This is a genomic window from Streptomyces sp. NPDC101225, assembly GCF_044767585.1.
Lineage (GTDB): Bacteria > Actinomycetota > Actinomycetes > Streptomycetales > Streptomycetaceae > Streptomyces.
Genome location: NZ_JBIWOE010000034.1, coordinates 53,925 through 104,692, shown reverse-complemented (window position 1 = coordinate 104,692; position 50,768 = coordinate 53,925). Strand labels below are relative to the sequence as shown.

Sequence of the window (50,768 nt, the reverse complement as noted above, 5' to 3'; positions counted from 1 at the left end):
TTCCCGAACGACGCCGTCTCCGACGTGAACCGGTCCCCGGTCAGCTGCATCCCGTCCCCGGAATCCCCCGCGAAACGGATGATCACCCGGTCCAGCCTGCGTACGTCCTTCGTCCCGCCCGGCTCGTGCCGCTCGCCGGCGGCGGTTCCGTCTGCCTGCTCCGCTGTCCTGCTGACCTGGCTGGTCACTGAACTGGACCTCCCTCGAGGCGACTGTCCGGGACCGGCCTTCCCGTAGGCCCTCCCAGGATCAACCCTACGTCGCTTAGGGTCGCCTTCCCGTGGCCATTCGCATGACGGACACGAATATGAGACGTCGTGTCACCCCGAATTGTCATGTTTTCTCGCCCCCCGGCGCTGTCCTTGAAGACGCTCCCCGCATGTGTTCGGTTCTTGGGCTGGACGGAATCAGGACGGACGGCCGAGCGACGGGCGGACGGCCGTCTTCTGACCAAGTGTCAGCCCGTCACGAGTTCAGATAGGTGAGGACCGCGAGAACACGCCGGTGATCCCCGTCACTCTGGGAGAGCCCGAGCTTCAGGAAGATGTTGCTCACGTGCTTCTCGACGGCGCCGTCGCTGACCACGAGCCGGCGCGCGATGGCCGAATTGGTACGCCCCTCGGCCATCAGCCCCAGGACCTCCCGCTCCCGGGGCGTCAGCCCCGCCAGCACGTCCTGCTTACGGCTGCGTCCGAGCAGCTGCGCGACCACCTCCGGGTCCAGAGCGGTGCCCCCCTGGGCCACCCGCACCACCGCGTCCACGAACTCCCGGACCTCGGCCACACGGTCCTTCAGCAGGTACCCGACGCCATGACTCGAACCGGCCAGCAGTTCGGTGGCGTAACGCTCCTCCACGTACTGCGACAGCACCAGCACGCCGAGGCCGGGATGCGCCTTGCGCAGCTGCACCGCGGCCCGCACGCCCTCGTCCGTGTGCGTCGGCGGCATCCGCACGTCCGCGACCACGACGTCCGGCAGCTCGCCCTGCCCGTCCAACTCGGTGATGGTCTTGATCAGCGCGTCCCCGTCACCCACACCGGCGACGACGTCGTGCCCACGGTCGGTCAGCAGCCGGGTCAGCCCCTCCCTGAGCAGAACCGAATCCTCGGCGATGACCACCCGCACCCTGTCCTCCACGATGTCCGGCCCCCCAGCCCGATTCCGAATGCCAGTGGTCCAGCATTCCAGCATTCGGATCGGACCGCGCCGTACAGGGAAGGATCAGGCTCTTTTCAGCCGCGTGCTCACGCGAGCGACCGCTCCCCGCGCCAGGGCAGCTCCGCGGTGACCCGGGTCGGGCCGCCGGCCGGCGAATCCACCACCAGGATCCCGTCGACGGCGTCCAGGCGCTCCGCGAGCCCGCCCAGCCCCGAACCGCCGCCGGCGTCCGCGCCGCCCACCCCGTTGTCCATGACCTGCACCATCAGCCGGTTCTCCACCCGCCACACGTCCACGGCCGCCCAGGTGGCGCGGGCGTGCTTGCTGATGTTCTGCAGCAGCTCCGAGACCGTGAAGTAGGCGATGCCCTCGATGGCCGGCGCCGGCCGCTCGGCGAGGTCCACCTCCACCTGCACCGGCACGGTGCAGCGCGAGGCGACCGAGGACAGGGCGGCGTCGAGGCCGCGGTCGGTCAGGACGGCCGGGTGGATGCCCCGCGCCAGGTCCCGCAGCTCCTGGAGCGCCGTCTTCACCTCACCGTGCGCCTCGTCGACCATCCGCGCCGCCGCCTGGGGATCCTCCGTCAGCTTCTCCTTCGCCAGCCCCAGATCCATGGCCAGCGCCACCAGCCGGGCCTGCGCGCCGTCGTGCAGGTCCCGCTCGATCCGCCGCAGGTCCGCGGCCGCCGTGTCCACCACGACACCGCGGTCCGACTCCAGCTCCACCACCCGCGCCGACAGCTGCGACGGCCCGAGCAGCCCGTGCACCATCAGCCGGTCCACCGTCGTCAGCGCCCGCACGATCCACGGCGTGGCCAGCGTGAAGACCAGTCCCACCAGCGCGGTGACGGTGATCTCGAAGGGGTTGTCGAGGTAGATGCTGTGGGCCGAGTCCCCGTAGAGCTGGAGCCCGCCCTGGCCGCCGTACACGGGGAAGAGCCAGAACCACAGCGGATACGTCAGCAGGGCCCAGCCGTACGCCCAGAAGTTCACCGCGACGACGAACGAGAACACCGACCACGGGAACTGGAGCAGCGCGTAGAGCAGCGTCCGCCAGGACGTTCCGCTCTTCAGCACGGCGCCCATCCAGGCCATCACGCCGGACTTCTTCATCCGCAGCGGCTCGGGGTCGGCCATCTCCAGGCCCAGCAGTGCGCGCGCCCGGGTCCGCTCCAGCGCCGCGACGCCGCGGCAGCCGGCCAGCCCCGCCGCCAGCACCGGGACGCCGAGGAACGTCACCAGCAGACCGGCGCCGAGCGAGACCATCGTGACCGCGTAGACGAAGAGCGCGATGCCGATCGGCAGGCTGAGCAGCACATACGCGAACTCGCGCCAGCTGCGCGCCTCGAACGGCGCCCGCAGACCGGCGGGCAGCCGGCGCCGCTCGCCGCGGCCGTACCCGTCGTCGTACCCGTGCCCGTAGCCCTGTCCGTACTGCGTGGCCATCGGCGTCGTCCGTTCTACTCGTCGTCCTGCCCATCCCTGCGGCTGTCCCGCCGTACCTCCACGGTCCTCCGCCGCACGTCCGCGATCCATGGAGTCCGTCGGCCTCTTGGGAGGGGGGTTTTCCCCACCTCACCGCTCGCCGGGGCGCCCTTCGCCGGGCGCGCGGTCGCGCCAGGGCAGCTCCGCCGTGACGACGGTCGGCCCGCCCTGCGGCGAGTCGATGACGAACAGCCCGTCGACGGCGCCCAGCCGGTCGGCGAGCCCCTGCATCCCCGTACCCGCGTCGAGGCGCGCGCCGCCGCGGCCGTCGTCCTCCACCTGGATCAGCAGCCGGTCCGTCGCCCGCCACACCTCGACCGACGCGGTCCTCGCCCCGCTGTGCTTGCTGACGTTCTGCAGCAGCTCGGAGACGGTGAAGTAGGCGATGCCCTCGATGGCCGCGGCGGGCCGTTCGGCGAGGTCGACCGTCACCTTCACGGGGACGGTGCAGCGCGAGGCGACCGAGGACAGGGCGGCGTCGAGGCCGCGGTCGGTCAGGACGGCCGGGTGGATGCCCCGCGCGAGATCCCGCAGTTCCTGGAGGGCGAGCTTCACCTCGCCGTGCGCCTCCGCGACCATCTCCGCCGCCGAGTCGGGGTCCTCCAGCAGCTTCTCCTTCGCCAGGCCGAGCCCCATCGCCAGATTGACCAGACGGGCCTGCGCCCCGTCGTGCAGATCGCGCTCGATGCGCCGCAGATCGGCGTTGGCGGTGTCGACCACGACGCCCCGGTCCGACTCCAGCTCGGCGATCCGCCGCTCCAGCTCGTCGGAGGGCGACAGCAGCCCGCGCACCATCGCCCGGTCGGCGTTGGTCAGCCCGCGCGCCACGAACGGCAGCACCGGCCAGAGCACGAACAGCGAGGTCAGCGTGATGGCGAAGGTGAGGACGCCCCACGGCAGCCGGATGAAGTCGTACAGCACCGTCCGCCAGCCCACCGGGTCCTTCAGCTGCATCCACAGCCGGGGGAGGAAGCCGGTGCCGCGTCCGGGCAGCGGGCTCGGCTCGTCGACGTGCAGCCCGAGCAGCCTTCTGGCCCGTGCCCGCTCCATCCGGCCCAGCACCCGCGAGCCCGCCAGCCCGGCCGCGAGCAGCGGGAAGCCGATCACGGTCACGGTCAGCCAGAAGCCGGTGAACAGCACCGTCACGACGTAGACGAACCCGATCAGTGCCACCGGGAGGTTCGCGAGGAGGTGTGCGATCTCCTTCCAGGTCTGCCGGTCGTAGGCGAAACGGGGAGGCGGCAGACGGTCGCCGTCACCTTCCGGAGCCCCCATCGGGCGCGAGAGTCGTTCGGTCATATGGGCTAGCGTGCCGCGCGCCGCGCGCCCGCGCCATGAGGTCGGCAGGCGTCGTCCCCTGGGGAAAACCCCACCCTGGCATTCCGCCCGGCATCCCGCCCGGCATCTCTCCGGGAATCCCACCCCGGCATCCCGCCCGGTATCCCTCCAGGAATCCCGCCCGGCAGCCCGCCCGGAATCGGGCCAGGCACCGGCCCCGGCGACCGGCCCGGCGTCTCAAGCGCATCTCAAGGCGTGACGGGCTGCTTACCGTCCCTTTATCAGGGCCTAGACTCCCGTGCGTACAGATCGTCGGACAGCAGTGTTCATCAGGGCCGCAGGTCACAGGGGCGTGCCGAGCCAGGAAGCGAGGAGACGGACGTGCGGGAATCGACCGTCGTCGCGGCGGACTACTTCCAGTCGTACTCCGTCGTAGGACTGCTCGCCCTCGTCGGCGTGCTCTTCGTCGCGGTCGCCTTCGGGGCCGGCCGCCTGCTGCGGCCCGTGGTGCCCACGCCCGAGAAGCTGCTGACGTACGAGTGCGGAGTCGACCCCGTCGGCGAGGGCTGGGCCCACACCCAGGTCCGCTACTACGTCTACGCCTTCCTGTACGTCATCTTCGCGGTCGACTCGATCTTCCTCTTCCCCTGGGCGACGGTCTTCGCCGCCCCCGGCTACGGTGCGACGACGCTGGTCGAGATGTTCATCTTCCTCGGCTTCCTGACCGTGGGCCTGCTGTACGCATACAAGAAGGGCGTTCTGGCATGGATGTGACGACGCCAGACACCGGCGGGCAGCCGGCGCAGCCGGTACCGTCCGCGGAGCCGGTCCTGTCCCCGGAGCCTGTTCCGCTGCCGGAGCCGAAGCGGCTGGGCGCGCTGGCCCGTCTCGCGCCGGAGCCGATGAAGGTGGTCCTGAACTGGGGCCGCCGCTACTCCCTCTGGGTCTTCAACTTCGGCCTCGCCTGCTGCGCGATCGAGTTCATCGCCGCGTCGATGGCCCGCCACGACTTCATCCGGCTCGGCGTCATCCCCTTCGCGCCGGGTCCGCGCCAGGCCGACCTGATGGTCGTCTCCGGCACGGTGACCGACAAGATGGCGCCCGCGGTGAAGCGGCTGTACGAGCAGATGCCCGAACCGAAGTACGTCATCTCCTTCGGCGCGTGCAGCAACTGCGGCGGCCCCTACTGGGACTCCTACTCCGTCACCAAGGGCGTCGACCAGATCATCCCGGTCGACGTCTACGTCCCCGGCTGCCCGCCGCGCCCCGAGGCCCTGCTCCAGGGAATCCTCAAGCTCCAGGAGAAGATCGCCCGGGAGTCGCTGGACGAGCGGTACGGCACCGCCCGCCCGTCCGCCGCGGCCCTGCAGAGCGACCTGGTCAGGCCGCCGGCCGCCGAGTCCCCGTCCGGGGAGGGCCGATGAGCACGGTCGGCTGGCTGCCCGCACCCGCCGACGAACTCTTCGGTACGGAGGCGACGGCCGAGGAGGCGTACGAGGTCCTGACGGTCGACGTCCCGCCGGCGTCCTGGCTCGCCGCGCTGGAGGTGGCGCGCGACCGGCTGAACTGCACCTACTTCGACTGGCTGAGCGCGGTCGACGAACCCGGCACGGGTTTCCGCGTCTCGGCCCACGTGGTCTCCCTGGGGCCGGTGCGCCGGCTGCTGGTGCGCACCACGGTCGCGCACGAGGCGCCGTCGCTGCCCTCCGCCGTCGGCGTCTACGCGGGCGCCGCCTGGCACGAACGCGAGACCCACGAGATGTTCGGCGTCGTCTTCGAGGGCCACCCGGCCCTGGACCACCTGCTGCTGCCGGAGACCTTCGAAGGCCACCCCCTGCGCAAGGACTTCGTCCTCGCCGCCCGCGTCGCCAAGGCCTGGCCGGGGGCCAAGGAACCCGGCGAGTCCGACCACGGCGGCCCCAAGCGGCGCCAGATGCTTCCCCCGGGCGTCCCCGACCCCAACGAATGGGGGCCCCTGAAGGGCCAGCTCCCCGCCGCCCCGGCCCGCCCGGCCCGAGGCGCAGGCCGCACGCCGGGCCGCGCGGCGGGCGAACGCCCGGTCCGGCGCGCGCGCACGGCGGCGGAGGGCTCCGCAAGCCAGACGACGCAGAGCTCCACCGGTCCGGCGGGGACTCCGGCGAGTCCGGACACTCCCGCGAGTCCGGACACTTCCGCGGCTGGTGCTGGTGCTGGTGCTGGTGCGGGTGCGGGTGCGGCCCGGCGCGCGCGTACGGCGGGGGAGGGATCGGCTGGTCAGCGAGCGGCCGGGGCGTCCACCGGCGGTGGCGCGGCGGGCGGCCCCCGGCGTGCCCGCACGGCCGGCGAAGGGTCGGCAAGCCAGAGGCAGTCCGGGGAGACGGGGGAGGCCGAGCAGGCCGAGCGGACCGGGGAGGCCGAGCGGACCGGAGAGGTCGGTCAGGCCAGGCCGAGCGGTTCGGCCGAGACCGAGAAGTCCGGGCCGTCCGGGGAGGCCGGGGAGTCCAGGCCGTCCGGGGTATCCAGGGCGTCCGCGGAGGCCGGGGCGTCCGGGGAGGCCGGGGCGTCCGGGGAGGCCAAGGGATCCGTTGAGCCCCGGGAGGCCGAGGTCGCGTCCGGCAAGGAGTCGCCGTCGCGGACCGCCGGGGATCCGTCACCGCAGGCCGCCCCCCACACCCGTCCCCCGCAACGCGGTTCGGACGCCCCCTGGCACCACGCCCGCCCCGCGTTCGACGAACCGGCCGCCGGTGACGCTGAGCCCGCTGCGGAGCCGTCCTCCTCCGCGGGGCCGCCGTCGTCCGCGGAGCCGGTCTCCTCGCAGGAGCCGCCCTCCTCGCAGGACGACGAGGCGCCCGCGAAGGAGACCCGCTCCGCTCCCCAGGACCGAACCGCCAACCCCGAGGACCCGCCCACGAACCCCGAGGATCCCGCAGGAGGCCCGCAGTGACCGACGCCCTGGACGTCACCCTGCGACTCCTGATCGTCTTCGTCGTCTTCCTCACCTTCCCCCTGATCGTCGGGCAGACCGAGCACAAGGTGATGGCCCACATGCAGGGCCGCCTCGGCCCGATGTACGCCGGCGGCTTCCACGGCTGGGCCCAACTCGTCGCCGACGGCGTGAAGTTCGCCCAGAAGGAAGACATCGTCCCGGCGGGCGCGGACCGCCGCGTCTTCCAGCTCGCCCCCGCCGTCGCCCTGCTGCCGTACCTCGTCGTCCTCCTCGCCATCCCCATCGGCCCGGGCGAGGGCGCGGTCGGCCAGGTCCTCGACGCCGGCATCTTCTTCGTCCTCGCGGTGATGGGCGTCGGCGTCCTCGGCTCGCTCATGGCCGGTTGGGCCTCCGCCAACAAGTTCTCCCTCCTCGGCGGCCTGCGCACCGCCGCCCAGCTCCTCGCCTACGAACTCCCGATGCTCCTCGCCGCCGCCTCCGTGGCCATGGCGGCGGGAACCGTCTCCCTCCCGGGCATCCTCGACGCCTTCGAGTGGTGGTGGCTGCCCTGGCAGATCGTCGGCGCGGTCGTCTTCTTCGTCGCCGGACTCGCCGAACTCCAGCGCCCGCCCTTCGACATGCCCGTCGCCGACTCGGAGATCATCTTCGGCGCGTACACCGAGTACACCGGCCTGCGCTTCGCCCTGTTCCTGCTCGCCGAGTACGCCGGGATCATCGTCCTGTGCGGCCTGACCACGGTCCTCTTCCTCGGCGGCTGGCACGGCCCCTGGGGCGCCGACGGCCTCGGCTGGGTCTGGACCCTGCTGAAGACCGCCGTCCTCGCCTTCCTCGTGATCTGGCTCCGCGTCACCTACCCCCGCCTGCGCGAGGACCAGCTCCAGAAGCTCTCCTGGATCCTCCTCGTCCCCCTCTCCCTCGCCCAGATCGCCCTCACCGGCATCGTCAAGGTGGTGATCTCCTGATGGCTGAGCCACTGCCTGCCACGCGGTCCCGTATCCCCGGCTCCGGCCTGGCCAAGGGCCTCGCCGTCACCCTGCGCACGATGACGCGCAAGTCCGTCACCGAGCAGTACCCGGACGTCCAGCCCGACCTGCCGCCCCGCACCCGCGGTGTCATCGGCCTGTTCGAGGAGAACTGCACGGTCTGCATGCTGTGCGCCCGTGAGTGCCCCGACTGGTGCATCTACATCGACTCCCACAAGGAGACGGTCCCGGCGGCGACCCCCGGCGGCCGTGAACGCAGCCGCAACGTCCTCGACCGCTTCGCCATCGACTTCGCCCTGTGCATGTACTGCGGCATCTGCATCGAGGTCTGTCCTTTCGACGCCCTGTTCTGGTCCCCGGAGTTCGAGTACGCCGAGACCGACATCCACGAGCTCACCCACGAACGCGACAAGCTCCGCGAGTGGATGTGGACCGTCCCCGCCCCGCCGGCGCTGGACCCCGGCGCGGAGGAACCGAAGGAGATCGCCGCCGCCCGCAAGACCGCCGAGAAGCTGGCGGCCGCCCAGGCGGAACCGCAGGAAGGAGAGTCGTGAGCCCCGCCGCAGCCGCCATCGCGGCCCACGCCACGACCACGGCCGCCGACGCCCGCGGCTTCCTCTCCCCGAGCGGCGTCGAGATCGCCTTCCTCCTCGTCGGCCTGGTCACCTTCGGCGCGGCCCTGGTCACCGTCACCACCCGGCAGCTGGTCCACGCCGCCCTGTGGCTGGTGGTCACCCTCGGCGGCCTCGCCGTCGAATACCTCCTGCTCACCGCCGAGTTCATCGCCTGGGTACAGGTCCTCATCTACGTCGGCTCCGTCGTCGTCCTCCTCCTGTTCGGCCTGATGCTCACCAGGGCCCCCATCGGCCGCTCCCCGGACGCCGACTCCGGCAACCGCTGGGCCGCCCTCACCGTCGCGGTCGCCGCGGCCGCCGCCCTGGTCTGGGTCGTCGTCGACGCATTCCGTACCACCTGGATGGACCTGGACGGCCCGGCCGCCGGCTCCACCGCCGTCACCGGCGCGAGCCTCTTCCAGAACTGGGTCCTGCCCTTCGAGGCCCTCTCTGTCCTCCTCCTCGCCGCCCTGGTCGGCGCGATCGTCCTGTCCCGCAAGGCCAAGGCGGACGAGGCGTCCGGTGCCGCGAACACCCCGGCCGTGCCGGGCGGCCGGAGCGAGAAGGAAGGTGCCCGCTGATGCACCTCGCCTATCCCGCCGTACTCTCCGCCCTCCTGTTCTGCACCGGCCTCTACGGCGTCCTCGCCCGCCGCAACGCGATCCTGGTCCTGATGTCCGTCGAGCTGATGCTCAACGCCGTCAACCTCAACCTCGTCGCCTTCGACGTCTGGCTCAGCAAGGCCGCCCGGGACACGCTGCACTCCGGCCAGGCCCTGACCCTGTTCACCATCGCCATCGCCGCCGCCGAGATCGGCATCGGCCTGGCGATCGTCCTCGCCGTCTACCGCAACCGCGGCACCTCCGACATCGACAAGCTCCGCGACAGCGCCGAGGGGCACGAGAGCGGCGGCCCCGACGGCGACGCTCCGGCGGCGGATCAGACCGGGAAGGCTGAGGCCACCGCGTGACCACGACCACCCTCGCCGTCCTCGTCCCGCTGCTGCCGTTCCTGGGCGCCGCGGCCGGCCTGCTCCTGGGGCGCACGGCCCCCGGCTTCGTGCGCCCGCTCGCCGTGCTGCCGACCCTCGCCGCCTTCGTGGCGGCCGTGCTGGTCGCCGTGCGCCAGGGCGGCGGCCAGGCGATCGACGCCCACACCGAACTCACGCCCACCGGCTCGGTCCCGATCGAACTCGCCCTGCACATCGACGGCTTCGCCGCCCTCGTCGCCGTGCTGGTCGGCGTCGTCGCCTCCTGCGTGCAGATCTACTCGACGGGCTACCTGCGCGACGACCCGCGCTACCCCTCGTACGCCGCTCTCGTCTCCCTCTTCACCTCCGCGATGCTGCTCGTCGTCTACTCCGGCGACCTGATCGTGCTGCTGGTCGGCTGGGAGATCATGGGCATCTGCTCGTACTTCCTGGTCGGCCACTACTGGGAGACCCCGGAGGCCCGCGCCGCCTCCATCAAGGCCTTCCTGGTGACCAAGCTCGGTGACGTCCCCTTCCTCATCGGCCTGTTCGCCCTCGCCACCCAGGCCGGTTCCTTCCGCATCACCACGATCCTCGGCACCGTCGCACACGGCGGACTCGACCACCCGACGGTCATCGCGCTGCTGCTCCTGGCCGGCGTGGCGGGCAAGTCGGCGCAGTTCCCGCTGCACACCTGGCTCCCCGACGCGATGGCGGGCCCGACGCCCGTCTCCGCGCTGATCCACGCCGCGACCATGGTCGCGGCCGGTGTCTACTTCGTCGCCCGTCTCCTCCCGGTCTTCGAGTCCTCCTCGGCCGCGATGGTCGTCCTGGCCGTGATGGCCGCGGTCACGATGCTCGGCTCGGGTCTCGCCGCGCTAGCCCAGGACGACATCAAGCGCGTCCTCGCCTACTCGACGATCGGCCAGCTCGGCTACATGACCGGCGCCCTCGCCGTCGGCGACCGCTCCGCCGCCGTCTTCCACCTCCTGTCCCACGGTGCCTTCAAGGCGCTGCTGTTCCTCGCGGCCGGGGTGATCATCCATGCCGCCGGCACCAACTCGCTGGCCGCCATGTCCCGTATGAGCAACCTGCGCGACCGCGTCCCCGACGCCTTCTGGACGATGACCGTGGCGCTGCTGGCACTCGCCGCGATCCCGCCCTTCAGCGGCTTCTTCTCCAAGGAGTCCGTCCTCGGCGCCGCCGAGCACGCCGCCACCGCCCACACCGCGCACATCCCCGGCGCCGCCGGCTGGATCACCCTCCTCGCCGGTCTGGTCACGGCCGCGCTCACCGCCGCGTACGCGATGCGCCTGTGGCTGCTCGCCTTCCGCGGCCGGGGTGCCGAGGCTCCCGACCACGGCCGCGAGCCGCTCACCATGACCCTGGTGCTGTGGGTGCTCGCCGTCCCGTCGCTCGCCTTCGGCGGGTTCGCCTACCGCTCGCTGCCCGACTGGTTCGACGGCCGTGACCTCGCCCCGACCCTCACCACCTCCGTCCTCGGCACGGGTCTGGCCCTGGTCGGCGGCATCGTCACCTACGCCGCCTGGCGGCACAGCACGGCACTCGCGGCCCGCGTCCCGCTGGGTGCGGTCGCGGCGCACCCGGAGGGTGACGCCGCACTCGTCGAGGCGGAGGCCATCGCCACCCACGCACCCGCGTACGGTGACATCGCCTCCGCGCCCGACCCGGCGGACCCCGGGCTGCTGCTGCTCGGCCCGCTGCACCGGCCGGCGGCCGCCGGCTTCCACCTGGACGCCGTGTACGCGGCCCTGTTCGTCCGCCCGGTCCAGGCCGGAGCGAGTCTCGTCCGGTTCCTGGACCGCGAGGTCGTCGAGACCTACGTACGCGGTGCGGGTGTCCTACCCCGCCTCCTGGGTGCCGCCGTGCGGCGCGCCCAGACCGGCAACGTGCAGACCTATGTGAGCGCGCTGCTCGCCGGCACCGTCGTCCTCGCGGTCGCCGTCGTCCTCGTCGCCACGGGAGCGTGAGCAGGCGTGATCGATATCAGCGAGTCCGTGATGCAGGTCCTTCTGGCGTTGATCGTCGTCGTGCCGCTCCTCGGCGCGCTCGCCGCTCTCCTGCCGGCCCCGCCCGGGCTGAAGGGGACGTCGCCCGAGCAGGCCGTCCTGCGGCACGGTGTGACCGTGACCGGCGCGGTCCTCATGGCCGCGATCGTCCTCGCACTCGGCTTCGACCACGGCCATCCCTCGAAGATGCAGGCCACGACCGACATCAGCTGGATCCCCGCACTCGACGTGCGGATCCACCTCGGCATCGACGGCATCTCCCTCCCCCTTGTGGTCCTGACCGCGCTGCTGACCTTCCTCTGCGCGCTCTACTCCTACTTCAAGATGCCCGCGGGCCCGTCCCCGAAGGCCTTCGTCGCACTGCTGCTCGTCCTGGAGTCCGGCACCCTCGCGACCTTCGCCGTCCTCGATCTGCTGCTGTTCTTCCTCGCCTTCGAGACGGTGCTCATCCCGATGTACTTCCTCATCGCCCGCTGGGGCGGCGAAGGCAGGACCCAGGCCGCCTGGCGGTTCATCCTCTACACGCTGCTCGGTTCGGTCGTCATGCTGCTCGGCCTGCTCCTGATCGGGATCAGGGCCGGCACTTTCGACATGGTGGCACTCGCCACTGACAACGGCCGGTCGCTGACCTCGTCCGTGCAGGTCATCGCGGTTCTGGCGATCGGGATCGGGCTCGCGGTCAAGACGCCGATGTGGCCGCTGCACAGCTGGCTGCCCGACGCCCACACCTCCGCGCCCACCGTCGGCTCGGTCCTGCTGGCGGGCGTCCTGCTGAAGATGGGCACGTACGGATTCGTCCGGATTCTGCTGCCGATCGCGCCGGACGGCTTCCACACGTTCGCGCCCTACCTCGCCGCCTTCGCCGTCGTCGGGATCATCTACGGATCGCTGGCCTGCCTGGCCCTCGCCAAGCAGGGGGCGAGGGGCGACCTCAAGCGGCTCATCGCCTACTCCTCCGTCGGGCACATGGGCTTCGTCCTGCTCGGCATCGCGACCATGACCCCGACCGGCGTCAACGGCGCCCTGTTCGCCAACATCGCCCACGGCCTCATCACCGGCCTGCTCTTCTTCCTGGTCGGCGCGCTCAAGGACCGCACGGGCACGACCGACCTCGACACCCTCGCCGACAGGACGGGCGCCGCGCTCTACGGCAAGGCCCCCCGCCTCGGCGGCCTGATCGCCTTCGGCGCGGTCGCCTCGCTCGGACTGCCGGGCCTGGCCGGCTTCTGGGGCGAGATGCTGGCCCTGTTCGGCGCGTTCGAGCCGGCCGCCGACCTCAGCCGCCCCGCCTTCCTCACCTTCATGTCGATCGCCGCCTTCGGCACACTCCTGACCGCCGCGTACATGCTCGTCGTGGTCCGCCGCGTCTGCATGGGTGCCGAACCGCAGGAAGAGGCGCCCAGGCTCGCCGACGTCCACCTGTACGAATGGGCGGCCTGGAGCCCGCTCGTCGCCCTCACCGTCGTCGCCGGGCTGTGGCCCAGGGCTCTCCTCGGCCTGACCGACCCGGCCGTCCAGCAGCTCCTCGCAGGAGGCACCCGATGAGCGCCCTGGCCCAGCCGCTCGCCGCGAACCTCGTCCAGTCCGTCGACTGGCTCGCCGTCGCGCCGCCGGCCATCGCCGCCGTCGTGGCGCTGCTGGTGCTCGTCGCCGACCTGTTCGTGCCAGAGGCGCGCAAGCCCCTGCTCGGCTGGGCCTCCGTCGCGGGCCTGGCCGCCGCGGCGCTCATGCTCCTGCCGCTGCTGGACGCAGACCGCAGCACCTTCTGTGTGCGCGGCACGCACGCGTGCAGCTACACGGCCGACCGGTTCACCCTGGTGATCCAGCTTCTGGTCCTCGGCGGCGCACTCCTGGCCGCGCTGCTGTCGGTGACCGCCCTGAAGGACGCCGACAAGCGGCTCCCCGAGGGGGAGTACTGGTTCCTGCTGCTGTCCTCCGCGGCCGGCGCCGCCCTGCTGCCCGCCTCCCGTGACCTCGCGACCCTGATCGTCGCCCTGGAGGTCGCCTCCCTGCCCGCCTTCGCACTCGTCGGCCTCCGGTACGGCGACCGGAAGTCCTCCGAGGCGGCCCTGAAGTTCTTCCTGTCGTCGGTCACCGCGACCGCCGTCAGCCTCATGGGCATCAGCTTCGTGTACGCCTCCACGGGCACCCTCTACCTCACCCAGGTCGCCGACCGCATCCAGCACGTCGACGGACAGCTCCAGACGCTCGCCCAGACCGGCGTGGTCCTCACCCTGGTCGGCTTCGCCTTCAAGACGGCCGCCGTGCCCTTCCACTTCTGGGTCCCGGACACCTATGTGGGGGCGCCCCTGCCGATCGCCGCCTTCCTCTCGGTCGTCGGCAAGGCGGTCGGCTTCTCCGGCCTGATCCTCGTCACCGTCGTCGCCTTCCCGTCGTACGCCGACGTCTGGGGTCCCGCGCTCGCGGCCCTGGCCGCCCTCACCATGACCGTCGGCAACGTCGGCGCCCTGCGCCAGCAGGCCACGCGCGCGTACAGCGCGGTACGGCTGCTGGCCTGGTCGTCGGTGGGCCAGGCCGGCTACCTCCTCGTGCCGATCGCCGCGGCCGCCTACTCCGACGACGCCGAGCACTCCGTCGGCTCCACGGTCGCCTATGCGCTCATGTACACGGCGGTGAACCTCGGAGCCTTCGCCGTCGCCGCACTGGTGGGCCGCACCAGGACCGCGAACCGCATCACCGACTACCGCGGCCTCTACGCGACGAACCCGCTCGCCGCCCTGCTGATGGCGTTCTTCCTGCTCTGCCTGGCCGGACTGCCCCCGGGCATCATCGGCCTCTTCGCCAAGGTCACCGTGTTCTCCGCGGCGGTCGACGCGGGACTCGGCTGGCTGGCCGTGCTCATGGCCGCCAACGTCGTGATCGCCCTCTTCTACTACCTCCAGTGGACGGCACTGCTGTTCCGCGCCCCCGAGGGCGAACCCGTCAAGCACCGGCTCCCGGCGCCCGTCACCGCGGCCATCACCCTCACCGGCGTCCTCGCCGTCGCCCTCTCCGGAGCACCCCAGCTGATCCTGCGCTTCGCCGACACGACCCTCTTCTGAGATCTTGGCGGGCCTTCCGGCCGCCCGCGTCCGCCGTCACCCGGTCGGCCGACGCGCGGCGCCGTGCGCACAAGGGAACTAGTGGCCCCCGCCTGGCGTTGACCAGTGCGGGAGGGTCCACTGGACGTGAAACGACGGTACCGGTGGTACCTGAGACAGCAAGCAAGCTCCGTAAGCAAAGGGTTCCCCTGCTGCACCACTTGGAGGGCGTACCGTGCACCGCCGGCACAACGGGCTCAGGACCGCGGTCCTCCTCGGAGGGCTGTCCGCCCTCATCATCGTCATCGGCAGTTTCTTCGGCCGCATGGGGCTCGTCGTCGCGGTTGTGATCGCACTGGGCACGAACGCGTACGCGTACTGGAACAGCGACAAGCTGGCGCTGCGCGCGATGCGTGCCCGTCCGGTCAGCGAGTTCGAGGCCCCCGCTCTCTACCGCATGGTCCGCGATCTCTCGACCCAGGCCCGCCAGCCCATGCCGCGCCTGTACATCTCGCCGACGGAGGCACCCAACGCCTTCGCGACCGGCCGCAACCCGCGCAACGCCGCCGTGTGCTGCACGGAAGGCATCCTGCGCATCCTGGACGAGCGCGAGCTGCGCGGTGTCATCGGCCACGAGCTGAGTCACGTCTACAACCGCGACATCCTCATCTCCTCGGTCGCCGGCGCCCTCGCCTCCGTGATCATGTTCCTGGTCAACTTCGCGTGGCTGATCCCCATCGGCCGTTCGGACGACGACGACGGTCCGGGCATCCTCGGGATACTGATGATCATGATCCTGGGCCCGCTGGCGGCCGGGCTCATCCAGATGGCCATCAGCCGCTCCAGGGAGTACGAGGCCGACGCGTCCGGCGCCCAGCTGACCGGTGACCCGCTCGCCCTCGCCGGCGCGCTGCGCAAGCTCGAAGCGGGTACCAAGCAACTGCCGCTGCCGCCCGAGCCGCGCATCGAAACCGCCAGCCATATGATGATCGCGAATCCCTTCCGTCCGGGGCAGGGACTCTCCAAGATGTTCTCGACACACCCGCCGATGGCAGAGCGCATCGCCCGGCTCGAGAAGATGGCAGGTCGTCAGCAGTGAAAACCATCCTGAACGTCATTTGGCTCGTCCTGAGCGGCTTCTGGCTGTTCCTCGGATACCTGGCCGCGGGCCTCCTGCTCTGCATCACGATCATCGGGATCCCGTTCGGTATCGCCGCCTTCCGTATCGGTGTCTACGCGCTGTGGCCCTTCGGGTACACCACGGTCGAGCGCCGCGACGCCGGCACGCCCTCCTGCATCGGCAACGTCCTGTGGCTGATCCTGGCGGGCTGGTGGCTGGCGCTCACGCACATCGCGACCGGCATCGCCCTGTGCCTCACGATCATCGGCATCCCGTTCGGCATCGCCAACTTCAAGCTGATCCCGGTCTCGCTGCTGCCGCTCGGCCGGGAGATCGTGCGGACCGACGAGCCGTTCGCGGCTCGCTGACCCACGAGCCCTTCGCTCCGCAGTTCGGCGGTGGTCCGCGGCCCGGCTGTGGTCCACGCGGCCGGTTGTGCCCAGCCAGGCGGTGTTCCGGGCCGTCGGTTTTCCACAGCCCGGCGGTTGTCCACAGGCCGGCCCGGTTGTCAGCGGCGCCTTGCATCATGAACCCATGAGCGAGAACGAGCGGTTGCTGGCACGGGTGGCGGGCAAGGCGCGCAACACCCGTCCGTGGGGCTGGCCTTCACTGCCCGGTCCGGCCGACGCGCCGACCCTGGTTCGTGCCGAGGCCGCCCTCGGCTTCGCCCTGCCTTCTCTGCTCGCCGACCTCTATCTGCGCATAGGCGACGGCGGGTTCGGCCCGGAGTACGGCCTGTTGTTCCTGCTCGACAGCCCGCCCGCCGGCGAACCCGCCGCTGTCGCGCAGTACCTCGCCAACCGCGCGAGCGGCCGCAAGGACCCCGGCCGGCCCTGGCCCGAGGGTGTCCTGCCGATATCCCACTGGGGCTGCGCGATGTACGCGTGCGTGGCTGCCGCGCCCCGGAGGCCCCCGTCCTGACTCACGGTAGCCGGGGGGAGGAGGGAACTCCGGCGCGCGTACCCGACAGGGCCCCCTGATCACTGCAACCGGAGCGCGCGGTCCGGACGTCCTGTTCATCGAAAGGGCAGGCACGAGCGCGCGAAGCACAGCGGATCTTGACCGAATGCACACTGTCCGGAAAGTGCATGCACAGCGCGGAAGGGCAGGTTGAGAGCATGACCATCATCAGCTGGATCATTCTGGGGCTCCTGGCCGGGGCGATCGCCAAGTTCCTGCTGCCGGGCAGGGACCCGGGCGGCTTCATCGGGACGACTCTCATAGGCATCGCCGGTGCGTTCATCGGCGGCTGGATCTCGTCGCGCTGGCTGGACCACCCGATCACCAAGAACTTTTACGACGGAGCGACCTGGGCCGCGGCGATCGGCGGTTCGCTGGTGCTGCTGATCGTCTACCGCATCCTGTTCGGCAACTCGCGCAACTGAGCGCATCCCCGACTGCGGCCAGCAGCAAAGGGGGGTGGGCGTCGACGGGCGTCCACCCCCTGCCGTTTGCAGGCCCGCGCCGGCCGCAGGCCCACGTCCGCCGCAGGCCCGCGCTGCCGGGTCCTGACCGACGGCCACCTCGATTGTGCATATTCCCCGACGGAACGGTGGGGCATGTGCTTTTTGACGGATGCGGGAGTCACACGGGTCCTCGTGTGGAAGCATTTCGTCAACGGGGAGGTGGGTCCGCGGGCCGGTTCCTGCACAGGGCGGTGCCGCGGGCACAGGTATGCAGGCAGAAGACTCCGCACGGCACGACCCATCACTCATGGCATCGAGCAGGTCGGCACTGTCACCGCTGCTGTTCACCGACGGTGTCCTCGACCCCGGGGCGTGCGGGGACCGGCGCGTCCATGACGTCCTGAGAGCCGCGTCCGAGCGGGCGTCCGAGCGGCTGCGGCCCGGCGACGTGCTGTTCGCCGTGCTGGCCGGACGGGACCCGGCGGTGCTGCCCGCGCTGGAGGCAGCGCTCGCCGAGGGGGCCGCACCGCAGCACCTCATGGCCGCCATCGATGTCTACGACCCGCCCGGCACCGCCTACGGGTTCGACGGTTCGCCCGGTCGTATCGCGCCGGAGCTGATGGCCGCCTTCGCCGACTTCGCCGCGGAGTACGGCAGCCATGCCGACGGGACGGCCCCCGCGTCCGCGTCGATGGTCAGGTCCGCCCCCGCGCCCACGTCGACGGTCAGTCCCGCGCCCACGCCCGCGTCCGCGTCCGCCCCCGCGCCCACGCCCGCGTCCGCGTCCGCCCCCGCGCCCACGCCCGCGTCCGCGTCCGCCCCCGCGCCCACGTCCACGGTCAGTCCCGCGTCCGCCTCCACGGTCAGTCCCGCGCCCACGTCCACGGTCCGGTCCGCCCCCGCCCTCGCGCCAGCGCCCGCGCCCACGCCCGCCTCCACGGTCAGTCCCGCCCCCGCAGCCGCGTCCCCACCAGCGCTCGCGCCAGCGCCCGCGTCCCCGCCCGGCCTCCCCGAGGTGGCCCTCGAACTGCTCCTGGCCTGTGTGCTCGACCATCCGGACGAGCAGGACCGGCAGTTCCTGGGCGAGGTGCTGGACCTGCCGCGGGCGGCCGAGGCGTTACGCCGGCGGGCGCGGGTCCGGCTGGAGCCGCTGCCCGAACTGTTCGACGAGACCTCGGGACGGCTGCGCTCGGAGGAGTTCACGGCGGACGTCTGGGCCGTCCTGGAGCAGGCCGCCGAGCGAGCCGCCGAACTGGGCTACGACCGGCTGCTGCCACCGCACTGTCTGCTCGCCCTGCTCGGCGAGACCGAGGGCCTCGCCGAGCGCCTCCTCAGGCTCCAACTGCCCCCGCAGGTCGGCCTGGTGAAGGCCACGGAGATCATCACCGCGGCCTTCCGGCTCTCCGAGCGGGGCCGCCCCGCACCACCGCGTCTGCGCCGCGACGAATGCGGCGACGCCTTCCACACCCTGCTGAGCGCGTCCCGCCGCACGGCCGCGCTCTGGGACGCCGACCGGATCGACACCCCGCACCTGCTGGCCGCGCTCCTCGACGACCCCTCGCCCCGGCTGACCGGGGTCCTGCGCGCCGACCCGCTGCGCCTCGATCCGGACCGGTTACGGGCCCACGTACGGGAGGTGCTGCAGGAGTCGCGCAGCACCACGCCGCGGGAGACGGTGTACACGCTGCCCGCGTTCCTGCCGCCCTCCGAGGACCTCACCTGGCTCGCCCGCACCGGAGGCATCACGCCGGCCTGCCACCTCGACCGGTACTTCGATCCGCTGTGCCGGGCGCTGCACCGGACCGAGAACAACCATGTGCTGGTCACCGGCCTGCCGGGCGTGGGCACCACGACGCTGCTGCGTGAGCTGGCCCGCCGGGCGGCGACGGGGGAGATCCCGTTCCTGCGGCGCAAACGGTTCCTGCGCGTGGACTGCCGGGACGTCGCGGCCGACAAGAGCGGCGAACAGCTCGCCGCCCTGGTCGCGCAGGTCTCCGGCCGCACCGATCTGGTCGTCTGCCTGGACGGCCTCGGGGGACTGCTGCGCGGCCCGCACGGGACGGACCATCTGCTCCAGCTGCGCCGCGCGCTCAAGGAACGCCGTGTCCATCTGGTCGGCGCGCTGTCCGTGCACGACTACGACGACCTGGTCGCCGCCGACCACGCGCTCCAGGAGCTCACCACCCGGATCGAGATGACGGAACCGGACCGGGAGACGGCCTGCGACATGGCACGCCTGGCGGCGGACGGGCTGACGGAGGAGTTCGGCATCCCGGCCGAGGACCATGCGGTGGGCAGGGCGGTGCTGCTGGCGGGCGAGTTCATTCCGCACCAGAGGCTGCCGCTGTCCGCGGTCCGCGTGCTGGCCCGCGCCTACGAGGACCTGCACTACGCCCGGACCCAGCAGGGGGACGAGCGGGCGGCGGTGACCCGGGCCGAGGTCGTCGACGCGGTCGCGGAGCTGTCCCGGGTGCCGCGCGGCCAGATCGCCGGCACGGGCGAGGACGGCATCGACTACGAGGCGGCGCTCACCGCCCGAGTGGTCGGCCAGGAAAGGGCGGTACGGACCGTCGCCGGTGAACTGCGGCGCATCAAGGCGGGCCTGGCGGACACCTCGGGGCCGGCGTCCGTGCTGCTGTTCGCCGGGCTGACCGGGGTCGGCAAGACCGAGCTGGCCAAGGCCGTCGCCGACCTCTACTCGGCATCCAAGCGGCTGCAGACGTACACCATGGGGAACTTCACCGAGCCGCACAGCGTGGCCAGCATCCTCGGCTCGCCGCCCGGCTACGCGGGCTTCGACCGCGGCGGCCGGCTGATCGGGGAGCTCAACGCCGATCCGTACTGCGTGGTCCTGCTCGACGAGGCGGAGAAGGCCCACCCCGAGGTGCTGCGGCCCTTCCTCAACCTCTTCGACGAGGGCTGGATCACCGACCAGCGCGGGGAGAAGGCGCACGGCGACCGGGCGATCTTCATCCTCACCACCAACGCCGGGCAGGAGGTCATCTCCCGGATGGGCCCGGACAGCGCCGACGAGGACATCTCCAGGGCCGTGCGCGAGCGCCTCGCCGCGGTGCGCCACCGGCAGGGGGACCCGGTCTTCACACCGGAGTTCCTGGCCCGTATCCGCGAGATCGTCGTCTTCCGCCAGCTCGACCGGGCGGCCATGCACGGCATCGGGCGCAAGATCCTCGACCAGTGGCAGGAACGCTGGCGCGAGCGGCGGGAGAAGGAACTGGTCGTCTCGGCGGAGCTGCTGGACCGGGCGGCGGAGCTGGGCCACCGCCTCGACCGCGAGGCCCGTGGCCGGGAGGGCGGGCGCGTGATGCGGCGGATCCTCAAGGACTGGGTGGACAACCCGGCCCTCGCGGCGGCGGAGGCGCATCCGGAGGAGTACCGCGCCTGCGGCCGGGTCGTGGTCGGCCTGTCCCGGACCGGCCCGGCGGCCCCGGCCTCCGGTGCGGGTACGCCGGGCACCGAGGTTCGATTCCTGCCCCCGGAACCACGGGCGGACGCCGAAGTGTCGTATCAGGAAGGGGAGTTGACCGAGCCCGGACCGGAGAGGAGTGCGTGAGGCGTGATCCCGACCGATGAGTCCGGCATGCGGGGCCTGACCGGCAGGACGGTCGACGGCCGCTACGTACTGCGCGACTGGCTGGGCGGGGGCGGCTTCGGCGCGGTCTACCGCAGCGAGCAGTACATCCTCGGCAACCCGGTGCGCCAGGTGGCGTGCAAACTGTCCCGGCGCACGGGCATCACGGAGGCCACGGCCGCTGACCTCTTCGCCGACGTGCTGCTGCTCGCCGAGGCGATGGGCACGATGGCCGACACCGAGGCCCGCCGCCATCTGGTGCACGTCTACGACGGCGGGCTGGCCCGGGACCTGGGCGGCCGGGCCTTCCTGGTCATGGAGTACGTGCAGGGGAGCACCCTCGCCGCCGAGTTCGCCCGGCTCCAGCGGGTGCCCGCGCGCCTCATGGTGAAGTGGGCCCGGCAGATCTGCCTGGCGCTGCGCGGGCTGCACGGCCTGGTCCCGCCCCTGCTGCACCGCGACCTCAAACCGGACAACGTCCTGCTGGGCACGGACCGTTCGGTCCGGCTGATCGACTTCGGGCTCGCCGCCCGCATGCTGGACGGCGGCCTGGTCCCCGGCACCGCCGGGACCATCCAGTACATGGCGCCGGAGACCGCCGCCGGGGCGAGCGTGCCCGCTTCCGACCTCTACTCGCTGGGCCTGCTGATGTACGAGGGCCTCACCGGCCGGCACGCCTACGACCACCTCGTCCCGCCGCTGTCACTGCCCCGGCGGGCCCACGGGGAGTGGCTCCAGGAGCAGAAGCTCAAGGCCTCGCCCGTCCCGCCGTCCGCGCTCAACAACTCGGTCTCTCCGGAACTCGACGCCGTGGTCCTGCGCTGCCTGGAGGTGCGGCCCGGCCACCGCTTCCGGGGCGCGGCCGAGGTGATGGCCGCCCTGGAGGCGCTGCCGGGGACCGGGCAGGCCGCGGCCTCCGCACGGCGGGCGCCGGCACCCGGGACCCGCGAGCTCGCCGAGGCACGGCGGGCGCGTAGGGAGGGCAGTGCGGCCCAGGCCGTCTCCCTGCTGCAGCCGCTGGCCGAGGACGGCCGCACGGAGCGCGACCTCCTGCCGTCCGTGCTGGCCGAGCTGGCGGAGGCGCTGGAGCAGCAGGGGACGTACGACGCCGCCGCGGCGCACTGGGCGAAGGCGCACGACCTCGTGCGGGCCGGTGCCCGGATGGCGGACGGAACGGCCCGCGCCGACCTGGCCCGCCGCGCGGAGCGGGCGTTCCGGCAGGCGGGCAACCGCTTCCAGGCCGACCACTTCGCCCGGCTGTCCGGCGGCGAGCAGGGCCGGAGGTGAGGGATGCAGCCGCAGCGTTCGGTCCGCAACAACCTCACCTTCCTCGGCCGGCTGGAGAACGCCTGGGCGGCCGGCCTCGCCGACAGCGATCCGGCCCAGGGCCTGGCCCGGCTGCGGGAGCTGCTGCCGCGCTTCGAGGAGCGGCCGGAGCAGACGGCCGGGCTGTGGCTCTCGTTCCAGGAGTCGTTGCTGACCGGCCCGTTCCTGCCGCTGCTGGAGGAGGCCGACCTCGACCGGCTGCGCGACCTCGGCGAGCGCATGGCCGGCACCGCCCAGACCGGCCTCCAGCAGTCCTGGTTCCCGCTGGCCGGAGCACTGGCGGCCCGCGGCCGCCCCGGTGACCGGCCGTGGGCCGAGGACCTGCTGACACGGCTGTACCGTTCCGGGCGCGCCTTCGAGGAGGCCCGCGTCGGCGCCGCGGCCACGCTCGCCCGCTGGGGCGCGGACGGCGACGCGTCCCTCGGTGTGTACGCCGACCTGCTGGCCCGCCACGCACGGCCGCCGCGGGAGGTGGCCGACCACGTCGCGGGGCTGCTCGCGGCGGGTTTCGCCGACCCGGCGCCACGCATCGCGCGCGCGGAGGCACTGGCCCGGCAGCTCGCGGCCACCCGCCCCCTGCCCGGCGTGGAGCGGACGCTCGGCTACGGCGAACTGCTCCTGCACGACCGGCCGGCCGAGGCCGCCGAGCGCTTCGAGACGGCGCTGCGGGCCGACCCGGACGACGCGTCGGCGCTGCACGGGCTGCTGGCCGCGCGGCTGCACTGCGGCGACTTCGCCCGGGCGGCCGGCGCGGCGGCGGGCCGGGGCCATCTGCTCACCCCGCGCGCGGCCCGACTGCTCGACCTGTGCCGGATGCTGGCCTGGCTGGAGGAGGTGCCCGGCGCGGGCGCCGACCAGGTGCCGCCCCCGCTGACGGCCGGACTGCTCGCGGCGACGGAACCCGGCCCCGACACCGGTCCCTGGCAGCCGTACGCGCTCGGGCGGGCGTATCTGCTGGAGGGCGACCATGTGCGCGCCCGGCAGCACCTGCTCCCGCTCGCCGAGCAGCTGCCCGGACGGGCCGACATCGCCTACCACGCGGCCTGGGCGCTCCTGCTCGGCGGCGAGGCGGACGCGGCCGCCGAGCGCTGCCTGGACTGGCTTGGCCGGCCCGGCGGCTGGGCTCTGGTCTGCCTGCTGCTGGACGCCGACCCCGACCTGGCGCCGGCCGGGGACCGTTCCGCCGGGTTCGCCGCCGGAGCCGGCGGGCTCGCCCCGCTCGCGCAGGCGCGGCTGCGCTTGACCGCCGGGTGGCGGCCGCCGGTCCTGCCCGAGTGGGACGGGCTGGACACGCGGGGCGCCGGACTGCCGTATCTGCTGGAGGCGTTGCGCACCATGCTCGGCGTCGAGATCGCGCGCGGACGCCCGGAGGCCGCCCAGCGGCTCACCTGGCTGCCGCTGTTCAGGCGGCTCCCGCACGCCGAACGGCTGCTGTGGCACGGGGTGCTGGCCCTGCCCGGGGACCCGGAGCGGGCCCGGGAGCTGCTCCACACCGCGCGTGACCGGGGCCGCGACCGGGCCGGAGTGCTCCTGGCGGTGCTGGAGCTGAAGGCCGGCCGCACCGCGGACGTGACGGCGCTCCTGCACGGCGTACGAGGGCGCAAGGCGGAGCTGCTGCGGGCGCAGGCGGAGGTCTGCGCGGGCAGGACCGGTGCCGCCGAGGAGCGCCTGACCGGTCTGGTGCGGCGCGGTTTGCCCCGGGCCCGGCACGCGGCCGGGGAACTGGGGCTGCGGCAGGCGGCCGTGCACTGGGCGGCGGGCCGCGCCGACGAGGCCGTGCGGTACGCGGAACAGGCGGCGGCCCGGCTCACCGACGCGGCGGTCACCGGCCCCGACGCCCTGCCGCCGGTGCCCGACGAGGCCCGCGCGCTGTCCCGGGCCGCCCGGCTGCTGGCCGAGCGGGCCGCCCGGCCCGGTACCGGCCCCTCGCCCTGGCGGGCCGTACGGCACCGGGCGCGCACCGGCCGGTTCCTCGGGTTCGCCCAGCTGCTGGCCGAGCCCCAGCACGCCGAACCGGTGCTGGTGGAAGCGCTGACGGACTGGACCGGCCGCGACCAGGCCGGACCGCTGGCCGTAGCCCTGGCCCACAGCCGAGCCCTGGCCACCGACCCGTCGACCCGGTCCGAACTGGACGCCGCGCTGGCCCACTTGGCCGAGCGGCACCCCGTCCCCGAGGTCCGCCGCGCGGCCCTCACCACGGCCCGCCTCGCCGCGCTGTCCGCGGGTGCGGAGCCGGACGCCGCGGACCAGGGCGGAGTCGATCCGGTCCTGGCCCTGGAGGCGGCCCTGCCCGCACTCGCGACCGGCGGGCACGACGCGGCCGTACGCCTGCTGCGGGCGGCCGCGGCGGAACACGCGGGCGAACCGCCGACACGGAACGGCCGGTCGACACGGGCCCCGCGGGTACGGCAGGAAGCACGGACGGGTGGCGACGGGCCGGCGGGGTCTGGGGCGGGATCGGCAGGGGCTGGTGCTGGGGCGGCGGGGTCTGGTGCGGGACCGGTGGGGTCTGGTGGCGGGTCGTCGGGGTCTGCGGTGGGGTCGTCGGGGTCGTCGGGGTCGTCTGGTGCGGGGTCTGCGGGTTCTGCGGGGTCCGGGGCGGTATCGGCGGAGTCCGGTGCGGGACCGGTGGGTTCTGGTGCCGGGGCGGCGGAGTCCGCGGTGGGATCGGCGGGGTCTGGTGGCGGGTCGTCGGGGTCTGCGGGGGGGTCGTCGGGGTCCGGTGTGGGACCGGCGGGGTCCGGTGGCGGGTCGTCGGGGTCCGCGGTGGGGTCGTCGGGGTCCGGTGCGGGGTTGGCGGGGTCTGGTGTGGGACCGGTGGGTTCTGGTGGCGGGTCGTCGGGGTCCAGTGCGGGGTCGTCGGGGTCCGGTGCGGGATCGGCGGGGTCTGGTGTTGGAGCGCCGGGATCTGGCGCGGGATCGGCGGGATCTGGTGCTGGGGTGCCGGGATCCGGGGCGGGATCGGCGGGGTCCGGTGTGGGGCCGCCGGGGGCCGGTGGGCGTTCGGTGGGGGCTCGTGCGGAATCCGCGCGCTCCGGCGTGGGAGCCACGGGGTGGGACATACGGTCCGGCGTGTCGGCAAGCCTTGACGTTCCCGACGCCGAGGCCACGTCAACGCCCCTCGCCGGGCAGGTCGTCCCGCCCCGCGCGCCGGACGACGGCACCGGCCCCGAGGAGGCACGGGCCCGGCGGGTCGCCGGCTTCCTCGCCGGGGCGCTGGACGGCCTCCCGCCCGACGGGGAGCCGCCCGCCGACGGCGTGCCGGGACTTGCGGCGCCGCTTCTCGTCGCCCGGGCCGCCGGACTCGTACGCACCGACGCCCCCCGGGCCGCCGACCTGCTCACCCGCGCCCTGGCCGAGCACGACGTGGCCGGTCTCGTGGACCTGGACCGTGCCCTGCCCGCCCTGTGCGCGCGGGTGGCGCGGGGCAAGCGGCGCGGCGACGCGACCGAGGCACTCAAGGCCGCCGTACGGCGGCAGGCGGCCGACGCGGCGGACGCCGACGGCACCGCCCTGCTGACCCTGGTGCGGTGCGCCGCGGTCGTCGGCGACCACGACACCGCCGAGGACCTGTGGAGGCGGGCGCTGCTCCAGGCGCCCGAGGCACGCGAGGAGTACGGCGCCTACCTCTGCCACCGCGCGGTGGCCGCGTACGCGGACAAGGACCGGACCGGCGCCCTCGCACTGCTGCGCAAGGCTGCAGGGCTGCTGCCCGCCGACCATCCCGTGCACGCCGAGACGGCCGCCCTGGAGCGGGACGACCGCGTCGACGCCCTCCTCGCGGTCCTGCTGCCCGACATCGTCGCGGGCCTGGAACGACGGGGCCGCTACCGCCTGATCGAGGACCTCGTGGCCGGCCGCCCGGCGCTGTGGAGGGTCCTGGAGGAGGACGACGAGCCCGGCACCGTACGCGAGTTGGACCGCTGCCTGAGCACCCACGGCCCGGACGTACCGCTGGCGCACACCTTCGCCGCGGTCTACCGGGAGGCCGCCCTCGGCACCGTCGCCCGCACCGGGACCGCAGGGCCCGAACTGGTCTCGGCGACCGCCCTGTGGACCCTGCTGCTGGCCCACCCCGGCTTCTGGCGGGAGACCGGCACGCCCGACGCGGACAGCGCCGGGCTGCGCAGGGAACTGGCCGACGAACTCCTGGAGTTGCACCGCGCCCACGGCGCACGCTGCCTGGACCGGCAGGAGGAGACGGCCGCCCGGATGCATCTGCGCTGCCTGGAAGCCGTACGGGACGGTCCCGCCGCCACCCGCGGGCTGCTCGCCGACGGACCGCTCGGCTTTGTCGCGCCGGACGACGTGGACGAGGAGCTGTTCGCCGGGATCGCCGCCCGGGCCGGCGTCCTGCTGGACGAATGGGCCACCGAACTGGTGCGCACCGCGACCCGGCGCGTCGACGACCCCGCGGCGCTGAAGCGGCTCCCGCGCGGCATCGACGGCGACTACGAGGCCGGCATCGAGATGCTGAACACCGCCGTCCGGCAGGGCTTCGCGCCGACCTCCGTGCTGTGCACCGTGCTGGAGTGGCACAACAGATGGCAGACCCGCCTGTACGAGCTCGACGAGCGGGACCGGATGCGGGAGGTGGCACGGAAGGCCGCCCGTACGGCCGATCTGCTGGCCGAGCGGTCCACCGAGGGGCGCCCGTACGCGCGCGAGAACCAGGCGCTCGGCATGCACTTCGTCGACCGCGGGCTGCTGGAGCGGTCGACGCAGGACAGCGTCCGGCTCCTGGAGCGCGCCAAGGCGTGGGACCCCGCCAACCCCAGCGTCGACAAACTGCTCGAACAGGCCCGCAGGGAGGCCCTGTTCGGCACGGCGCTCGACCACATCCGGGCCAAGCGCTACGAACGCGCCCTGGCCGAGCTCGACCGCATCCCGCGCAACGCGTCCACCCAGGAACTCCTCGACACCATGCGGGCCACCACCCTGATCAACCAGGGCTACGTCGACCTGCGGCAGAACCGCTTCGGCGAGGCCGAGGCCCGTATCCACGACGCCCAGGGCGTCGCCGGCGCCATGAGTGCGGAGGACGGCAGGCTGCGCCAGGACGCCGGGCAGGCCCTGAAGGATGTCGCGAGGGCGCGCAACGCGCAGGGCGTCGGCCTCGTCGAGCAGGCGATGGACCGCATCGGGAAACTCCCCGGAACCGGCTTCAGGCCGACCCTCCGCGACGAGACGGCCAACATCCGCACCGCGATGCACCACTTCCGCGAGGCCCTGCGCATCGACCCCGATCTGCAGGCGGCCCGGGACAACCTGGCCGCCGCCGAGGACATCATCAGGAGGCTCGGCCACTATGGCGACTACTGAACTCCCGCCCCGCGAGGAGGACTCGTACACATCCGTCGGCCGCGGGACGCGGCCATGACGGCGGCGTCGCGCAGACCCAACCCCTTCCACGTGCTGGCGCTGCCGGTCGACGCCGACCGGCAGGCCATCGTCGAGCGTGGCGAGGACGGCCTCAAGACCGCTCCGGAGGCGGAGCGCGAGCTGTACGACTGGGCGATGCGCGAGCTCATCGGCAACGAGCGCACCCGGCAGCGCCACGCGCTCACCGAACCGCCGGGCACGGACTACCGGGGGCGGCGCTGGGACAAGTTCGCCCGCCGGCACCGTCCCGCTCCGGCCGGCCCGCAGGCGCGGCCGCTCGGTCCGGAGGACTTCGACGTCACCGAGGCCGTCCGCAGAGTCCTGCGGGAACTGCTTCAGCCCCTTCCGGACGGCACCCACGCCGTCCTGGAGGACCGGTCGCCGGCGGCCGGCGACCCGGAACCCGACCTGGAGGTGGGCGATGTCCTCTTCGGCTGACCCGACACCCACCGACGCGGCCGTCACCGACGCGGTGACCACGTACTCGGCCGCCACCGACTCGGCCACCACCGACGAGGTGACCACGGAGTCGACTTCGGCCGGTCCGCCGTCGTCCGCTCCGCCCTCGCCTGATGCGACTTCGGCCGATCCGGCCCCGGCCGCCCCCGAACCCGGCGGACGGCCGGACTGCGTACCGGTGGAGGCGTCCCGGCCCACCGGTCCGCCGGGCTGGGAGGCCTTCGCCGAACGCCCGGTGCCCGACGGCCTCGGCCAGGCCGTCCACCTCGGGCACGAACTGGCCGGAGTGCTCCAACGCTCCCGCGACGATCTGGCCAAGGACCGCGGCCGGGCCGCGCAGGAGTCGGCCGACGTCCTCGGCTCGCTCTACGAACTGGCTGCCCTGGCGGGTCAGTTGGAGTTGCAGCTGGCCCGGGCCGAGACGCCGCTGGTGGAGGGCGGCAACAAGCGCCTGCACGACCTGCTGCGCGTTCTCAAGAACCAGATGCTCGAAGAGCTGCGGCAGCGCGGCATCGAGGTGCGCGACCCGCTGGGCCGCGGCCACGACGAGGTGGCGGAGTGGGCGGACGTCGTCCACTGGCGCAGCGGCCCCCAGTTCACCGCCGAGGTGGTCGCGCAGACCATCGAGCCGGCGGTCTTCCACCACGGCCGCGACGACCACGACGCGGCGGGCGACGACGACAAGGTCGTGCGGCGGGCCCGGGTGGTCATGGGCTGCCCCGAACCGGAAGCCCCGTAGGAAGAACCCCGGGAACCCCGGGAACCCCGGGAACCCCGGGAACCCCGGGAACCCCGGGAACACAATGCGACGAAACGGACACGAGGGTATGACGCAGCAGATCGTCAGCAAGGCCGTCGGGATCGACCTGGGCACCACCAACAGCGCGGTCGCGGTCATGAACCCCGCCGACAGCGAGATCGTCCTGCACCGTGACCCGGTCACCAAGTCCGCCACCACGCCCAGTTGCGTCTGGCGCGCCCCGAACGGCGGTGAACTCGTCGTAGGGCGTAAGGCGTTCGCCAGGAAGGGCAGCACCCCCGAACCGGTCACCTCGGTGAAACGCCTGATGGGCACCCGCCAGACGGCCCGGCTCGGCAGCGAGGAACTCACCCCGCCGCAGGTCTCCGCCGCGATCCTGCGCGAGATGAAGCAGCAGATCGAGGCCGACGTCGCCGCCTTCGACACACCCACCGCCCGCTGGATCGTCGACCGCGCCGTGGTGACCGTACCGGCGTACTTCGACCAGCCGCAGATCGACGCCACCCGGGAGGCCGCCGAGCAGGCCGGCCTGGAGGTGCTCGGCCTGCTGCACGAGCCGACCGCCGCCGCCAGCCACTACTGCTGGCGCACCGCCACCCAGAACGGCACCTTCCTCGTCTACGACCTCGGCGGCGGCACCTTCGACGTCAGCGTGCTGCGCTGCACCGCGGGCACCTTCGAGGTACTCGGCATCAGCGGCAACAACCGGCTCGGCGGCGACGACATCGACACGGCCCTGGCCCGCCACCTCCAGGAGATGCTGCGGCGCGACGGCTACGCCCTCGACCTCGACCCGGAGCGGGACCCCGAGGACGCGCTGCGTTTCAGCCAGCTGAAGATGCTCGCCGAGAGCGCCAAGAAGGCACTGACCGACCGCACCGAGTTCGTGCTGCGGGACGCGGGCCGGCTCATCGACCAGCAGGGCGACCCCGTCGTCGTCGAGGCCCTTCTGGAGCGCGCCGAACTCGACGCGGTCGCCGGCCCCCTCATCGAGCGCACCTTCACCTACTGCGACGAGGCGATCGGCCGCGCCGAGGAGCGCGCCGGCATCACCCTCGCCGACGTCGACCACATCATCCTGGCCGGCGGCTCCACCCATATGCCGCTGGTGCGCGAGATGGTGGCCCGCGAGCTGTGCGGACCGGCCGCCGACGACTCACCGCGGCAGGTCCGCGCCGCCTGCGCGGAACCGGTGTACGAGCAGGTCGACACCGTCGTCGCGCTGGGCGCGGCGGTCCGCGCGGCGGCCGTCGGCGGCCTCGCCGTCTACGACGAGCAGCGCACCGTACGGGTCTCCTTCCACGGCAGCGCCGCCACCGGCCGCGCCGAGACCTCCGTAGGAGGCACCGTGCAGCCGCTCGTGGAGGGCCTGGACCTCACCGACGGACAGGTCCGGCTGACCACCCCGGGCTTCGAGGACGAGACCGACCTCCTCCCGGACGGCACCTTCGCCTTCCAGGACGTCCCCGTGCAGCCGGACGCCGAGACCGAACTCGCCTTCGAGGTGTACGACGCCTACGGCGACCTGCGCGCCGTCGCCGGCCGCCCGATGGCGCACAGCTCGGGCGAGCAGCGGCCCACCGGCGGCACGGGCGGCGCCGCGCTCAACGCGAAGACCGTGAAGCTCGAGGTCGCGCTGGGGGACGGCAGCACGGACCGGCTGGAGCTGGTGCCGGCGATGCAGCAGCTGCCGTACGAACGCGACTTCGACTTCGTCCACCCCGGCAAGGAGCGGGTCGAACTGCGGCTGTTCCAGCAGAGCACACCGATCCAGGTGATCACCGTGGAGGTGCCCTCGTCCACACCGCGCGGCACCGCGATCCGGCTGAACGTGGCGATGCACGAGAACGCGGCGATCACCGTGCGCGGCACCGTCGGCGAGGTCCACTTCGACGTGCCGGTGGAGCTGCCCGACGAGCGCCCGATGCCCGAGCAGGCGGAGATCGACGCGCTGTACCGGGGCTTCGAGGAGAACGCCGGCTACCTCCCGGCCGGGCCGCAGACCATCGCCCGTACCAAGTGGACCATGGTGCGCAAGGCCTTCGAGGAGGCACGCGGCAGCGGTGACGTGTCCTCCGCCGTGCACGAGTTCCAGGAACTCCAGCAGCTCGCGGACTCCGTGACGACCCAGCACTCGCGCGGTCTCGAACCGCCCAAGCAGGACTTCGACGACCTGGTCGAGGCCTGCCAGAGCCTGCACGCCCACCTCGTCCAGAACGGCGTGCCGCAGGGCAAGACCTTCGACGCGCCCGAGATGTCCCGGACCATCGAGGACCAGCGGCAGCGCGGTGAGCGGGCCTGGGCCAACAGCGACCAGCGGGCGTACGGCGAGGTCATTCAGCAGCTGCACCGGATGTACCGGTACCTGGAGCAGATGATGCGGACCGAGTCGGCCCCGGAGCTCACCCCCGCGGTGCGCGCGGAGGAGCTGGTGCGGGCCGGCATGCAGGGCAGCCAGGAGCTGCTGCGGGTGGCCGCCGGTACCGGCAGGACGGCGGAGCAGCGGGAGCTGGAGGAGATCCGCTACCGGCTGGAGCAGCTGGCTCCGTCGCTGGCCACCGATCCCGAGCGGGTGATGCAGGAGGCGGGGAAGCTGATGGCGCGGCTGCGTCACCTCGCGCGCCTGCTCGTCGGCGAAGGCGGTGCGAACGACATCGTCATCCCGATCGTCGTCGGCGACTCGTACTCGGGCGGGGGGCTGCGGTGACGGTGGTCTGCCCCATCGCCCGCTGCCGTGCCGAGAACGACCCCACGGCCGGCAGCTGCCGCCGCTGCGGCACCCCGCTCCAGGCGTACGTCCGGCTGTCGGCCCACGCGGCGCGGCTGTTCAACGAGGGCCTGGCCGCCGCCCGCGCCGGTGACCACGCCACCGCCCGCGACCGCTTCGCCGCGATCGTCCACTGGTACCCCGACGACATGGAGGCCCACAACGCCCTGGCGCTGGCCTGCTACCACCTCGGCTCCCGCACCGAGGCCCACCACCACTGGCACCTGGCGCTGACGCGCGACCCCGACGACCCGGTGGCCCGCCAGGGCGTGGCGCACCTGACGACCACGGCGAGCGAGATGACGACGGCGGCGGCCGAAACCGGACCAGCCTGAGCCCTCGGCTCTGTCCGACCCGTCCGACCCGTCGGCCTCGCCCGAGGGGACGCACACGCCGGACGCGTGGGAGCCGATGGCCGTGTCGGAGCCGCCCGAGCCCGCCGTCGCCGTCAGCCCAACGGATTCCGCAACGCCTGAATGAGCAGTTCCGGCTCGACGCCCAGCTTCTGCAGCAGGCGCCGGGCCGAGGCGTCCTCCTCGGTGAGGAGCGCGATCAGCAGCGCCTCCTCACCGACCGGGCCGTCCGCCTCCGCGAGGGTCTGCTCCAGCCGGGCCAGGGTGCGCCGGGAGAAGTCCCGGGGCCGGGCCCCGCCGAGCGGCGCCAGCGTGTGATACGCGTCCGTTTCCTCCTCGCCCTGCTCGGCCAGCGCCTCCTGCAGCACCTCGCTCCCCGTCATCGCGAAGGCCTGCAGCAGCAGGTACGTACTGATCTTCTCGCCCTTCACCGCCGCCAGCAGCCGCGCACACCGCACCGCGGTCGCCGCCGCCGGGGAGAGCCCGGCCAGGTCGAACACGTCGTCGCCCGACTGCGGCCCCCGCCGCTCCACCGCCGGCGACAGCAGCCGGTCCGGCCGGATGCCGAAGAGCTGGAGCAGCTCGGCACAGCTGCCGCCCCCGGTCTCCAGGAACGCCGTCGAGATGTCGTCCACCCCGACCGCCGAGCGCCCGGCCCGCACCACGGCCGCCTCGGCCCCCTCCAGCACCCGCTCGACCGTGTCGGACAGGACGATGCCCCCGCCGCCCTCCGGCTTCGGGCCGCCCGAGACCTTCGTGCCGTGCGTACCGCTCGTGCCGTTCGTGCCGCTCGTGCCGTTCATGCTGCTCATGTCGTACGAGCCCGTGTGGAACGACCCTGTGTCTCCGGCGCCCGGCGTATGGCTCTGAAGCTGGCGCAGCACCTCGGTCAGCAGCTGGAGCCGTTTCGCGCCGATCCGCGCCGCGGCCCGCTCCCGCACCTTCTCCGTCTCCAGCAGCGCGGTCAGCAGATCGACCGAGGTGACGATCCCGCGCACCGATCCGAACCGGCTGGTCCGCCTGAGCAGCCCGGTCGCCTCCGTGGAGTACCCCGGTCGCTCGGGCCCGGCCTTCCTCCGCCCGTCCCGGCGGACCCGCTCAGGCTCCGGCTCCGTCTCCCGTTCCGCGGACGTGGTGATCCGTACGCCCGGATCCCCGTACAGCACGAACGACGCCCACGCGCCCTCCGCCTGCTCCGCCAGCAGCGCCCGCGCCCTGCGTACGGCCGTGCCCGCCTCCATGTGGTCGCGCAACTGCCCGTAGAACGCCTCCGCGAAGCGCAGCGCCCCGGAGTCCCCGACCGCCGTACGCGTCCCGACGACCGTCTTCGCGCCCACGACCATGAAGGCCATGCAGGCGTTCATGGTCTGGGCCGCCTCCGCCTGAGCGCGTGGCGCCGAGCCGAGCGTCGGGTCCGCCGAGGCGCAGCCGTTGATGAAGACGACGGGCGGCGCGCCCCTGCGGGCCAGCGGCTGCAGCGCGTCCATCCCGATGAGCTTGCGGTCGTGCACCATCAACCCGGCGGCGTCCGGCACTCCGGAGACATGCCCCGAGTAGTGGAAGAGGTCGTAGGGCTGCTGCTCGCGCGCCAGCTCCCCGACCACCCTCGACAAGGTGGCCTCGCGGCCGGTCAGCACCGTGCAGGCCACCCCGTTCTCGCCCAGCCACGCGCTGATCCGCTCGGTCTCCTCCCGGGCCGAGGCCAGATCTCCCAGGGTGTCGCCGACGACGAGCGCCCGGCGGACCTGGTCGATGCCGCGCCCGCTGACCACCGGACGGTCGACCTTCGCCCGGCGCCCCAGGTCGTGCCGCAGCCCGAGGAAGTCGCCCTCGTCGTGCAGCAGTTCCCACGGAACCAGCGCCTCGTTGCTCTGCACCAGCAGCGGCCCGCTCGACTCGCGCAGCCGCCGCATCAGCTCGGGCTGGCCGGTCCGCGGGAAGAGGGCGTCGTAGAGCAGACTGCCGAGCCTTGCCAGGCTCTCGCGCAGCTGTGTCCCGGCCGTGGCATCGGCGTTCTTCAGCGCCTCGTCGATCTCCATGCACAGGTCCTTGACCAGGTCCTGGCTCACATCGACGGTGTGCTCCTGCTCCAGCGGACCGAGCACGGACCCGTCACCGGACTTGAGTTCGTACGAGTACTGGGTGCGCCCGGGGCGTGGCTCCGACACCCGGACCTGGAGGACCGTCATCGCTCAGTCCTGCCGGTGTCGGTCGTAGAAACGGGCGATCGCCTCGTTCATGGCCCGCTCGGGCGGGTCGACGAGTTCCAGCGTCTCGCCGTCCAGTGTCACGACCACCCGGGGCGGGGCGGCGTCCGCGCCCGACGCCGTGGGCCGGTGCGCGGCCGTCTCACGCCGCCTGGCGAGCCAGGCCCGTACCGTCTCCACGATCGCCACCACGTTCCCGGCCGCCCCGACCAACAGCGTGGTGACCTCGACGAGTTCGGCCACGCGCTGGTCCGACTCCGGAGCGGTGAGATGCGTGCGCCGGACACGGGCGGCCCCCGCGGCCGTCAGTGCCCGGCGCAGTTCGTCGAGCTGCTCCGGTGCCGGGTCGGGCCCGTACAGCGCCAGCTCGAGTGTGAGCTCCCCGTCTCTTCCCGACGCCGACGTGCCGACCGACTCTGTGGCCACAACTACCTCCCATGCCCGGCGGGCAGCGGAAACAGGTTCCTCACCAGCGTGGCACCACGATCGGCGACGGGCCATCAGGTCACGCCAATTGCCGGGATCCGCCACGGGAGTCGCCGGCGCATGAGGAGAGGGCGTGACGAGGGGACCGCCCTCGTCACGCCCTCTCCTCATCGAACGGACCGAGCCGGCCGAGCGGACCGAAGAGGCGGTCAGCCGGTCACCGGTAGTTCACGAACTGCAGCGCGAAGTCGAAGTCCTTGCCCTTCAGAAGAGCGATCACGGTCTGCAGGTCGTCCCGGCTCTTGGAGCTGACCCGCAGCTCCTCGCCCTGCACCTGCGCCTTGACGCCCTTGGGACCCTCGTCGCGGATGATCTTCGCGACCTTCTTCGCGTTCTCCTGGGAGATGCCCTCCTCGATCGACGCGAAGATCTTGTACTCCTTGCCCGAGAGCTGGGGCTCGCCCGCGTCCAGGGCCTTCAGCGAGATCCCGCGCTTGATCAGCTTGGACTGGAAGACGTCGAGAACGGCCTTGACCCGGTCCTCGGAGTTCGCCTCCAGCAGGATCTTCTCGCCAGACCACGAGATCGAGGCACCCACGCCCTTGAAGTCGTAGCGCTGCGAGATCTCCTTGGCGGTCTGGTTGAGGGCGTTGTCGACCTCCTGCCGCTCGACCTTCGAGACGATGTCGAAACTGGAGTCGGCCATGTCCTGTGGCTCCTTGTATCGGTGCGTAAACGGGGGTGCGTACGGGTCCGTATCGGCGTACGTGGGGGCGGCGCCGAGCCCGGCGTGGTCCCGGGCCGCATCCGCACAAGCCTAGCCACCCGCGGTCCGCCCGGCGCAGATCAATCGGGTGGCGAAGCACCCCTCCGCATCGGGTATTGTTTACGTCGTTGCCACGGAGCACCGCCGCAAGGCGGTTCAAACGGGCAGCGACCCCGGCGGTGTGCCCGAGCGGCCAAAGGGAGCAGACTGTAAATCTGCCGGTTCTACCTTCCCAGGTTCGAATCCTGGCGCCGCCACGCTGAGAGAGACCCCCTCCGAACTGCGGAAACGTAGAGCGGAGGGGGTCTTTTCGTATTCGAACGGCATCATTCGAACGAGGGTCGAAATGCGCGGCTTGTCTCACCTGGTCTCGGGTGAGTCCCAGGCCTGATCAGCGCGTGTCCCCCAGGCGTCCCCCGGGGGAGAGGCCAGTCCCGTCCCATTCCCGCAGGCCAGCCTCAATCTGGAGGTTCGCCCGTTCCTGGGCTTGCGCCAGAACCTTCGCGTAGACACGCAGCAGCACAGCGACGGAGTGTCCGGCCCGACGCGCTACTTCCATCGGATCGACTCCGCTGTAGAGCCAGAACGAGACCCCGGCGCACCGGAGGTCGTACGGTCGCCGGGCGAGCGGCGATGCCTCCTGCTCCGGCGTCAGTGCGTCGCCTCGGGCGCTTGCCCACACCTCGCCGTATCCCGTGTCCTGAATCACACCGCCACGGTTCGTGCGGAACAGGCGGCCGTCCGGAGCCGTGCCGTAGCGCTCGATGTGCCAACGGAGCATCGCGACGAAGTGGGGAGGGATGGGCACGACGCGCGAGTCTCGCTGTGCTCGTGCCTTGAGGTGACGGTCTTGGTGGGCCCGACCGTCGTCCGTCCAGTCGCGGCCGGCGTGGACGATCCCGCCGCGAAGGGTGAGCTTGCCCCACCCCCTCTTCGGCAAGTGGCACTGGGACGCGGTCAGCCCAACTGCTTCGGCGGGGCGCATCGACGCGTAGTACAGGCACCCGAAGAACGCCTCAAGGTGCGCACCCCGCTCACCCTGCCCGCGCACGGCTTCAAGCAGAGCCCGCACCTGGCGAGGGTTCGCGACGCTCGCCGGGTCGACCTCTTCGGTTGACTTCGGCGCCGACCACTTCACGGTGGACAGTGGGTTGACCGGAACGCTGAAGTAGCGCCGTTCGACCGCGAGCCCCAAGACGTCGCTGAGGCATGCCCTCTTGCGCCGCGCCGTGCGCGCGCCAGCGGAGGAACCGTTGAGCAGTGTCGACAGGGCGTCCAGAGCCAGACGGAGCGTGGCCGGGTCTTCGAGAGCAGCGACGGGTAGAGAGTTCTTCTCCAGCCAGCGGAGCGCGTCCGTGACGTCGCTGGGGTGCTCTTGGGACCAGCGGCTCTTGTTGTACGCCCAGCCGTACAAGGCGGTGCGGAGTGCGCGGGGTGAGGGCTGCCCGACGGTTGTCTTCACGAGTGCGGGGGTGATGGTGGCCAGGGCGTCGGCGTCGTTGCGGCGCGACTTGGCGGGGAGCTTGTCCCATCTGCGGTCGATGTAGGCGCGCGTGTGCTCGTACCAGGTCACGGAGCCGTTCAGCGCACGCAGTTCGGACGCGGGAAGACCCGTTTCCACGTCGAACTGTTCGCCCTTGCGTAGGGCGGTCATCAGTTCCGAACGGCGGCCGTCGGCTTGGGCTTTGACGGTGTAGCTCTTGGAATGCTTCTGGGGGCCCACAAGCCACCGGACGCGGTAGGGCTTCGGGCGGTCGCGGCGGGTTTCAATGCTGTAGATCCGGACGTCGTACGTGAGGGGCATGGCTCTCCGGGCAGTAAGAAGCCCGCCCCGGACGGGGCGGGCTTGAGGGGGATGTCGTCAGGCAACGCGTTCTTCGCAGCGCTCCCACCAGGCGTCGAGGTCAGTGCGGTTGACGCGGATTTGGCCGTTGGGGAGCTTGTGGATGCGGGGTGCTTGGCCGCGTGCTCGCATGCGGTAGAACGCGGCGCGGCTCATCTTGATCTCTGCGAGTACTTCGGGGAGCTTCAGCTTCTGGGGGCGGGCCATTGCACTCCTTCGGGAAGGTGCGTTCTGCGGGCGGGAGAGTTCGCGCGACATTCCTCTGAGTCGCGACTCATCGGCACTCAGCGGCTCTCAGAGGGGTCTTGAGACGCGATGAGTCGCGACTCAGGCAAATGTGGTTCGGACACGTTCAGCGTGATCCCGGTGTAGGTGACCACCTGCCGGCCGTACTCGTCGCGGGGGCGGGAGCGGCTGAGCTGGGGGACCACGGAGAGCAGGTTGCGGCCGAAGACCTGCTTGGTACCGGGGCGGACGCCGTTGTCCTCGGCCCACTCCCGCCAGACCGTCCACAGGGCGTCCACGGGCACGCTGCACGTGGGTCCGGTGGTGCACCGTTCGCGGACGAACGCGCTGGTGGGCGAGGCGGTGTCCTGCATGGTGGTGACCGCTTCGCGGCTGGATGCAGGTTCGGTGATCCGGCCGGTTTGCTGGAGGCGGGCGAGTCCATCCAGTGCCCAGTTGAGGATGCCGGGCATCTCGCCGATGAGCCGGTCGAAGAGGGTGGGGTCTTCCTTGCCCAGCCACGAGACCCGCATGTTGAGCAGCACGAACCGTTTGGCGATGACGCCGGACGAGTCGCCGAAGTGCGGCAGTTCGTTGGACAGGATCACCAGCCGGGTGGGGAGCTTGCCGGTCCACACTTCGCGGTACTTGCGGTCGATGTCGATCGTGTCTTCACCCGAGATGGTCAGCAGCCGTTCAACGACCTGGCTGTTGTCGTTGCCGGACAACCGGGCGTCGGAGATGACCGCGAGCGGCTTGCCGATCAGGGTGGACAGGCCGAAGTTCGTGCCGAGTCCGGCGAGGGTCGGTCCGGCGAGGTTCTCCTTGCCGACCAGCTCTTTTAGCACGCGGGCGATGGTGCCCTTGCCGGAACGGGACGGGCCGACCATGAGCAGGATCTTCTGTTGGTCGGTCCGTCCGGAGAGGACGTAGCCGAACCACTGCTGAAGCGCGGTGATCGCGTCGGGGTCCTCGGGCCAGATCTGCGACAGGAAGTGGTGCCATGTCGGGGCGGTCGCGGTGGGGTCGTAGGGGAAGGGGACGGAGACGAGATTGAAGAACCCGGGACTGTGCGGCAGCAGCGCGCGGTCCTGGATGCGCAGCAGCCCGTTTTCACACGCCACGATCGGGCCGTCGTCCTGCCCGCCCTCACTGTCGAGCCACATGGGTGCGTCCAGGTCGGTGGGCAGCAGGGTGATGGCTCCGAGCGCGTCGAAAAGGTTGCTGATCTTCTGTTTCGTGGGGGCCCAGGCGCGTTCCTCGGTCTCGCCGTCCTTGGCCGGGGCCTGGTAGACGACGTGTTCCAAGCGCTCGTACATGGCTTTGCGCACCTGGGCTTCGTCCAGCTCGCGCCAGCAGGTACCCGTCCAGCGCATCCACGAGCCGCGCCAGCGCCGGTACACGAGCTGCCCGCCCTCGCCCTGCCAGTCGGGCAGGAGCCGGCGGGCGACGGCCAGGGGGTTGGACGGCGGGGGAAGTTCCTCGGTCTCGGGGGCAGGGCGGTCCATCATGCGGCGTCCCTCCCTTCCTGGGGGTTGCGGAGCGGGCAGGTGTGGCGGTGGGCGGTGTGGTCGGCGATCAGGGCCAGCACTGGCTTGTGGCCGACGGCGCTGCGGTTCCAGCCGCACTCGCACCGTGAGGTCGCGGTGGGGGTGGCGCCGCGCGGGGTGTTGATGGTCAGCCATGCCACGGGGTACCGGCCGTCGCCCGTCTGCGGGTCAGAACCAAGAGCAGTGCGGACGCCCTTGTGGGCGGCGCCTTTCGGCTCGCCCACGGCCGGACGGGGCGTGGCCGGTTCGGCGGTGCGTGGATGCGTCGGGGCGGGGGTGATGCTCTTCAGAGGGGGGCGGGGCGGGGTGTTCATGCCGCATCCCGCCTGCCGGAGTTGTGGGCGATGGACCAGTTGAGGGCGCTGCGGAGGGTGGAGCGGCACTCGGACGCGGAGAGTCCGGCAGCCTCGCCCCCCTCCTGAAGAGCCTGCTCAACCACGTGCCGGGGGAGGTCGCCCCACGCGACGAAGCGCCCGAGTCCGCGCGCCGCGCGGAACAACGTCGCTTCCCGCTCGCCGACTTGGGCCATGGCCACGTTCCGGGCCTCATTGGCAAGCGCTACATCCGCATATCGGCGGGATTGCCCCGCTACGGCCATTGAGGGCGCCTGAGGCGCCCTGGGGGGCGGTTCGAGGATGCTTTGCAGCCACGCGGGCAGAGCGGCCGCTACAGAGCCGCATAGGGCTTCGTAGGCTCCGGCGGGGGTGGTGCTGCCCGGGGCGACGACGTAGCCGCCCCATGCGCGGGTGTCGACCAACTCTCCGATGGTGCGGGCGGTGTTGGTCAGCCTGACGTCGTCCGGGGCGGTGAAGTACAGGTGCTCTCCACCGCTCGCGGTCCGCACGCGGTAGGTGTCGGGGACGGCGTGCCCGGCGCGCTCGCAGAGCGCTCCAAAGGTTGCCGCGCCGCAAGGCGCGTCCGAACTGCCCTTGTCCTTGTCGGTCTTGGGCTTGTCGAGGTCGACGACGACCAGCCCGGAGGGGCCGGTGGCGATGCCGACGTTGAACGGCGCGTGCGACCAGGCGGCGCGGATGCGGTCCGGGTCGCGGGTGGCGCGCTGCTCCCACGTCAGGTGCCCGTTCGCGCATGCTCCCGTGCGGGGGCAGGCTTCGGTGCCGTGCAGGGCCGGCGGGCGCTTGAGGTGGGGGCGGATCGGGAAGACGTGCCAGCCGCGTTCGGCGGCTTCCAGGGCCGCGCGCAACAGGTGCTCGGTCATGCGGCGACCTCCAGCGGTGCGACGGCGGCGAGGTACGCGCGGCCGATGAACTCGCTGTAGGCGGGCGGGATGGCCTCGGTCAGCTCCTCGCGCACGTTCGTCCAGTCGATGCCCATCGCGGCCTGTAGCTCCGGGACGGAGGGCTTGCCCCCGCCGTTGCCGTAGGCGGCGACGTACGGGCCGTCGTAGAAGCGGCCGTGGCGGTAGCCGCGCACCCGCCCCCGATGAGCGATGTGCGCCGGCCGTGCGGTCGACCATCCGCCCAACTCGAAGTTGCGGTGACGGATGACCCCGAGTCCGAACATCTCGCCGCACAGGGTCAAGTCCTTGCGGATCTCGGCGCGGCCGTTGGGCTGCTCGATCACGTACGGCAGGCCGGTCCGGTCCAGCAGGGCGCGGGTGGGCGCCACCAGGTCGATGTGCGTGCCGCCCCATCCCTGGGACGTGTTGGTGCCCACGGTCAGTGCGCATCCGTGCTGGCACGGCGGGGACGCGTGGACGAACGCGTACTGGCTGATCTCGCCCGACTCGATCAGGTGGGCGAGGTGGGCCAACGCGTCGCCCCGGTGGTAGGGGAAGGGGTAGTTCGGCCGGTGGGCGATGTCGCAGCCGTCCACGGCGAACCCCGCGCGGTGGTAGCCGACGGCCGCGCCGCCGGCGCAGGAGAACAGGTCCAGCAGGCGCGGCCGTGGCGCGCGCACTCGCCGGATGTCGGTGGGTTGCGTCATGCTGGGAGACCTCCAACAGGTCTGTTGTGGACTGGTTGGCAAGGGCGGCCCCGGATCTTTGGCGAGATGAGGGGGGCCGCCCTTGGCGTAGCTACTCGGGGTGGTGTGCGGCGCGCCGGATGAGGCTTGCGATCGTGGCCACGGTGGGGTAGTCCCATCCGGCGAGCCAGTCGATGATCCGGCGGTCGTAGGCGCCCAACTCGACTCCTGCCGCATTCAGTTCGGCGAGCAGGTCGGCGCGCTGCACCTTGTGGCCCACGAACCCGCGCGGGGCGGTCTCAATGGGGCCGTCCGAGATGGGGTCGGGCTGCGGTGCGTCGTACATGGGTGTCCTCCTGTCAGCCGTGGAAGTGGTTGCGCTTGAAGACGGCTTTGCGGATGTTGACCGTCGTTCCGCTTTGGCCGCTCGCGCTGAAGACCTGCACGGCGATCCAGCCGCCGAAGATGACGGCGGCGAGGATGATGAGCTGGTGGATGAGTGCGGCGAGTGCGGCGATGAACGTGGTCAGCAGGACCAGGCCGCCGCAGACGGCGCCGAAGCCGATGCCCCCGAGGGCGATGTTCACCGCTGTGCGGGAGACGGCAGGCTTGGCCGCGACGGGTTCGGGTTTGGCGGGTTCGATCGCGTAGCCGGTGACGACCTGGCCGTCAGGGAGGACGATGCTCGCCACGGCTGGGATGGTGCCCGGCTGGACGGGGAAGAGCGGTGTGGTGCGCGCGGGGGTGAGCGGGGTGGGGCGGTGGACCTCCACAGCCGCGTCACGCATGGCCGGACGGCCGTACAGGGTGGGTTCGTTCACGGGCCTGTCTCCCTTCTAGCGGCCGATGCCGGCGAGGGCGCCGGTCATGGCGGTGACGAGTTGGTTGACGGTGTCGGCCGCGCCGGTGTGGGCGAGGTAGAAGCCAAAGAGGGCGACGGCGACGGCCGCGCCGAAGCCGACGGCCTTGAAGCGCAAGAGCAGTAGGGCTCCGATGCCGAGCAGCAGCACGAGCGGGATGGTGATGACCACGGTGTCTCCCGAGGGTCAGCGGGTGCCGGCGCGGTAGGTGCGCGCGGCGCGGTTGTAGAGCCAGCGGCCGACGCGTATGCGCTTGCCGGTGGCGTGGCAGCGGCGGCAGTCACGGCCGCGCTTGAGGCGTCCCTTGCGGTCGGACTTGAGTTCGTGGCCCATGCCGGCGCACTTCCGGCAGTCGCCGAAGGGGCTCACCCAACACTTGACGCTGTAACCGAACGTGACGAGCAGCAGGCAGGCGGCAGCGAGCAGAGGAAGGCTCATCAGGGGCCTCTCAGAGGGGGTTTGAAGGGTTTCCGCAGGTCGGCCGCTACTTGCTAGCGTCCTGATCAGGGGCGGTTTTGGTCGCTAGCAGGGTCGCTTGCGCAAGCGACAGCCGGTGCTTGCGCAAGCGACCCTGCGGGACCTATCCGGCGTCCCTCTTGTTGTTGCGCTCCGTAATTGCGGTGGCGATGTCCTCGCGCTTGATGCCGCGCTTGTTGACCGTCTTGCCGTCGATGCGGCGGCTGATCTGCTCGGTGGCCACCCCGAACGGCTTGAGCGCTGCGGTGAGCGCTTCCGCCTTGGGCTTGGCGTCCAGCTCGGCCCACGGGCCGTAGACGTCCGGGCGGAGGTCGGCGAGGCGGTCGACGATGGTCTCGGACCACACCTTGGCCTCGCCCTTGCCGAGCACGGCCGCGACATCGTCGAGGATCGTCGCCGATGTCTCCGGCGCGGGTGCCTCGCCGGCCGCGTCCCCGGTCAGCGTGCCCTCCGCCTCCCGCAGCGCGGCAGCGCGGGTGAGGACGCGTTCGGCGTCGCGGCCATCGGCGAGGTAGGTGCGCACGATCCCCGAGTCGTCCGACATGCCCTTGAGCAGGCCGACGCCCTTGTGGGACTTCAGCAGCTTGGACGCGTCGAGACCCTCGCTGTAGGAGCCGGCGCCCAAGACGACGTCGGAGACCTGCCAGGAACCCACCCGCAGCGCGAACCGGGCCTGGTGCTGGTCCCGCAGCTCCGAGGGGCAGGCCTTGTCGTCCGGCTTCTGCGTGGACGTCATCACGCTCACGCCGACCGCCGGGGCGACCCGGGCGAGGTAGACCAGCAGCGACAGGATCTCCTTGCCGTGCTCGGGGTGCTGCAAGTACTCCTGCACCTCATCGATCACGAACAGGGTCAGGGGCATGTTCAGCTTCTTGTCCCGGCTGATCTCCGGGGTGAGCTTGCCCTCCGGGCAGATGTGCAGCGGCAGTTCCGAGAGCCGGTGGTAGCGGTCCTCGACGTCCGCCTTCAACTCCCGCAGCGAGGTCAGCAGATGCCCGACCGGGTCGAACCCGTTCTTGGGCACGATGCCGAACGCGATGCGGTGCGCGACCAGGGCGAACTTGCGCCAGTCCGGCGACGCCTTGCCGTCGAACACGTACAGCCGCACGTACGGGTCCAGCGCGGCGGCGAGCGCGATGGTGCGGGCGGAGAACGTCTTGCCCTGCCTCGGGACGGCGCCGACCAGCAAGGACAGCCACAGCATGGTGGCCATGACCGGGTTGCCCCGCTCGTCCACACCCCAGGGGAACGGCTTCCAGAAGTCCACCCGGGTCGCCCCCAACAGCGGAGACTTGCCGGAAGGGACGGCGAGCGGGTCACGGTCGGCGATCCAGTACGACACCCGCCGGCCGCTCGTCTCGTCCTTGTCGAGGAAGAGCTGAGTCGGGGCGATGTCCATACCGGAGGCGAGCCGGCCGTGAGCCTTCAGCGCGTCCTCGAACGTCTTGCCGTACGGCAGATCGACGACCACGCGCCAGCCGTCGCCGTCCCGACCGATCGGCCGCGGGAAGGCGATCGTCTGATCCTTGGTGGTCAGTCCGGCGGCCTCGTGCGCGCGGATGACGATGTCGCTGGACAGGCGCCGCTTGCGGAAGGTCACCTTGGCCATGTCGATCAGCGGCCGGTCCGCCGGCGCCCCGACTGCCCCGAGCGTGGTGGTCAGCGTGGCAACGGCCAGCAACAGCAGCCACGACGGCGCCATGACGTACAGGGTCAGCGTCGCGGCGAGACCCACCACGGACGCGATCGCGGCGACGATGCCCCGCAGCCGCACACGGTCGTTGCGCTGCCGCGACAGCTTCAGGTATTCCGCCGCGTCCTCGGCCGCCACGGATGCCAGGCGAAGCGACTTGCCTTCCGCGTCGAACACCCACCGGCCGATCGCGGCCGACCAGCGCCACGCCCCGCGCGGCGAGTACCACAGGATCTTCGGGGTGTAGATGCAGGGCAGGCGAACCGCGTGGTAGCCGACCACAGCCGAGTAGTGGCGCACGGCCCACTTGCGGACGGCCTTGCGCTGGTCGGGGAGCTTGACCCAGTCCGGCAGGACCGGCATCCGGGCCTTGTCCTTGGCCTCCATCCACTCAGCCACCGAGGGCGGGTAGACCTCGCGCGGCGGGTCGACCGGGGCACCCTCGGTCAAGCCGCCGGCCTCGGGGTCGTCTGTGTCGGGGAGTTCGGCCTCCCACTCACCCGGCTTGGCCTCCCCCTCGGCAAGGGGTGCGGTCGGGGCGGGGGTCTTCTTGAGCGGGAACGGCAGGACGTCGGCCGTCTGCTCGGTGGTGTCCTCGGGGTCGTCCGGGGGCGGGAAGGTGGGGTTCTCGGTCACGATGTACGTGCTCCTTCGCGGGAGTCGAAGGGCCCGGCCGGCTTGCTGTGGAAGGTGGGCGGCCGGACCCAGGTTCGGGTAGTTCAGGCAGCGCGCTGCTCCTCGGGGTAGGCGCAGGTCACGCAGGTTCCGAGCGACGTGGGGATGACGTATCCGGCGTCTTGACCGCACTCGGGGCAGCGGCGGCGAGCGCGCATCATCGCCGCGTGCGCGCGCCACATTCCCGGCGTCATCGGCCGGACCGGGCGGGCCAGGTCGACGCGGTACAGGTACGCGGTCAGCGGCTCGCGCCGCCGACGCGGGCGCAGGGTCTGTGCGGCGATTCCCTGACGGCCGGGGCTCAGACCCCGCGCGCGCAGTTGGCGGCGGGTGGCCAAGCCGTCCGGGGCCAGACGCCACGGGTAGGTGGGGATGCCGTACGTGGTGCCGTCCGGGTCCCAGAACCGCACGCTCACGCCACGCGCTTCCACGCGGCGCGCAACCGGACCTCGGATGCGGAGTGTCCGGCAGCGCGAAACCGGGCGGCCATCTCGCGATACGACAGAGCGGGGATCTCGCTGGTGCGGATCTCGTCGACCAGCACGTCAAGCGCCTCATCGGTGAGTGCGGGACCGGCCTCCAACGTGAGGGCGGGTACCGGCTGCGTGGGTCCCCAGACGGGGAGTTCCCAGCGGGGCGTGACGCCGGGCGTGACGGGGGTCGTCACGCTGGTCAGCGCCCTCCCGGTTTCCTCGCCCTGCCGCGCCGTCTCCAGCGTCGACCAGGCCCGCGACAGGGTCTTGGCGGTCCTCGCCTGGACGCGGGCGACGCGGGCGCCGGCCGCCGTCACGGCCGTCAGCCGGGTCTCCTCGGTGGTGGCGTCTGCACGCAGCCGGGCACGGGCCACGGCCGCTTCGTCGCGCGCCTCCTGCCCAATGCCCCGGATCGCGTCCAGCGCCACCGGGGTGAGCGCGGTGCGCTCCCACAGTCCGTGCACGAGCCACAGGGCCTTGGCCGCGATGGGCAGCCAGGCGACGGCCAGCCACGCGGCGGACGCTTCGGCGGTGAGCGCGTGCGCCACCAGGACGCTGGCCGCCACCAGACCGAAGGACCAGCCGATGCCGGTCACGATGCGGCTGTGATCGCCCTGCGCCGCCAGACGGCGTTCGTAGGCGAGCGTGGCCAGCCATCCGCCGTCGATGCCCAGACCGACGACCAGGGCAACCGGCCACGGCACGGCCGCACCCAGCCACATCACGACCACGGCGAGGGTGAGCACCATCGACACCGCCGTCATCGCCACGGCGGGCAGCACAGTCTTCGCGTTCTTGGCGCTCATGCCGCACCCCCCATCGCGCCGGAGGTGCGGTTGGCCAGGGCGCGCCGCTCGGTGAGAACCCGGCGGCGGGCGCGCCGGATACGCCGGGAGTCCAGCTCGGTTGGGGTGCGGTCAAGGGTGATGATCTGAGCGTCGAGTAGGTCGACATCCGCCAGGATCAGCGGAAGTTCACGCTCGATTGCGTCCAACTCCGCAGCCGTCGGCTCGCGGTCGAATTCGTCGGCGGTAACAACCGCCTGAGCAGCACCGATGTGCTCCATGGGTCGTGGTTCCTCTCAGACAGGAACGGCCCAACAGCACCCCCCGGAGTTGCCCCTCTGGGGGGTGCGCGCCGTTGATGGAGAAAGCCGCGCGTAATGCGCGGCGCGGCCACTGAGCAGTGGCCGAAGTGCCCCGGACCGGACTCGAACCGGTCAGGCTGCCGTGCGGGGCACGCCGGTCTTCTCCGCCTTGTTTCCGACCCCTTCGGGCAGGCGGACCACGGGTTACCGGCTGTTCCCTGTGTGAAGTTCTCAAAGATCAGTCGCTTCCTTCGAGCCCGTTTCACGGAGCCCTCCGGGCGTTTGATGCAGTACCTGTTTTACAGGTATTGCATAGGGGTCCGTCAAGTACAGCGACGGAACCTCTTGGTTTTGCGCCGGGACTTCTTGGCGCACAATCAGAATCGCCCCAGGTCAGGGGAGTTGGTTACCCCTTGCATGGACAGCTCCCGATCAGCTCACTACCGTCAAGAGCTCCCTAGATGTCCCACGAAGGGGTACAGATGCCCAACGAGCGGTTGCGGTCGGCCCTGTTAGCCCGTGGCATGACCGTTCAGAGCCTCGCGGAAGAGATCAAGGTCAACGCGAAGACCGTGGAGCGCTGGATTACGCAGGGCAAGGTGCCGTACCGGCGCCACCAGTACGCAACGGCGGCGGCGCTCAAGGTGGACGTGACGACGCTGTGGGAGGACTCCCGGACTCAGGACTCTGCAACTGACCTGAGCAAGGCCGAGATCGTGACCGCCTACCCTCATCGGCACGTCGTGCCGTCAGATCTCTGGCGTGAGATGTGCGAGCGCGCTACGGAGACCATCGACATCCTCGTGTATGCCGGCATCTACCTGGCGGAAGACCCTCTCTTCTTCTCGACACTGAAGGAGAAGGCCGAGAGCGGCGTCCGCATCCGCGTTCTCATGGGCGATCCAGAGTGTGAAGCCGTCACCCGGCGCGGCATCGACGAAGGGCATCGCATCATGGGTGGCAAGATCCGCAACGCGCTCATCAACTACCGCCCGCTGTTCACCAGCCACCCTGAGATCGCCTTCCGCCTGCACGACACGGTGCTCTACAACTCGATCTACCGCGCCGATGACGAGATGTTGGCCAACACACACGTGTACGGCATCGGCGCCTACATGGCGCCCGTCTTCCACCTGCGGCAGCTCCCCGGGGGCGGTCTGTTCGACACCTTTGCCAATAGCGTTGAGCAGACCTGGGAAGGCGCCAGGCCAGTAACCGAACACGACATCACGGGAGCTTGAGCATGGGACGCATCGACTACTTGCACGACCCAGACGCCCCGCCGGCCAACTCGGTCGTGCCCTCGGTCGTGGCGTTCGTCCAGAACGACGCAGGGCAGGTGCTCATGATTCAGCGATCCGACAACGGACGTTGGGCGCTCCCCGGCGGTGGCCACGACGTGGGTGAGTCCATCAGTGACACGGTGGTCCGAGAGGTCTGGGAAGAGACCGGCATCAAGGCCGAAGTCGTCGACATGTCCGGGATCTACACGGACCCCGGTCACGTGATGCAGTACGACGACGGCGAGGTGCGCCAGCAGTTCAGCATCTGTTTCCGGGCGCGGCCGGTCGGTGGCGAGGTTCGTACGAGCAACGAGACGACACAGGTCCGCTGGGTCGACCCAGCGGACCTGTCCGAGTTGGACGTCCACCCCACAATGCGGCTCCGGATCGAGCACGCGATGGACCGGACGCGGCCGACTCCCTATATCGGCTGACGTTTGGCGGTGGCGACGTGTTCGAGCACCCGGGACGTGCACGCGAGAATCTCGGGCTCAGCGCGACGGATGAACTTCCCAATCAGGCTGTCCGGCCCGTAGCGTCCGGCGATCTCGTTGACCCGGTCGACGGGGTTCGTCGGCGTTCCGTCCGGCGTGGTGTTCATGTCGCAGTAGCAGAGTGCATCGTTCAGGTGCGCGCTCTCGCGCGGGAACTCGCCCTCCAGCTCCTCACGCAGGCCGCGAGCCTCCGCTTCCATCCACGCACAGGAGTGGTGGGCCACCAAATTCACGATCCGTTCGTCGGCGCTCGCCACGTCCCGGAGGTAGCGGGCCCCATCGAGCGGGTGGAATCCGGTCTTGGCGAGATCCGGCGAGTAGCCGATGTCATGAAGGACGGCCGAAGCCTCCAACAACTCGGCATCCTCCCCGAGGACGAGCGCAACGGTCCGCGCCCGCTCAGCGACCCCCAACGAGTGCTGCCACCGCCTCGGCAGCGGCTCGGCGAGCAGGGACTCAGCGAGGGGATAGGCCCACTCTGTCAGCTCCGACAAGCTACGAACGCTCCTCTCGATTCGGTACGGCGCGGACTGTCCGCACCTTGCCCTGACCTGCGCTCGCCAGCACGCCGGCGGCCTCCAACTTGTCCAGCGCTTTGGTTACGGTGGGGCGGGAGACTCCGAACTTGCCCATCAGGTCCGACGCGCTCAAGAAGGCTTCACCCACCTTGAACCCCTCCGCGGGGATGAGTTCGGCGATGCGCTCGTCCAGCGGCCGTTGGTCGACGTGCTCACCTTCACGTACGACGCGCCACCGGCCACCGCGTACCGGCTCGGCGACACCGACTTTCTGCAACGCCTTGAAGGCGCGAAGCACCACCCCGCGTGAGACGTCGTGGTCGCGCATGAGGTCGGCGGCGGGTGGAAGGTGCGTCATCTGCGGGTCCGACTCGATCTGGGCCTTCACCACTTCCGCGACCTGCAAGTACGTATCTCGCGGACTGGCCTGCGGCACGTGGCCTCCCCTTCATCGCTCCTCGGGCTTCTACCCAATCGTGGCATGCTGGTTGGCGGTGCCCATAGGTCTCGCCTCATCACTTTCCGTTCCGCCGTGGTGAGTACCTGCACAGCGGTCAGCTGCCTCCTCCGATGCGTTCCAGGTCCGCATCCTCCTGGGAGATGCGGGACTGGCGCTCCCTTTCAGGTACCAGCACTGTCGCGCTCCAGCCGTGATGCCGGCGCTCGTAGGCGATCAGGCTGTGCTCGGCCAAGATGACCTGGAAAGTCCACGTCACCGACTCGAACAGCTCCAATACGTGCCGTTGCGCTGCGGGGTGTAGGTGAACGAATGGTTCATCCAACACAAGGATTGTTGGCTCCACCCGTGCTTGCAGTTCCGCAAAGACAGCTAGCGCGTAGAACCACACGGCTACCTGTCCGAGTTCTTTCCCTCCGAACGCCCCTTTTCGATATGAAACCTTGACGTCATCCCCGTAGAAGGTGACATCGGACATCACATCAGGGAGCAGGATGGGCATGTTGGCGATTACAGTTCGCGCGGTCCAGCGATCGACTCCGAGGAATTCGGCAATTCCTGGGACCGAGGATGCCTTCAGACGGAAAAAACGTCCATTGTAGGACTCGGATCCGAACGACAGAACCCTGTACGGGCGAGGAGGCAGCGCCACCCGTCGGTCATCGACCCGGTACTCCAGCCACCGACCCCGGACATCCACCAGCGCCTTCCGAAGTTCCGGATCGAACCAAGTGATGGAGCACGACAGATCCGCCGGATAATCCATCAGTAAATGTGGTGAACTGAGCGATCGAAGAAGGTGCAAAAGTTTCGTCTTGCCCGAATTGTTCATCCCGAAGAGGAGGTTCAGCTTTGAAAGTCGTAGAATGCCGGGCATCAGGATGTAGTGGCTGACAATCTCCAGGGTTTGGACCCAGCCGAAGGGCTGGGCTTGTCCACCCTGCTCCAGCCGGGTTCGGTGTTCGTGGAGGTCTTTCCAGCTTCGGAGTAGTGATCCGGAGAATGCGTCACCTGAATTCGCATCGACTAAGCGACCGCAGGTCGCACATAGCCAAATCCCATTCGATATGTGGGATCGCTCTGCGTCCGACAAACCGCCGACTCCCCGGGGTCCTCGTTCCGCAGCGGCGAAGATGTGAGCGGCTGTGCCGGTGTCGGTGACATCTTCCGAACCGATGCCTGGCCCGATTGTGAGCGCCCCGCACCTCGGGTTCGAGCAGCGAAACGCCGCACGCTGAGCTAGGAGCCGTCGGGTCTTATCGCTGAAGCCGGCCTGTCCACGACCGCTGCCGCTTCCCATCGTTGGCACCGAACACTCCCCCTCGTCTTAGCACCTGAGGATGGCGCAAATTCCGCGGCTTAAATCACCCTTTGAGCAATTCCTCCATTGTGGCGAACCACCCTACAACCTCGTCAAGCGCTCCGATTTGCTCCAAGTGCTTATCGGTGATCTTGTGTGCGTTCGAGCACAAGCGCGTTTTAACATTCCGAGGTTTGAGTGGCGTCTGGGAGGGGTCACTCTTAAGGTGTTCTGACACCTCCTTGGCGATATCGCTTAGAGTCTGGGACTGCGGCACAAAGGAGATTCCAGGGAAGATGTCGTCAATCACTTCAGGGCAAAAGTAATTCTCTGCTTCCCGGAACATCGTGTGAACGGCTTTAACCCGGGAGCGCGAGTTCAGTTGACTCAACTGAGGCGTGTGGGCAACATGGTGTGGATCTTCCGGACTGTTGTCTCGATCAAATAGGTAGAACTCGGGGATGGAAAGATTCTTCCACTGGCTTACCCAGTGTCCGAGATTGTCTCCACCCAATGGAATGAATACGATCTCGCCAGACCTAGAAAGAGATGTCAGGTCAAGACTTACCACGCCTTCCTTGCGTAGAGATTCTTGAAGGCCTAGTAGGAAATCGATATCAGTTGCGCCCTCTACTCCAACGAACAGTTTCACATCGTGGTCAGGGAGTACGCCGAGGTCTTGGGCGAGTTTCTCAATTCCGAACGGGTCCGGACCGTCGATACACGTCTTTTCATCTTCGCGTACCACGCGGCGCAGCGACTGGATTGGGATCAGTCGGGCGAGCGAAGGGGAGTGAGTGGTGATCATTACCTGAACGTCGTCAAGTTCGCTCAAGAGAAGAAGATTCATCAACAGATTTCGCTG

At 71.1% G+C, this 50,768-nt stretch carries 47 protein-coding genes, 1 tRNA gene and 1 pseudogene (1 of these 49 only partly in view); 24 read left to right on the top strand and 25 right to left on the bottom strand.

The features are described from left to right. The 4 genes from ACIRPX_RS34825 to ACIRPX_RS34810 form a co-directional block, all read right to left on the bottom strand. On the bottom strand, nucleotides 1-188 hold a 188-nt coding region (locus ACIRPX_RS34825; RefSeq protein ID WP_404202768.1), incomplete at its 3' end, for a hypothetical protein. Nucleotides 189-465: 277 nt separating this feature from the next. Then, the gene (locus ACIRPX_RS34820; RefSeq protein ID WP_404202774.1) at nucleotides 466-1,125 is read right to left on the bottom strand and encodes a LuxR C-terminal-related transcriptional regulator; all 660 of its coding nucleotides are present in this window, start codon (nucleotides 1,123-1,125) and stop codon (nucleotides 466-468) included. Nucleotides 1,126-1,244: 119 nt separating this feature from the next. Then, nucleotides 1,245-2,603 carry a sensor histidine kinase gene (locus tag ACIRPX_RS34815; protein ID WP_404202766.1) on the bottom strand — a complete coding sequence of 453 codons (1,359 nt, stop codon included), beginning with the start codon at nucleotides 2,601-2,603 and terminating at the stop codon, nucleotides 1,245-1,247. A gap of 129 nt (nucleotides 2,604-2,732) precedes the next feature. Beyond that, the gene (locus tag ACIRPX_RS34810; protein ID WP_404202764.1) at nucleotides 2,733-3,941 is read right to left on the bottom strand and encodes a sensor histidine kinase; all 1,209 of its coding nucleotides are present in this window, start codon (nucleotides 3,939-3,941) and stop codon (nucleotides 2,733-2,735) included. 360 nt (nucleotides 3,942-4,301) lie between these two features. Here ACIRPX_RS34810 and ACIRPX_RS34805 point away from each other — a divergent pair, with 360 nt between their 5' ends. From ACIRPX_RS34805 to ACIRPX_RS34705, 21 genes and pseudogenes are all read left to right on the top strand, one after another. Continuing rightward, a complete protein-coding gene (locus tag ACIRPX_RS34805) occupies nucleotides 4,302-4,694 on the top strand; it encodes an NADH-quinone oxidoreductase subunit A (protein ID WP_404202762.1) in 393 nt (130 codons plus the stop codon). Continuing rightward, nucleotides 4,685-5,344 (top strand): NADH-quinone oxidoreductase subunit B, encoded by a 660-nt coding sequence (locus ACIRPX_RS34800; RefSeq protein ID WP_404202760.1) that lies wholly within the window; start codon nucleotides 4,685-4,687, stop codon nucleotides 5,342-5,344. The genes ACIRPX_RS34805 and ACIRPX_RS34800 overlap by 10 nt, the downstream gene beginning before the upstream one ends. Then, entirely contained in the window at nucleotides 5,341-6,843 is a 1,503-nt protein-coding gene (locus ACIRPX_RS34795) for an NADH-quinone oxidoreductase subunit C (protein ID WP_404202758.1), read from the top strand. The genes ACIRPX_RS34800 and ACIRPX_RS34795 overlap by 4 nt, the downstream gene beginning before the upstream one ends. Next, nucleotides 6,840-7,808: an NADH-quinone oxidoreductase subunit H gene (locus ACIRPX_RS34790; protein WP_404202756.1), complete on the top strand. Its 969-nt coding sequence runs from the start codon at nucleotides 6,840-6,842 to the stop codon at nucleotides 7,806-7,808. The genes ACIRPX_RS34795 and ACIRPX_RS34790 overlap by 4 nt, the downstream gene beginning before the upstream one ends. After that, nucleotides 7,808-8,383, top strand: coding sequence for a NuoI/complex I 23 kDa subunit family protein (locus tag ACIRPX_RS34785; RefSeq protein ID WP_404202754.1), 576 nt, complete (start codon nucleotides 7,808-7,810; stop codon nucleotides 8,381-8,383). Before ACIRPX_RS34790 ends, ACIRPX_RS34785 begins: the two co-directional genes overlap by 1 nt. Further along, a complete protein-coding gene (locus ACIRPX_RS34780) occupies nucleotides 8,380-9,024 on the top strand; it encodes an NADH-quinone oxidoreductase subunit J (protein WP_404202752.1) in 645 nt (214 codons plus the stop codon). Before ACIRPX_RS34785 ends, ACIRPX_RS34780 begins: the two co-directional genes overlap by 4 nt. Beyond that, nucleotides 9,024-9,413 (top strand): NADH-quinone oxidoreductase subunit NuoK, encoded by a 390-nt coding sequence (gene nuoK, locus ACIRPX_RS34775; protein WP_404202750.1) that lies wholly within the window; start codon nucleotides 9,024-9,026, stop codon nucleotides 9,411-9,413. The genes ACIRPX_RS34780 and nuoK overlap by 1 nt, the downstream gene beginning before the upstream one ends. Next, the gene (locus ACIRPX_RS34770; protein ID WP_404202748.1) at nucleotides 9,410-11,404 is read left to right on the top strand and encodes an NADH-quinone oxidoreductase subunit L; all 1,995 of its coding nucleotides are present in this window, start codon (nucleotides 9,410-9,412) and stop codon (nucleotides 11,402-11,404) included. The genes nuoK and ACIRPX_RS34770 overlap by 4 nt, the downstream gene beginning before the upstream one ends. A gap of 6 nt (nucleotides 11,405-11,410) precedes the next feature. Beyond that, a complete protein-coding gene (locus tag ACIRPX_RS34765; protein ID WP_404202746.1) occupies nucleotides 11,411-12,988 on the top strand; it encodes an NADH-quinone oxidoreductase subunit M in 1,578 nt (525 codons plus the stop codon). Further along, on the top strand, nucleotides 12,985-14,505 hold the full coding sequence (locus tag ACIRPX_RS34760) for an NADH-quinone oxidoreductase subunit N (protein ID WP_404202744.1): 1,521 nt from the start codon (nucleotides 12,985-12,987) through the stop codon (nucleotides 14,503-14,505). The genes ACIRPX_RS34765 and ACIRPX_RS34760 overlap by 4 nt, the downstream gene beginning before the upstream one ends. 214 nt (nucleotides 14,506-14,719) lie before the next feature. Beyond that, nucleotides 14,720-15,583 (top strand): zinc metalloprotease HtpX, encoded by an 864-nt coding sequence (gene htpX / locus ACIRPX_RS34755; RefSeq protein WP_404202742.1) that lies wholly within the window; start codon nucleotides 14,720-14,722, stop codon nucleotides 15,581-15,583. Then, nucleotides 15,580-15,972, top strand: coding sequence for a YccF domain-containing protein (locus tag ACIRPX_RS34750; protein ID WP_404202739.1), 393 nt, complete (start codon nucleotides 15,580-15,582; stop codon nucleotides 15,970-15,972). Before htpX ends, ACIRPX_RS34750 begins: the two co-directional genes overlap by 4 nt. A 166-nt stretch (nucleotides 15,973-16,138) precedes the next feature. Then, a pseudogene (locus ACIRPX_RS34745) lies at nucleotides 16,139-16,524 on the top strand (SMI1/KNR4 family protein); the annotation flags it as partial. A 198-nt stretch (nucleotides 16,525-16,722) separates the two neighbouring features. Next, nucleotides 16,723-16,989, top strand: a complete 267-nt coding sequence (locus tag ACIRPX_RS34740) for a GlsB/YeaQ/YmgE family stress response membrane protein (RefSeq protein ID WP_404202736.1) — start codon at nucleotides 16,723-16,725, stop codon at nucleotides 16,987-16,989. A gap of 328 nt (nucleotides 16,990-17,317) precedes the next feature. Then, entirely contained in the window at nucleotides 17,318-20,581 is a 3,264-nt protein-coding gene (locus tag ACIRPX_RS34735; protein WP_404202734.1) for an AAA family ATPase, read from the top strand. Nucleotides 20,582-20,584: 3 nt separating this feature from the next. Next, entirely contained in the window at nucleotides 20,585-21,886 is a 1,302-nt protein-coding gene (locus ACIRPX_RS34730; RefSeq protein ID WP_404202732.1) for a serine/threonine-protein kinase, read from the top strand. 3 nt (nucleotides 21,887-21,889) lie between these two features. Then, entirely contained in the window at nucleotides 21,890-27,247 is a 5,358-nt protein-coding gene (locus ACIRPX_RS34725) for a hypothetical protein (protein ID WP_404202730.1), read from the top strand. A gap of 54 nt (nucleotides 27,248-27,301) precedes the next feature. After that, entirely contained in the window at nucleotides 27,302-27,745 is a 444-nt protein-coding gene (locus ACIRPX_RS34720; RefSeq protein ID WP_404202728.1) for a hypothetical protein, read from the top strand. Continuing rightward, complete coding sequence (locus tag ACIRPX_RS34715; protein ID WP_404202726.1) at nucleotides 27,729-28,505, top strand: hypothetical protein; 777 nt, start codon at nucleotides 27,729-27,731, stop codon at nucleotides 28,503-28,505. Before ACIRPX_RS34720 ends, ACIRPX_RS34715 begins: the two co-directional genes overlap by 17 nt. Nucleotides 28,506-28,593: 88 nt before the next feature. Further along, nucleotides 28,594-31,233, top strand: a complete 2,640-nt coding sequence (locus tag ACIRPX_RS34710) for an Hsp70 family protein (protein WP_404202724.1) — start codon at nucleotides 28,594-28,596, stop codon at nucleotides 31,231-31,233. After that, complete coding sequence (locus ACIRPX_RS34705; protein ID WP_404202722.1) at nucleotides 31,230-31,628, top strand: hypothetical protein; 399 nt, start codon at nucleotides 31,230-31,232, stop codon at nucleotides 31,626-31,628. The genes ACIRPX_RS34710 and ACIRPX_RS34705 overlap by 4 nt, the downstream gene beginning before the upstream one ends. A 113-nt stretch (nucleotides 31,629-31,741) precedes the next feature. Here the strand turns inward: ACIRPX_RS34705 and ACIRPX_RS34700 are convergent, their stop codons facing one another. From ACIRPX_RS34700 to ACIRPX_RS34690, 3 genes are all read right to left on the bottom strand, one after another. After that, the gene (locus ACIRPX_RS34700) at nucleotides 31,742-33,835 is read right to left on the bottom strand and encodes a CHAT domain-containing protein (protein WP_404202720.1); all 2,094 of its coding nucleotides are present in this window, start codon (nucleotides 33,833-33,835) and stop codon (nucleotides 31,742-31,744) included. Between the two features lie 3 nt (nucleotides 33,836-33,838). Continuing rightward, nucleotides 33,839-34,279, bottom strand: a complete 441-nt coding sequence (locus ACIRPX_RS34695; protein ID WP_404202718.1) for a hypothetical protein — start codon at nucleotides 34,277-34,279, stop codon at nucleotides 33,839-33,841. 217 nt (nucleotides 34,280-34,496) lie between these two features. Beyond that, nucleotides 34,497-34,985, bottom strand: a complete 489-nt coding sequence (locus ACIRPX_RS34690; protein ID WP_384252066.1) for a YajQ family cyclic di-GMP-binding protein — start codon at nucleotides 34,983-34,985, stop codon at nucleotides 34,497-34,499. Between the two features lie 235 nt (nucleotides 34,986-35,220). Between ACIRPX_RS34690 and ACIRPX_RS34685 the strand changes: the two genes are divergently transcribed. Beyond that, nucleotides 35,221-35,302 (top strand) — tRNA-Tyr (locus tag ACIRPX_RS34685). A gap of 134 nt (nucleotides 35,303-35,436) precedes the next feature. Here the strand turns inward: ACIRPX_RS34685 and ACIRPX_RS34680 are convergent. The 14 genes from ACIRPX_RS34680 to ACIRPX_RS34615 all read right to left on the bottom strand — a co-directional run bounded on the left by ACIRPX_RS34680 (nucleotide 35,437) and on the right by ACIRPX_RS34615 (nucleotide 45,830). After that, nucleotides 35,437-36,849 carry a tyrosine-type recombinase/integrase gene (locus ACIRPX_RS34680; protein ID WP_404202715.1) on the bottom strand — a complete coding sequence of 471 codons (1,413 nt, stop codon included), beginning with the start codon at nucleotides 36,847-36,849 and terminating at the stop codon, nucleotides 35,437-35,439. Nucleotides 36,850-36,906: 57 nt separating this feature from the next. Further along, complete coding sequence (locus tag ACIRPX_RS34675; protein WP_404202713.1) at nucleotides 36,907-37,095, bottom strand: helix-turn-helix transcriptional regulator; 189 nt, start codon at nucleotides 37,093-37,095, stop codon at nucleotides 36,907-36,909. A 77-nt stretch (nucleotides 37,096-37,172) separates the two neighbouring features. Beyond that, nucleotides 37,173-38,624, bottom strand: a complete 1,452-nt coding sequence (locus tag ACIRPX_RS34670; RefSeq protein ID WP_404202711.1) for a phage/plasmid primase, P4 family — start codon at nucleotides 38,622-38,624, stop codon at nucleotides 37,173-37,175. Beyond that, entirely contained in the window at nucleotides 38,621-38,977 is a 357-nt protein-coding gene (locus ACIRPX_RS34665; RefSeq protein WP_404202709.1) for a hypothetical protein, read from the bottom strand. The genes ACIRPX_RS34670 and ACIRPX_RS34665 overlap by 4 nt, the downstream gene beginning before the upstream one ends. Continuing rightward, nucleotides 38,974-39,879 (bottom strand): bifunctional DNA primase/polymerase, encoded by a 906-nt coding sequence (locus ACIRPX_RS34660; RefSeq protein WP_404202707.1) that lies wholly within the window; start codon nucleotides 39,877-39,879, stop codon nucleotides 38,974-38,976. The genes ACIRPX_RS34665 and ACIRPX_RS34660 overlap by 4 nt, the downstream gene beginning before the upstream one ends. Next, complete coding sequence (locus ACIRPX_RS34655) at nucleotides 39,876-40,607, bottom strand: DNA methylase (protein WP_404202705.1); 732 nt, start codon at nucleotides 40,605-40,607, stop codon at nucleotides 39,876-39,878. Before ACIRPX_RS34655 ends, ACIRPX_RS34660 begins: the two co-directional genes overlap by 4 nt. Nucleotides 40,608-40,698: 91 nt before the next feature. Further along, nucleotides 40,699-40,932 (bottom strand): hypothetical protein, encoded by a 234-nt coding sequence (locus ACIRPX_RS34650; RefSeq protein ID WP_404202703.1) that lies wholly within the window; start codon nucleotides 40,930-40,932, stop codon nucleotides 40,699-40,701. A gap of 13 nt (nucleotides 40,933-40,945) precedes the next feature. Further along, nucleotides 40,946-41,374: a hypothetical protein gene (locus ACIRPX_RS34645; protein WP_404202772.1), complete on the bottom strand. Its 429-nt coding sequence runs from the start codon at nucleotides 41,372-41,374 to the stop codon at nucleotides 40,946-40,948. A 48-nt stretch (nucleotides 41,375-41,422) separates the two neighbouring features. Then, nucleotides 41,423-41,617, bottom strand: coding sequence for a hypothetical protein (locus tag ACIRPX_RS34640; RefSeq protein ID WP_404202701.1), 195 nt, complete (start codon nucleotides 41,615-41,617; stop codon nucleotides 41,423-41,425). A gap of 15 nt (nucleotides 41,618-41,632) precedes the next feature. After that, nucleotides 41,633-41,884 carry a hypothetical protein gene (locus ACIRPX_RS34635; protein ID WP_404202700.1) on the bottom strand — a complete coding sequence of 84 codons (252 nt, stop codon included), beginning with the start codon at nucleotides 41,882-41,884 and terminating at the stop codon, nucleotides 41,633-41,635. 142 nt (nucleotides 41,885-42,026) lie between these two features. Beyond that, the gene (locus ACIRPX_RS34630; protein WP_404202698.1) at nucleotides 42,027-44,252 is read right to left on the bottom strand and encodes a cell division protein FtsK; all 2,226 of its coding nucleotides are present in this window, start codon (nucleotides 44,250-44,252) and stop codon (nucleotides 42,027-42,029) included. An 83-nt stretch (nucleotides 44,253-44,335) separates the two neighbouring features. Continuing rightward, on the bottom strand, nucleotides 44,336-44,707 hold the full coding sequence (locus ACIRPX_RS34625; protein WP_404202696.1) for an RRQRL motif-containing zinc-binding protein: 372 nt from the start codon (nucleotides 44,705-44,707) through the stop codon (nucleotides 44,336-44,338). Beyond that, on the bottom strand, nucleotides 44,704-45,570 hold the full coding sequence (locus tag ACIRPX_RS34620) for a protein spdB (protein WP_404202694.1): 867 nt from the start codon (nucleotides 45,568-45,570) through the stop codon (nucleotides 44,704-44,706). The genes ACIRPX_RS34625 and ACIRPX_RS34620 overlap by 4 nt, the downstream gene beginning before the upstream one ends. Next, nucleotides 45,567-45,830: a DUF6284 family protein gene (locus ACIRPX_RS34615; RefSeq protein WP_404202692.1), complete on the bottom strand. Its 264-nt coding sequence runs from the start codon at nucleotides 45,828-45,830 to the stop codon at nucleotides 45,567-45,569. Before ACIRPX_RS34615 ends, ACIRPX_RS34620 begins: the two co-directional genes overlap by 4 nt. 503 nt (nucleotides 45,831-46,333) lie before the next feature. On the opposite strand from ACIRPX_RS34615, the gene ACIRPX_RS34610 reads away from it, so the two are divergent. Both ACIRPX_RS34610 and ACIRPX_RS34605 read left to right on the top strand, forming a co-directional pair. Continuing rightward, on the top strand, nucleotides 46,334-47,092 hold the full coding sequence (locus tag ACIRPX_RS34610; RefSeq protein ID WP_404202690.1) for an XRE family transcriptional regulator: 759 nt from the start codon (nucleotides 46,334-46,336) through the stop codon (nucleotides 47,090-47,092). 2 nt (nucleotides 47,093-47,094) lie between these two features. Then, nucleotides 47,095-47,568, top strand: a complete 474-nt coding sequence (locus tag ACIRPX_RS34605; RefSeq protein WP_404202688.1) for an NUDIX domain-containing protein — start codon at nucleotides 47,095-47,097, stop codon at nucleotides 47,566-47,568. On the opposite strand, the gene ACIRPX_RS34600 is transcribed toward ACIRPX_RS34605, so the two are convergent. The 4 genes from ACIRPX_RS34600 to ACIRPX_RS34585 form a co-directional block, all read right to left on the bottom strand. Beyond that, nucleotides 47,556-48,122, bottom strand: coding sequence for an HD domain-containing protein (locus ACIRPX_RS34600; RefSeq protein ID WP_404202686.1), 567 nt, complete (start codon nucleotides 48,120-48,122; stop codon nucleotides 47,556-47,558). The two genes, ACIRPX_RS34605 and ACIRPX_RS34600, sit on opposite strands and share 13 nt — an antisense overlap. A 1-nt stretch (nucleotide 48,123) precedes the next feature. After that, a complete protein-coding gene (locus ACIRPX_RS34595; RefSeq protein WP_404202684.1) occupies nucleotides 48,124-48,582 on the bottom strand; it encodes a GntR family transcriptional regulator in 459 nt (152 codons plus the stop codon). A gap of 118 nt (nucleotides 48,583-48,700) precedes the next feature. Further along, complete coding sequence (locus tag ACIRPX_RS34590) at nucleotides 48,701-49,903, bottom strand: AAA family ATPase (protein ID WP_404202682.1); 1,203 nt, start codon at nucleotides 49,901-49,903, stop codon at nucleotides 48,701-48,703. A gap of 64 nt (nucleotides 49,904-49,967) precedes the next feature. Beyond that, nucleotides 49,968-50,768, bottom strand: the 3' portion of a protein-coding gene (locus ACIRPX_RS34585) for an ATP-binding protein (protein WP_404202680.1). It continues 1,032 nt past the right edge of the window; only the last 801 of its 1,833 coding nucleotides appear in the window; its start codon lies off the right edge, out of view; its stop codon occupies nucleotides 49,968-49,970.

What these genes read in the sequence shown, in the direction of transcription:
- ACIRPX_RS34815 (WP_404202766.1), bottom strand. Translation starts at nt 2,603, where the DNA reads ATGGCCACGCAGTACGGACAGGGCTACGGGCACGGGTACGACGACGGG.
- ACIRPX_RS34810 (WP_404202764.1), bottom strand. Translation starts at nt 3,941, where the DNA reads ATGACCGAACGACTCTCGCGCCCGATGGGGGCTCCGGAAGGTGACGGC.
- ACIRPX_RS34800 (WP_404202760.1), top strand. Translation starts at nt 4,685, where the DNA reads ATGGATGTGACGACGCCAGACACCGGCGGGCAGCCGGCGCAGCCGGTA.
- ACIRPX_RS34795 (WP_404202758.1), top strand. Translation starts at nt 5,341, where the DNA reads ATGAGCACGGTCGGCTGGCTGCCCGCACCCGCCGACGAACTCTTCGGT.
- ACIRPX_RS34785 (WP_404202754.1), top strand. Translation starts at nt 7,808, where the DNA reads ATGGCTGAGCCACTGCCTGCCACGCGGTCCCGTATCCCCGGCTCCGGC.
- nuoK (WP_404202750.1), top strand. Translation starts at nt 9,024, where the DNA reads ATGCACCTCGCCTATCCCGCCGTACTCTCCGCCCTCCTGTTCTGCACC.
- ACIRPX_RS34760 (WP_404202744.1), top strand. Translation starts at nt 12,985, where the DNA reads ATGAGCGCCCTGGCCCAGCCGCTCGCCGCGAACCTCGTCCAGTCCGTC.
- ACIRPX_RS34740 (WP_404202736.1), top strand. Translation starts at nt 16,723, where the DNA reads ATGACCATCATCAGCTGGATCATTCTGGGGCTCCTGGCCGGGGCGATC.
- ACIRPX_RS34735 (WP_404202734.1), top strand. Translation starts at nt 17,318, where the DNA reads ATGGCATCGAGCAGGTCGGCACTGTCACCGCTGCTGTTCACCGACGGT.
- ACIRPX_RS34725 (WP_404202730.1), top strand. Translation starts at nt 21,890, where the DNA reads ATGCAGCCGCAGCGTTCGGTCCGCAACAACCTCACCTTCCTCGGCCGG.
- ACIRPX_RS34720 (WP_404202728.1), top strand. Translation starts at nt 27,302, where the DNA reads ATGACGGCGGCGTCGCGCAGACCCAACCCCTTCCACGTGCTGGCGCTG.
- ACIRPX_RS34715 (WP_404202726.1), top strand. Translation starts at nt 27,729, where the DNA reads ATGTCCTCTTCGGCTGACCCGACACCCACCGACGCGGCCGTCACCGAC.
- ACIRPX_RS34710 (WP_404202724.1), top strand. Translation starts at nt 28,594, where the DNA reads ATGACGCAGCAGATCGTCAGCAAGGCCGTCGGGATCGACCTGGGCACC.
- ACIRPX_RS34700 (WP_404202720.1), bottom strand. Translation starts at nt 33,835, where the DNA reads ATGACGGTCCTCCAGGTCCGGGTGTCGGAGCCACGCCCCGGGCGCACC.
- ACIRPX_RS34690 (WP_384252066.1), bottom strand. Translation starts at nt 34,985, where the DNA reads ATGGCCGACTCCAGTTTCGACATCGTCTCGAAGGTCGAGCGGCAGGAG.
- ACIRPX_RS34680 (WP_404202715.1), bottom strand. Translation starts at nt 36,849, where the DNA reads ATGCCCCTCACGTACGACGTCCGGATCTACAGCATTGAAACCCGCCGC.
- ACIRPX_RS34675 (WP_404202713.1), bottom strand. Translation starts at nt 37,095, where the DNA reads ATGGCCCGCCCCCAGAAGCTGAAGCTCCCCGAAGTACTCGCAGAGATC.
- ACIRPX_RS34670 (WP_404202711.1), bottom strand. Translation starts at nt 38,624, where the DNA reads ATGATGGACCGCCCTGCCCCCGAGACCGAGGAACTTCCCCCGCCGTCC.
- ACIRPX_RS34665 (WP_404202709.1), bottom strand. Translation starts at nt 38,977, where the DNA reads ATGAACACCCCGCCCCGCCCCCCTCTGAAGAGCATCACCCCCGCCCCG.
- ACIRPX_RS34660 (WP_404202707.1), bottom strand. Translation starts at nt 39,879, where the DNA reads ATGACCGAGCACCTGTTGCGCGCGGCCCTGGAAGCCGCCGAACGCGGC.
- ACIRPX_RS34655 (WP_404202705.1), bottom strand. Translation starts at nt 40,607, where the DNA reads ATGACGCAACCCACCGACATCCGGCGAGTGCGCGCGCCACGGCCGCGC.
- ACIRPX_RS34650 (WP_404202703.1), bottom strand. Translation starts at nt 40,932, where the DNA reads ATGTACGACGCACCGCAGCCCGACCCCATCTCGGACGGCCCCATTGAG.
- ACIRPX_RS34645 (WP_404202772.1), bottom strand. Translation starts at nt 41,374, where the DNA reads ATGCGTGACGCGGCTGTGGAGGTCCACCGCCCCACCCCGCTCACCCCC.
- ACIRPX_RS34635 (WP_404202700.1), bottom strand. Translation starts at nt 41,884, where the DNA reads ATGAGCCTTCCTCTGCTCGCTGCCGCCTGCCTGCTGCTCGTCACGTTC.
- ACIRPX_RS34620 (WP_404202694.1), bottom strand. Translation starts at nt 45,570, where the DNA reads ATGAGCGCCAAGAACGCGAAGACTGTGCTGCCCGCCGTGGCGATGACG.
- ACIRPX_RS34615 (WP_404202692.1), bottom strand. Translation starts at nt 45,830, where the DNA reads ATGGAGCACATCGGTGCTGCTCAGGCGGTTGTTACCGCCGACGAATTC.
- ACIRPX_RS34610 (WP_404202690.1), top strand. Translation starts at nt 46,334, where the DNA reads ATGCCCAACGAGCGGTTGCGGTCGGCCCTGTTAGCCCGTGGCATGACC.
- ACIRPX_RS34605 (WP_404202688.1), top strand. Translation starts at nt 47,095, where the DNA reads ATGGGACGCATCGACTACTTGCACGACCCAGACGCCCCGCCGGCCAAC.
- ACIRPX_RS34590 (WP_404202682.1), bottom strand. Translation starts at nt 49,903, where the DNA reads ATGGGAAGCGGCAGCGGTCGTGGACAGGCCGGCTTCAGCGATAAGACC.